General features: G+C 36.8%; 55 protein-coding genes, 1 tRNA gene and 1 other annotated feature (1 of these 57 running past the window's edge). Of the genes, 48 read left to right on the top strand and 8 right to left on the bottom strand.

The window, feature by feature from the left end; genetic code table 11:
* Positions 1 to 1,101, top strand: the final stretch of a protein-coding gene (gene pheT / locus F5ESL0259_RS05480; protein ID WP_122037755.1) for a phenylalanine--tRNA ligase subunit beta. Its footprint begins 1,317 nt before the window's first position; 1,101 of the gene's 2,418 nt are visible here — the last part of the coding sequence; its start codon lies beyond the left edge, outside the window; its stop codon occupies positions 1,099 to 1,101.
* A 77-nt stretch (positions 1,102 to 1,178) separates the two neighbouring features.
* Complete coding sequence (gene greA / locus F5ESL0259_RS05475; protein ID WP_046325100.1) at positions 1,179 to 1,658, top strand: transcription elongation factor GreA; 480 nt, start codon at positions 1,179 to 1,181, stop codon at positions 1,656 to 1,658.
* Between the two features lie 108 nt (positions 1,659 to 1,766).
* Here greA and F5ESL0259_RS05470 read toward each other — a convergent pair whose 3' ends face one another.
* A complete protein-coding gene (locus F5ESL0259_RS05470; protein ID WP_046325099.1) occupies positions 1,767 to 2,681 on the bottom strand; it encodes an N-acetylglucosamine kinase in 915 nt (304 codons plus the stop codon).
* Positions 2,682 to 2,965: 284 nt separating this feature from the next.
* Here F5ESL0259_RS05470 and F5ESL0259_RS05465 point away from each other — a divergent pair, with 284 nt between their 5' ends.
* The 10 genes from F5ESL0259_RS05465 to F5ESL0259_RS05420 all read left to right on the top strand — a co-directional run bounded on the left by F5ESL0259_RS05465 (position 2,966) and on the right by F5ESL0259_RS05420 (position 12,397).
* The gene (locus F5ESL0259_RS05465) at positions 2,966 to 4,993 is read left to right on the top strand and encodes a peptidoglycan D,D-transpeptidase FtsI family protein (RefSeq protein ID WP_370448804.1); all 2,028 of its coding nucleotides are present in this window, start codon (positions 2,966 to 2,968) and stop codon (positions 4,991 to 4,993) included.
* A gap of 82 nt (positions 4,994 to 5,075) precedes the next feature.
* The gene (gene rpmG, locus F5ESL0259_RS05460; protein WP_081945351.1) at positions 5,076 to 5,225 is read left to right on the top strand and encodes a 50S ribosomal protein L33; all 150 of its coding nucleotides are present in this window, start codon (positions 5,076 to 5,078) and stop codon (positions 5,223 to 5,225) included.
* Between the two features lie 53 nt (positions 5,226 to 5,278).
* Positions 5,279 to 5,851, top strand: a complete 573-nt coding sequence (locus tag F5ESL0259_RS05455) for a 5-formyltetrahydrofolate cyclo-ligase (protein WP_122037753.1) — start codon at positions 5,279 to 5,281, stop codon at positions 5,849 to 5,851.
* An 11-nt stretch (positions 5,852 to 5,862) separates the two neighbouring features.
* Complete coding sequence (locus tag F5ESL0259_RS05450; RefSeq protein WP_110446263.1) at positions 5,863 to 6,543, top strand: rhomboid family intramembrane serine protease; 681 nt, start codon at positions 5,863 to 5,865, stop codon at positions 6,541 to 6,543.
* Positions 6,543 to 6,761, top strand: coding sequence for a YqgQ family protein (locus tag F5ESL0259_RS05445; protein WP_046325095.1), 219 nt, complete (start codon positions 6,543 to 6,545; stop codon positions 6,759 to 6,761). The genes F5ESL0259_RS05450 and F5ESL0259_RS05445 overlap by 1 nt, the downstream gene beginning before the upstream one ends.
* A gap of 50 nt (positions 6,762 to 6,811) precedes the next feature.
* The gene (locus tag F5ESL0259_RS05440; RefSeq protein WP_046325094.1) at positions 6,812 to 7,216 is read left to right on the top strand and encodes a rhodanese-like domain-containing protein; all 405 of its coding nucleotides are present in this window, start codon (positions 6,812 to 6,814) and stop codon (positions 7,214 to 7,216) included.
* Between the two features lie 69 nt (positions 7,217 to 7,285).
* Positions 7,286 to 8,206, top strand: coding sequence for a tRNA (adenosine(37)-N6)-dimethylallyltransferase MiaA (gene miaA / locus F5ESL0259_RS05435; RefSeq protein WP_122037752.1), 921 nt, complete (start codon positions 7,286 to 7,288; stop codon positions 8,204 to 8,206).
* Positions 8,199 to 9,458 (top strand): methionine gamma-lyase family protein, encoded by a 1,260-nt coding sequence (locus F5ESL0259_RS05430; protein ID WP_122037751.1) that lies wholly within the window; start codon positions 8,199 to 8,201, stop codon positions 9,456 to 9,458. Before miaA ends, F5ESL0259_RS05430 begins: the two co-directional genes overlap by 8 nt.
* A gap of 162 nt (positions 9,459 to 9,620) precedes the next feature.
* Positions 9,621 to 10,958, top strand: coding sequence for a type I glutamate--ammonia ligase (gene glnA, locus F5ESL0259_RS05425; protein ID WP_122037750.1), 1,338 nt, complete (start codon positions 9,621 to 9,623; stop codon positions 10,956 to 10,958).
* Between the two features lie 254 nt (positions 10,959 to 11,212).
* Complete coding sequence (locus F5ESL0259_RS05420) at positions 11,213 to 12,397, top strand: MFS transporter (protein WP_122037749.1); 1,185 nt, start codon at positions 11,213 to 11,215, stop codon at positions 12,395 to 12,397.
* A 91-nt stretch (positions 12,398 to 12,488) separates the two neighbouring features.
* Here the strand turns inward: F5ESL0259_RS05420 and pyrE are convergent, their stop codons facing one another.
* Together pyrE and pyrF are read right to left on the bottom strand one after the other, a co-directional pair.
* Positions 12,489 to 13,124, bottom strand: a complete 636-nt coding sequence (pyrE, locus tag F5ESL0259_RS05415; protein ID WP_110446258.1) for an orotate phosphoribosyltransferase — start codon at positions 13,122 to 13,124, stop codon at positions 12,489 to 12,491.
* Positions 13,124 to 13,831, bottom strand: coding sequence for an orotidine-5'-phosphate decarboxylase (gene pyrF / locus F5ESL0259_RS05410; protein ID WP_122037748.1), 708 nt, complete (start codon positions 13,829 to 13,831; stop codon positions 13,124 to 13,126). The genes pyrE and pyrF overlap by 1 nt, the downstream gene beginning before the upstream one ends.
* 240 nt (positions 13,832 to 14,071) lie before the next feature.
* On the opposite strand from pyrF, the gene F5ESL0259_RS05405 reads away from it, so the two are divergent.
* The 6 genes from F5ESL0259_RS05405 to carB all read left to right on the top strand — a co-directional run bounded on the left by F5ESL0259_RS05405 (position 14,072) and on the right by carB (position 22,369).
* Complete coding sequence (locus F5ESL0259_RS05405) at positions 14,072 to 14,995, top strand: dihydroorotate dehydrogenase (RefSeq protein WP_046325087.1); 924 nt, start codon at positions 14,072 to 14,074, stop codon at positions 14,993 to 14,995.
* Positions 14,996 to 15,191: 196 nt separating this feature from the next.
* Complete coding sequence (gene pyrR, locus F5ESL0259_RS05400; RefSeq protein WP_046325086.1) at positions 15,192 to 15,734, top strand: bifunctional pyr operon transcriptional regulator/uracil phosphoribosyltransferase PyrR; 543 nt, start codon at positions 15,192 to 15,194, stop codon at positions 15,732 to 15,734.
* 144 nt (positions 15,735 to 15,878) lie between these two features.
* Positions 15,879 to 16,835, top strand: coding sequence for an aspartate carbamoyltransferase catalytic subunit (locus F5ESL0259_RS05395; RefSeq protein ID WP_110446254.1), 957 nt, complete (start codon positions 15,879 to 15,881; stop codon positions 16,833 to 16,835).
* On the top strand, positions 16,835 to 18,112 hold the full coding sequence (locus tag F5ESL0259_RS05390) for a dihydroorotase (RefSeq protein ID WP_122037747.1): 1,278 nt from the start codon (positions 16,835 to 16,837) through the stop codon (positions 18,110 to 18,112). The genes F5ESL0259_RS05395 and F5ESL0259_RS05390 overlap by 1 nt, the downstream gene beginning before the upstream one ends.
* Positions 18,109 to 19,194 (top strand): carbamoyl phosphate synthase small subunit, encoded by a 1,086-nt coding sequence (locus F5ESL0259_RS05385; protein WP_122037746.1) that lies wholly within the window; start codon positions 18,109 to 18,111, stop codon positions 19,192 to 19,194. The genes F5ESL0259_RS05390 and F5ESL0259_RS05385 overlap by 4 nt, the downstream gene beginning before the upstream one ends.
* Positions 19,187 to 22,369, top strand: a complete 3,183-nt coding sequence (gene carB / locus F5ESL0259_RS05380) for a carbamoyl-phosphate synthase large subunit (RefSeq protein ID WP_122037787.1) — start codon at positions 19,187 to 19,189, stop codon at positions 22,367 to 22,369. The genes F5ESL0259_RS05385 and carB overlap by 8 nt, the downstream gene beginning before the upstream one ends.
* 77 nt (positions 22,370 to 22,446) lie before the next feature.
* On the opposite strand, the gene F5ESL0259_RS05375 is transcribed toward carB, so the two are convergent.
* The gene (locus tag F5ESL0259_RS05375) at positions 22,447 to 24,846 is read right to left on the bottom strand and encodes a Xaa-Pro dipeptidyl-peptidase (protein WP_122037745.1); all 2,400 of its coding nucleotides are present in this window, start codon (positions 24,844 to 24,846) and stop codon (positions 22,447 to 22,449) included.
* 109 nt (positions 24,847 to 24,955) lie between these two features.
* Positions 24,956 to 25,312 (bottom strand): arsenate reductase family protein, encoded by a 357-nt coding sequence (locus F5ESL0259_RS05370; RefSeq protein WP_122037744.1) that lies wholly within the window; start codon positions 25,310 to 25,312, stop codon positions 24,956 to 24,958.
* A gap of 135 nt (positions 25,313 to 25,447) precedes the next feature.
* Here F5ESL0259_RS05370 and F5ESL0259_RS05365 point away from each other — a divergent pair, with 135 nt between their 5' ends.
* From F5ESL0259_RS05365 to F5ESL0259_RS05355, 3 genes are all read left to right on the top strand, one after another.
* Positions 25,448 to 26,455 carry a LuxR C-terminal-related transcriptional regulator gene (locus F5ESL0259_RS05365; protein ID WP_122037743.1) on the top strand — a complete coding sequence of 336 codons (1,008 nt, stop codon included), beginning with the start codon at positions 25,448 to 25,450 and terminating at the stop codon, positions 26,453 to 26,455.
* A gap of 280 nt (positions 26,456 to 26,735) precedes the next feature.
* Positions 26,736 to 27,926, top strand: a complete 1,191-nt coding sequence (locus F5ESL0259_RS05360) for a nitrate/nitrite transporter (RefSeq protein WP_110446248.1) — start codon at positions 26,736 to 26,738, stop codon at positions 27,924 to 27,926.
* A 14-nt stretch (positions 27,927 to 27,940) separates the two neighbouring features.
* Positions 27,941 to 29,566: an amidohydrolase gene (locus F5ESL0259_RS05355; RefSeq protein ID WP_122037742.1), complete on the top strand. Its 1,626-nt coding sequence runs from the start codon at positions 27,941 to 27,943 to the stop codon at positions 29,564 to 29,566.
* A 67-nt stretch (positions 29,567 to 29,633) separates the two neighbouring features.
* Here the strand turns inward: F5ESL0259_RS05355 and F5ESL0259_RS05350 are convergent, their stop codons facing one another.
* On the bottom strand, positions 29,634 to 30,671 hold the full coding sequence (locus F5ESL0259_RS05350) for a PTS transporter subunit IIC (protein ID WP_122037741.1): 1,038 nt from the start codon (positions 30,669 to 30,671) through the stop codon (positions 29,634 to 29,636).
* A 510-nt stretch (positions 30,672 to 31,181) separates the two neighbouring features.
* Here F5ESL0259_RS05350 and F5ESL0259_RS05345 point away from each other — a divergent pair.
* Positions 31,182 to 31,667 (top strand): hypothetical protein, encoded by a 486-nt coding sequence (locus tag F5ESL0259_RS05345; RefSeq protein ID WP_052724654.1) that lies wholly within the window; start codon positions 31,182 to 31,184, stop codon positions 31,665 to 31,667.
* Positions 31,668 to 31,747: 80 nt separating this feature from the next.
* On the opposite strand, the gene F5ESL0259_RS05340 is transcribed toward F5ESL0259_RS05345, so the two are convergent.
* Positions 31,748 to 31,821: transfer RNA gene (locus tag F5ESL0259_RS05340), tRNA-Arg, on the bottom strand.
* 201 nt (positions 31,822 to 32,022) lie between these two features.
* Here F5ESL0259_RS05340 and F5ESL0259_RS05335 point away from each other — a divergent pair.
* The 16 genes from F5ESL0259_RS05335 (at position 32,023) to F5ESL0259_RS05260 (ending at position 46,527) form a co-directional block, all read left to right on the top strand.
* Complete coding sequence (locus tag F5ESL0259_RS05335; RefSeq protein WP_122037740.1) at positions 32,023 to 33,786, top strand: DUF2207 domain-containing protein; 1,764 nt, start codon at positions 32,023 to 32,025, stop codon at positions 33,784 to 33,786.
* A gap of 87 nt (positions 33,787 to 33,873) precedes the next feature.
* On the top strand, positions 33,874 to 35,193 hold the full coding sequence (locus F5ESL0259_RS05330; RefSeq protein ID WP_122037786.1) for a DUF2325 domain-containing protein: 1,320 nt from the start codon (positions 33,874 to 33,876) through the stop codon (positions 35,191 to 35,193).
* Between the two features lie 173 nt (positions 35,194 to 35,366).
* Positions 35,367 to 36,206 carry a YitT family protein gene (locus F5ESL0259_RS05325; protein ID WP_110446243.1) on the top strand — a complete coding sequence of 280 codons (840 nt, stop codon included), beginning with the start codon at positions 35,367 to 35,369 and terminating at the stop codon, positions 36,204 to 36,206.
* Between the two features lie 87 nt (positions 36,207 to 36,293).
* Positions 36,294 to 36,368, top strand: a sequence feature (ribosomal protein L21 leader region).
* A 13-nt stretch (positions 36,369 to 36,381) separates the two neighbouring features.
* Entirely contained in the window at positions 36,382 to 36,696 is a 315-nt protein-coding gene (gene rplU, locus F5ESL0259_RS05320) for a 50S ribosomal protein L21 (protein ID WP_046332289.1), read from the top strand.
* A 13-nt stretch (positions 36,697 to 36,709) separates the two neighbouring features.
* Positions 36,710 to 37,003 (top strand): 50S ribosomal protein L27, encoded by a 294-nt coding sequence (gene rpmA, locus F5ESL0259_RS05315; RefSeq protein WP_038523172.1) that lies wholly within the window; start codon positions 36,710 to 36,712, stop codon positions 37,001 to 37,003.
* Positions 37,004 to 37,146: 143 nt separating this feature from the next.
* On the top strand, positions 37,147 to 38,256 hold the full coding sequence (locus tag F5ESL0259_RS05310; protein WP_110446242.1) for a Xaa-Pro peptidase family protein: 1,110 nt from the start codon (positions 37,147 to 37,149) through the stop codon (positions 38,254 to 38,256).
* Positions 38,257 to 38,328: 72 nt separating this feature from the next.
* On the top strand, positions 38,329 to 38,898 hold the full coding sequence (gene efp / locus F5ESL0259_RS05305) for an elongation factor P (RefSeq protein ID WP_046325073.1): 570 nt from the start codon (positions 38,329 to 38,331) through the stop codon (positions 38,896 to 38,898).
* Between the two features lie 17 nt (positions 38,899 to 38,915).
* Positions 38,916 to 39,374, top strand: coding sequence for an Asp23/Gls24 family envelope stress response protein (locus F5ESL0259_RS05300; RefSeq protein ID WP_046325072.1), 459 nt, complete (start codon positions 38,916 to 38,918; stop codon positions 39,372 to 39,374).
* The gene (gene nusB / locus F5ESL0259_RS05295; protein WP_110446241.1) at positions 39,352 to 39,744 is read left to right on the top strand and encodes a transcription antitermination factor NusB; all 393 of its coding nucleotides are present in this window, start codon (positions 39,352 to 39,354) and stop codon (positions 39,742 to 39,744) included. The genes F5ESL0259_RS05300 and nusB overlap by 23 nt, the downstream gene beginning before the upstream one ends.
* Positions 39,745 to 39,801: 57 nt before the next feature.
* The gene (locus tag F5ESL0259_RS05290; RefSeq protein WP_122037739.1) at positions 39,802 to 40,653 is read left to right on the top strand and encodes a tetrahydrofolate dehydrogenase/cyclohydrolase catalytic domain-containing protein; all 852 of its coding nucleotides are present in this window, start codon (positions 39,802 to 39,804) and stop codon (positions 40,651 to 40,653) included.
* Positions 40,640 to 41,998, top strand: a complete 1,359-nt coding sequence (gene xseA, locus F5ESL0259_RS05285; protein ID WP_122037738.1) for an exodeoxyribonuclease VII large subunit — start codon at positions 40,640 to 40,642, stop codon at positions 41,996 to 41,998. Before F5ESL0259_RS05290 ends, xseA begins: the two co-directional genes overlap by 14 nt.
* Positions 41,988 to 42,230, top strand: coding sequence for an exodeoxyribonuclease VII small subunit (locus F5ESL0259_RS05280; protein ID WP_046325068.1), 243 nt, complete (start codon positions 41,988 to 41,990; stop codon positions 42,228 to 42,230). The genes xseA and F5ESL0259_RS05280 overlap by 11 nt, the downstream gene beginning before the upstream one ends.
* A gap of 12 nt (positions 42,231 to 42,242) precedes the next feature.
* Positions 42,243 to 43,109 carry a polyprenyl synthetase family protein gene (locus tag F5ESL0259_RS05275; RefSeq protein ID WP_122037737.1) on the top strand — a complete coding sequence of 289 codons (867 nt, stop codon included), beginning with the start codon at positions 42,243 to 42,245 and terminating at the stop codon, positions 43,107 to 43,109.
* Positions 43,109 to 43,921, top strand: coding sequence for a TlyA family RNA methyltransferase (locus tag F5ESL0259_RS05270; protein WP_122037736.1), 813 nt, complete (start codon positions 43,109 to 43,111; stop codon positions 43,919 to 43,921). Before F5ESL0259_RS05275 ends, F5ESL0259_RS05270 begins: the two co-directional genes overlap by 1 nt.
* Positions 43,922 to 43,930: 9 nt before the next feature.
* Positions 43,931 to 45,619 (top strand): DNA repair protein RecN, encoded by a 1,689-nt coding sequence (gene recN, locus F5ESL0259_RS05265; protein WP_122037735.1) that lies wholly within the window; start codon positions 43,931 to 43,933, stop codon positions 45,617 to 45,619.
* A 20-nt stretch (positions 45,620 to 45,639) separates the two neighbouring features.
* Complete coding sequence (locus F5ESL0259_RS05260; protein WP_122037734.1) at positions 45,640 to 46,527, top strand: GNAT family N-acetyltransferase; 888 nt, start codon at positions 45,640 to 45,642, stop codon at positions 46,525 to 46,527.
* A gap of 32 nt (positions 46,528 to 46,559) precedes the next feature.
* On the opposite strand, the gene F5ESL0259_RS05255 is transcribed toward F5ESL0259_RS05260, so the two are convergent.
* The gene (locus F5ESL0259_RS05255) at positions 46,560 to 46,835 is read right to left on the bottom strand and encodes a hypothetical protein (protein WP_046325063.1); all 276 of its coding nucleotides are present in this window, start codon (positions 46,833 to 46,835) and stop codon (positions 46,560 to 46,562) included.
* A gap of 177 nt (positions 46,836 to 47,012) precedes the next feature.
* Between F5ESL0259_RS05255 and gmk the strand changes: the two genes are divergently transcribed.
* The 10 genes from gmk (at position 47,013) to F5ESL0259_RS05205 (ending at position 57,536) form a co-directional block, all read left to right on the top strand.
* Positions 47,013 to 47,627 (top strand): guanylate kinase, encoded by a 615-nt coding sequence (gene gmk, locus F5ESL0259_RS05250; RefSeq protein WP_122037733.1) that lies wholly within the window; start codon positions 47,013 to 47,015, stop codon positions 47,625 to 47,627.
* A gap of 1 nt (position 47,628) precedes the next feature.
* Positions 47,629 to 47,847, top strand: coding sequence for a DNA-directed RNA polymerase subunit omega (gene rpoZ / locus F5ESL0259_RS05245; protein WP_046325061.1), 219 nt, complete (start codon positions 47,629 to 47,631; stop codon positions 47,845 to 47,847).
* 61 nt (positions 47,848 to 47,908) lie between these two features.
* Complete coding sequence (priA, locus tag F5ESL0259_RS05240) at positions 47,909 to 50,308, top strand: primosomal protein N' (RefSeq protein ID WP_122037732.1); 2,400 nt, start codon at positions 47,909 to 47,911, stop codon at positions 50,306 to 50,308.
* A gap of 13 nt (positions 50,309 to 50,321) precedes the next feature.
* Positions 50,322 to 51,266, top strand: coding sequence for a methionyl-tRNA formyltransferase (fmt, locus tag F5ESL0259_RS05235; RefSeq protein WP_122037731.1), 945 nt, complete (start codon positions 50,322 to 50,324; stop codon positions 51,264 to 51,266).
* On the top strand, positions 51,253 to 52,578 hold the full coding sequence (rsmB, locus tag F5ESL0259_RS05230; protein WP_122037730.1) for a 16S rRNA (cytosine(967)-C(5))-methyltransferase RsmB: 1,326 nt from the start codon (positions 51,253 to 51,255) through the stop codon (positions 52,576 to 52,578). The genes fmt and rsmB overlap by 14 nt, the downstream gene beginning before the upstream one ends.
* A gap of 4 nt (positions 52,579 to 52,582) precedes the next feature.
* Complete coding sequence (locus F5ESL0259_RS05225) at positions 52,583 to 53,332, top strand: Stp1/IreP family PP2C-type Ser/Thr phosphatase (RefSeq protein WP_122037729.1); 750 nt, start codon at positions 52,583 to 52,585, stop codon at positions 53,330 to 53,332.
* Positions 53,329 to 55,308: a Stk1 family PASTA domain-containing Ser/Thr kinase gene (gene pknB / locus F5ESL0259_RS05220; RefSeq protein WP_122037728.1), complete on the top strand. Its 1,980-nt coding sequence runs from the start codon at positions 53,329 to 53,331 to the stop codon at positions 55,306 to 55,308. The genes F5ESL0259_RS05225 and pknB overlap by 4 nt, the downstream gene beginning before the upstream one ends.
* Entirely contained in the window at positions 55,304 to 56,194 is an 891-nt protein-coding gene (gene rsgA / locus F5ESL0259_RS05215; protein WP_370448803.1) for a ribosome small subunit-dependent GTPase A, read from the top strand. Before pknB ends, rsgA begins: the two co-directional genes overlap by 5 nt.
* A gap of 8 nt (positions 56,195 to 56,202) precedes the next feature.
* Positions 56,203 to 56,853, top strand: coding sequence for a ribulose-phosphate 3-epimerase (gene rpe, locus F5ESL0259_RS05210; protein WP_122037785.1), 651 nt, complete (start codon positions 56,203 to 56,205; stop codon positions 56,851 to 56,853).
* Positions 56,850 to 57,536 (top strand): thiamine diphosphokinase, encoded by a 687-nt coding sequence (locus F5ESL0259_RS05205; protein WP_122037726.1) that lies wholly within the window; start codon positions 56,850 to 56,852, stop codon positions 57,534 to 57,536. Before rpe ends, F5ESL0259_RS05205 begins: the two co-directional genes overlap by 4 nt.
* Positions 57,537 to 57,671 lie beyond the last annotated feature (135 nt).

Genomic DNA, 57,671 nt, shown 5'->3' with positions numbered 1-57,671 from the left:
TTGAATTTTAAAATTGAAATTAACGGTGACAATTTAGTTGTCGACGTACCCGCAAGGCGCTGGGATATTGCTATTCCAGCTGATCTGGTTGAGGAAGTAGGACGTTTATACGGCTATGATAATATTAAGTCTACCCAACCGGTCCTAGCAGAAACACATGGCGGCTATTCTAAAAAAGAAGAAACTATTAGACGTATTAAAAATGTAGTTCAAGGTCAAGGCTTAATTGAAGCTATTTCCTATTCATTAACCTCGCTTGAAAAAGCAATTGGCTTTTCCAAGGAACCTAAAAAGCCCGTTGAAGTCCAAATGCCTTTAAATTCCAATCGTTCAACTTTAAGACAAAACTTAATGACGGGTTTGGTCGATGCTGCGAGCTACAATATGGCACGTAAGCAAAATCAGTTAGCAATTTTTGAACAAGGACGTGTCTATGATTTTGAAAATAACAAATATAATGAGCATGAACATTTAGCTGCACTGTATAGCGGTAACGTTTATTTTGAAAACTGGCAGAATGATAATGAAAAAATTGATTTCTTTTATGTTAAAGGTCAATTGACTAATCTGTTCTTAGCTCTGGGAATTAATTTGAATGATGTTGAATACCGGGCTGAAGTAATCATGTACATGCATCCTACTAGAACAGCCGGCATTTACATTAAAAACAAATATGTGGGCATGATTGGTATGCTGGATCGTCCAGTGACCCAATCTAATAAGGCAATGAAAGATAGCGAAATTTACGGCTACGAATTGAATCTTGATGAGATTATTCCGTTAATTCTTAATCCGCAGACTACAGCTCAAAGCGCTCCTAAGTTTCCTGCAGTTGAACGCGATCTGTCAATTTTAGTAGATAAAGAAGTAACCAATCAAGCTGTTGAGGATGTTATTAAAGCAAATGGTGGAAAATATCTCTATAACCTCCGTATTATTGATGTCTATCGCGGTTCTCACATTGCTGAAGATAAAAAGAGCTTTGCTTATCGTTTAACATTTCTCAATGAAAATGACACATTAACTGATGAAATCGTTAATAAAGCAATGAATTCTATTGATGCTAGTCTCGAAAAACAACTTAAAGTAGAAATACGTTAATTATTGACATTAAACGTTTAAGTGAATATCATAGACCAGTGCAAAAAGAATTTTAACTTTAAGGAGTAGAAAGTTTTATGCCTGAAAAATCATATCCGATGACTGCTGAAGGTAAAGAAAAACTTGAAGCAGAATTAAAAAATTTAAAAGTAGTAAAGCGGCCAGAAGTAATTGAAAGAATCAAGGTTGCCCGTTCTTATGGCGATTTATCCGAAAACTCGGAATATGATGCAGCCAAAGACGAGCAAAGCCATCTTGAAGACCGCATTAGCGTTGTTGAAGACATGCTTAAGTACGCTCATGTTGTAGATGCTAATGCCAGTGATCCTGATGAAGTTGCTGTAGGTAAAACTGTTACCTATACTGAAGTTGGTGAAGATGAACCGGAGACATATACAATTGTTGGTAGTGACGAATCAGATCCAATGAATGGTAAGATTTCTAATGATTCACCGATTGCACAAGCAATTTTGGGTAAGAAAAAAGGTGAAACAGTAACTATTTCAACACCTGGTGGCAAATTTGATGTAGTAATCAATAAAGTTGAAGAAAAATAACTAGTTTGACAGAGTTATTTTAGCTAAGGCTTATAAAAACAAAAAGACCAGAACAGTTAGCCTTCCACAAGAGAAGCGGTAACCGTCCGGTCTTTTTTATTTTTAAATTTAATGACTAGTAAAGTAGCGGTAGTCCTTGCTTTTATCAAAGATAACACCACGAGCATTTTCACCGTTAGAAATTGAAAATTGGGCTTGTGGATATTTTTCATGAACTTTGTCTTCTAAGAAGTTACGCAACATTTGGTTATTGGCTAGTACAGAACCAGTCAGCGCAATTTTCATTGGCTTAGGCTCTTCATACCGGTCCATTCCGATTGTAATATCTCTTGCAAGCAATTCAGCCTGCTCCTTTATTACAGCTGAAGCAAAAGGATCACCTTTATCAGCTAATTGTGCCACGCTCACAGCCATTGAGGCAAAATCAGAATTGCTGGTTTTATAAAACTTGGCAGTAGCATCATTTAAATTATCGACTTTAAACAGTTTATTAAACATGCCAATTAATTCGTTGTCTTCTCGTTTATCCCAACTAAGTAAAGCAGATTTTAAAGCACTTAGAGAGATAGCATAACCTGAGCCTTCATCACCTAAAATGGAACCATAGCCACCAGTGGTGATAATGCTGCCATGCTGTAAGCCATTGAAAACGGAACCAGTACCAGCAATAACCAGACCACCATCTTCTCCTTCAAGGCCATTATAAAGAGCCAGGAGAGAGTCGGTAACTGCTCTGGTTGGCAGGTTATCAACCTTGGCAGAGATTTCAGCGGCTACTTCTGGCGCGTGACCGATAACTGATAAACCAGCCATTCCACAGAGAATCCGTTGACAATCTCCATCAATTTCATCAACTAATTCGTTGATTGCTTTTGTGATGTTAGTAATGGCATTATTATAGTCTGTATTTACTTGTCCAGGACCGGCTTGAGCCTCTGCCAGTTTTTGCCCCTTTAAGTCATAAGCTATTGCTGTAGTGTGCGTTCCTCCAGCATCAACTCCAATAAGATATTTAAGTGTCATAGTTTGATCTTCTTTCTATATTTTATCCCACTTTTATTTTATTACATTTAGAAAAAATACTGAAGATTTTTCGAAAAAGTATTTGTGTGCAGTTTTGGCTTTTCTGGTCAATAAGTATTCTATCTTAAAGTTTTTCCAAAACGTTACCATCTCAATAGATTTGTACTCTAGTTTTTGTTAAAATTACACTAGTTTAGTGAGGTTGAGGCTAAGTGAATTTTTTCAAGAAAAAACTGAAAACTAAAAATAATAATGCCAAAAAACAAGCTTCTACTCCAATCAGAATGAAGATAATTTTGGGTATCATTTTTGTTCTTTTTGCGGCTTTGATTGGACAGCTGGCTTATTTACAAATAGGTTATGGCTCACGCTTTAAAGCTGAAGTACAAAAATCTAATTCAGCTATAGTTTCCAGTCAAGTTCCCCGCGGTGTTATGTATGACAATAAAGGCCGTGTACTGGTAGGAAATAAGGCTAAAAATGCCATTACGTATACCAAAAGCGTTTCAACTACAACTGAGGATATCTATGCAATTTCCAACTCTCTTAGTCATTATATTTCTATCAAGGATGAGCAGCCGACTGAACAACAAGTAATTGATTATTATTTGGCAAATAAGGAAAATAGTGCAAAAGAATCTGCCAAAGTTCCTAAAGCTGTCAGAGCTACTCAGGATGACAATTTAATTAATCAAAAAATCCAAGAACAGGTTAGTGCAGAACACATTAAGCTGAATGCACGTGAGAAAACAGCGGCATTAATTTATAATAAAATTTCTGGTGCTTATACTCTTTCTACAATCTATATTAAAAATAATCATTTAACAGATAAAGAAATTGCTGAGGTGGGTGAGCACCTTTCAGAGCTTCCTGGTGTGGGTATTGGAACTGACTGGCAAAGATCTTATCCTAATGGTTCGTCTATTCGCAGTATTATTGGTTCTGTATCAACAGAAAAAGCCGGCTTGCCTAGTGATAACTTACAATATTACTTAACAAATGGTTATTCGCGCAATGATCGGGTAGGCACATCGTATTTGGAAGAAAAATATGAACCCCTGCTCAAAGGAACTAAATCAACCAGCAAAGTTTGGACTAAGAATTCAGGAGATATTGAACAGTCAAAAGCGGTTTATTCCGGGCAGGCTGGGGCAAGTTTAGTTTTGACCCTTGATGCTCAATATCAAAAACAGGTTCAAAGTTCATTAGAAAAAATCTATGCTTCTGCCATTGGGTCAGGTGCCGCTCACTATTCAAATGGTGCATATGCTATTGCTATGAATCCTAAAACTGGCGCAATTTTGGCTATGGCGGGAATCAGTCGTGACCCTAAGAAAAATAAAACTACCAATAATGCACTAGGCGTTATTAATCAATCGTTTGTCATGGGTTCGGCAGTTAAAGGCGCAATGGTAAGTGGCGGATTAATAAATAAAGTAATTACTCCTACCAATAATGTAATGCCTGATACCCCTGTTTATTTACCTAGTACGCCGGTCAAAAAGTCAGTATATCCAATTGGTACTTTTAGCGCTTTAGACGCTGAAACTGCCCTAGAAGTTTCCAGTAATATTTACATGATGCATTTGGCAATGAAATGGGTTAATGCGTCTTATGTTCCTAAAATAAAGATTACTATGCCTCAAACAGCCTTTGAAACTTTGCGCCATAATTTTAATATGTTTGGTTTGGGTCAAAAGACTGGAATTGATTTACCAGGGGAAATATCAGGTATTCAAGGTAGATCTTTCAACGATCAGGGATTAGTTCTTTCAGGTTCTGTACTTGACTTATCATATGGTAACTATGATGCTTATACACTTATCCAAATGGCACAATATGTTTCAACGATAGCCAATGGGGGCTATCGCATGCAGCCTTATGTGGTGCAGTCGGTTGGTAGAACCGCAAATAATGGCAAAAAAGTTTATATTGACTATAACAAAAAACCGCAGGTACAATTACGCATACCTTGGACTCAAGATGAGCTTAACATCATCAGGCAAGGCTTCTGGCGTGTTGTTCATGGTACAAATTCTTGGGGTACCGCTCATAAACTGAAAAAAGTAAAACCATCTATTTCGGGAAAATCGGGAACAGCCCAAACATTTTATTACGATCCTGATAATCCTAATCAGAAAAATCCACCAGAACTAGTCAATGCTACTTTTGTTGGTTATGCACCGTCAAATAACCCTGAAATTGCTACAGCTGTGATTTTTCCCGGGCTGGATCCCAAATTGGAAGGGTCTTATACATTACAAATGACTAAAGCGATGGTCCAGGACTACTTTAAATTACATAAAAAATAGAATTTTGTTAATATTACTGGTAATAATAATAGAAAAATGCTAAGATAATACAGTCAGAATAAAAGCGTAGGTGGTGAAAGAAATGGCAGATAACATCATTTTGGAATGCACCGAATGTGGCGATAGAAGTTACTTATCTAAGAAAAACAAGCGTAAGCATCCGGAACGTTTAAGTTTGAAGAAGTATTGCCCAGTAGAAAGACATACTACTCTTCATCGTGAAACTAAGTAATAAACTAATATAGTAGGAGCCTATGCTCCTGCTATTTTTTATATGGAAGAATCATGACAAAAAAAGAAATAAGACAACAACAAATTGAAAAGTTGAGCGAATTTGCTGAAACTTCAGAAAAAGATGCTGAAGATCAGGTTTTGCTTAAAAGTATTATGAACTCTGAGATCATTAGTAATTGTCAAAGTATTGGCATAACCTCCTCCTTGAGTTATGAAGTTGACACTTCAGGTTTGATTGCTCAATTGTGGGATCAAGGTAAGGACGTTTACTTAGCACGTGCAAATGATAATGCTGAACGTACTCAAGATTTTATCTATTATAGTTATATGACGAAATTAACCAAGTCAAAGTTTGGTGTTGAAGAAGTAAATGAGCCGAATGCTCAAATCAACAATGATTTAGATCTGATTATTGTTCCTGGACTAGCCTTTGCCTTGGATTCACATCAACGTTTGGGGTTTGGCGGAGGTTATTATGACCGCTTTTTGTCAAAGCATCCTAATTCTAAAACGGTAGCTTTGGCTAATTCCAAGATGATTTTTAAGACAGCTCCCTGGAAAGTGGAAGCGACCGATATAGCTATTCAAACAATTATTACTCCGGAATCCATTCTAAAGAATTAATTGAGGCTATAATGAATCAGCGACAAAACCTGAAAAGTTGTTACATAACCGTCAGTATATTGGCCGTCCTTTTACTAGTCTTTTTAATTGAAACGGCTATTGGTGGTTCAGAAAATATTTATGTTTTAATGAAAATGGGAGCCATGAAAAATGATGCCGTTGTCATAGGTAATCAGTGGTGGCGTCTATTTACGGCTCAATTTTTGCATATGGGAATTATGCATCTGGTCTCTAACGCGGTTATGATCTATTATCTTGGAATGTACATGGAAACCATTATTGGTCATTGGCGCTTTTTAATAATATATCTTCTTTCTGGTATAGGGGGTAACTTATTAAGCTTAGCCTGGGGCAATGATAATGCTATTAGTGCTGGCGCTTCGACGGCCTTATTTGGATTATTTGGTGCTATGACGGCAATTGCTTTGCAAAATCGGGCCAATCCTATATTGGTTTACCTTGGAAAACAATCATTTTGGCTGGCTTTAATCAATATAGTAATTGATTTGTTTGCACCTAATATTGATATACCTGGTCACATTGGCGGATTCGCTATGGGATTTTTAGTGGCAATAATCCTGGGTGAAAAAACGTTAAGGCAATACTCAGTTAAAAAACGAGTTATCGCTCTTTGTTTACTAATTATTTATTGTGTAGCAACTGTCAGGATGGGCATGGTAATCAATTTATAATGAAAACTTTGTATGATGTGCAGCAACTTCTTGAAAAATATGGTATTTTTGTTCATGTAGGCAAAAGAATCTGGGATATTGAGTTGATGGCACTTGAACTTGACAACATTAATCATTCACACTTAATTGACCAGCATGATTATTTAGTCGCTAAATTAATATTGCGACGTGAATATGAGTATGAAGAGCGCCACAATAAAGATAAGCATAAATATTAGATTGTTTATGTGCAGCAGTTTTTAAAATTTTAGTGGGAGAAATACAACTTATGTCATCTTTTTTACTTATTCTAGACGTAGTTTTAATTGTTATCATATTAGCTTTTGTGGCAGTTTGGCTATGGAATAAAATACAAACTAAACGCTTGGGTAATGGAGATTTAACCAACGAAGAATTTAATAAAGGAATGCGTAAAGCGCAAGTGGTAGATTTACGTGAAAAAGCTCCTTTTAAACGAAAACATATTGATGGAGCCAGAAACTTGCCTTACACAATGCTTAAATACCAATATACTGAATTGAGAGCAGATTTACCTGTTTATTTGTACTCCGACTCTTTATCAGTTACTTTACGTGCTGCCAGATTTTTACAAAAAAAGCATTTTTCTTCAATTAAATGGTTGAAGAATGGTTTTGATGAGTGGGATGGACGCACCAAAAAATCTAAATATTAAATAAAAAACATGTTTGTTGCACTGATCAAACGTGTTTTTTCTATGTTATTCATGAATGAGAATGTGATTATGCAAAAAGTTTTAGCTCTCGTCGGGCCGACAGCTATTGGTAAAACTGCTTTGGCAATTGAGCTTGCTCAGAAAATTAATGCTGAAATAATTTCAGGTGATTCCATGCAGGTCTACAGAGAGGTCGCAATTGGAACCGCTAAGGCAACTCCTACAGAACGAAAATTAGTACCACATTATTTGGTCGACACTCAAACAATTTTTAAACCTTATTCAGTAGTTGATTTTGTTACCCAGGCAGAAAAAGCCATTGAGCAAATAGTGCAGAAAAATAAAGTGCCTTTGTTGGTCGGTGGCACTGGCTTTTACGTTAATGCTTTACTTAATAAATTGCAATTAGGTGAGCCGAATAAAGAAAATGCAGCTGTATCAGATAAATGGCAGGATTATTTAAATAAAAACGATAAGATGGCGCTTTGGCAAGAACTAAAAAATCGCGATCCGGTAGCTGCTCAAAAAATTCCGTTAAACAATTCACGTAGAGTTTTAAGAGCTTTAACGGTAATTGATCGTACAGGACATAAATTTTCAGAACAACAGGATAAAATTGAACCGCGATACCAGTATTTTATTATTGGATTAAATTCTGCACGTCCAGAAATTTACTCTAGGATTAATAAACGTGTTGATCAAATGATGGACGAGGGCTTACTTGACGAGGCCCGTTTTGTCTATCAAAATCGTGACCAAGAATATACTATTTTACAGGCTATTGGCTATAAAGAATTTTTTCCTTATTTTGCTGGTCAGGATAATCTGGAAAATTGTATTAAAAATTTAAAAAGAGCTTCAAGAAGATATGCTAAAAGACAGCTGACATATTTTCACCACCAGTTACCCGTTTACTGGTTTGATCCTTTAGCTGATTCAAATTGTGTGCAAGAGATTTTACAGAAAGTTGAGGAATGGTTAAATGAATAATTGGCCAAAAGAATTACAAGAAATTGTAAGTGATATTGATAAAAAGATTGAGCCGCAGCTGGCAAAAATTGAGCAAAACATTCTTTTTAATCAAAATAAAGTTTTGCAGGCGTTTAAAGATAAAGCAGTAGCAGAATCGGATTTGATTGGCAGTACCGGTTATGGTTCCGATGACAGTGGACGAGATAAACTTGATCGTATTTATGCTCAAATATTTCATACGGAAGATGCTTTAGTACGTTCACAATTTGTTTCTGGCACTCACACTTTAGCTACAGCTATGGCGGGTAATTTACTGCCAGGAGATGAATTAATGTACTTAACCGGTATGCCTTATGACACTTTGCAACAAGTTATCGGAATTGCCGGTAATGGCAGAGGTAGTTTAAAAGCATATGGAGTAAAATTCTCTCACGTTGATTTATTACCTGATGGCAGCGTAGATTTTGTTTCAGCCCGCAAATTACTTGCAGATCATCAACCTAAAATGGTAGTCATCCAGCGTTCACGTGGTTATAATACTAGGCCTAGCTTCACTATCAGTAAGATTAAGCCGATGATTGCTATGATTAGGGAGGTTTCACCTAAGAGCATTATTTTTGTTGATAATTGTTATGGGGAATTTTCAGAAAAACATGAACCTACAGAATATGGTGCTGATTTAATGGCAGGCTCTTTAATCAAAAATGCTGGTGGTGGTTTAGCAAAAATTGGTGGTTATGTTGTTGGTAAACATGAGTTAATTGAAAACACAGCGGTCCGTCTTACAGCTGGTGGAATAGGTAGAGAAGAAGGTGCCAGCTTAAATAACAATTTAGATTATTTTGAAGGCTTGTTTATATCTCCGAGCGTTACTGGCAATGCCATTAAAGGTGCAATTTATGCGTCTGCACTTTTAGAAAAGATGGGCTTAGAAGTTTCTCCTAAATGGGATGAAGACAGAACCGACTTAATTCAGACCGTTATTTTTCATAATAAAGATAAAATGATCAGGTTTGCTAAAGCTTTACAGGAAAACTCGCCCATTAATTCATTTGTGGATCCGATACCAAGTAATGACACCGGATATGTGGATCAAGTGATCATGGCAGATGGATCCTTTGTTGAGGGTGCCAGCATTGAATTTTCTGGAGATGGCCCAATCAGGCCACCATATGCTTTATATATGCAGGGTGGATTGACCTATGCCCATGTGAAAATAGCGATTACTAATGCAGTTAACGAATTATTTTTCAAAACAAATAATAGATAATCATAAATGTAAAGTAAAACTTTGGTAAAGTTTTAATATTTTGTGTTAGACCACTTTACAATGTTTTAATCATTTGTTAATCTTATATCTAGTTTTAAATGAGGAATATAATTCCGATTAAGACTATACCAATTATTGTATGATTTTTTTAGGTGGAGAAGCATGACAAAGAAAATTTCAGCAGACGACATCAGAAAAAGTGTAGCAGAGGAAGATGTCAGATTTATTAGACTAGCTTTTACAGATATTAACGGAACTCTTAAAGCGGTTGAAGTTCCAAATAGTCAGCTAGACAAAGTTTTAAGTAATGATGTCCGCTTTGATGGTTCTTCAATCGACGGATTTGTTCGTTTGGAAGAAAGTGATATGATATTATATCCTGATTTTTCCACTTGGTCCGTTTTACCTTGGGATGACACCGCAGGTGGTAAAATTGGCTGTTTAACATGTTCAGTTCATACCACAGATGGTAAACCTTTTGCTGGAGATCCACGTAATAATCTCAAAAGAATCATTGGCCAAATGAAGGAAATGGGTTTTACGGCTTTTGACATCGGGTTTGAAGCGGAATTTCATTTACTTAAACTTGATCAAAACGGCAACTGGACGACAGAAGTTCCTGACCATGCCTCATATTTTGATTTAACTTCAAATGATGAAAGTGCGAGCTGCCGTCGAGATATTGTTGAAACTTTAGAGAGTATCGGCTTTGAAGTAGAAGCTGCTCACCATGAAGTTGGAGACGGTCAGCAGGAAATTGACTTTAGGTTTGATGATGCTTTAACAACGGCCGACCGTGTTCAAACTTTTAAAATGATTGTACGAGAGATTGCTAAGCGGCATGGCTTGTTTGCGACATTTATGGCTAAGCCTTTACAAGGCCAAGCAGGAAATGGCATGCACACTAATATGTCATTATTTAAGGGTAATAAAAACGCCTTTTATGATGAAAACAACGAGTATCATTTGTCAAAAACGGCTTTGTACTTCTTAAATGGTATTTTGGAACATGCTCGTGCAATTACAGCTGTCGGTAACCCCACTGTTAATTCTTATAAACGTTTAATTCCTGGTTTTGAGGCACCGGTATATATTTCTTGGGCTTCAAAGAATCGTTCACCAATGGTTCGAGTACCGGCTGCTGGTGAATTGAATACTCGTCTTGAAATGCGTTCAGCTGATCCTACTGCCAACCCATATTTGCTTTTGGCTGCTTGCTTAAGTGCTGGTATGGCAGGAATTAAGGAAGAAAAAATGCCGATGGCACCAATTACTTGCAACTTATTTACTTTAAGTGAAAAGCAACGTAATGAAATGGGGATTAAACCATTGCCTTCGACTTTGCATAATGCCCTTAAAGCATTTAAGAAAGACAAGTTAATTCAAGACGCTTTAGGAGAACATTTAACTCAAAGCTTTATTGATTCTAAAGAATTGGAATGGTCCCAATATACTCAAACGGTTTCTGACTGGGAAAGAAATCGTTATATGGGTTACTAAACTAACTTGCTCTAGTATAGAAACTATTTCTGAATCTGGGTAATAAATTAATTAAAGATCTTTATGTCAAGCTATGGTTAGCTTGGCATTTTTGTTTTGACAGTTTTTATAAGCAACCTGCTTAGCGGATGAATAAAAAAGCTAATAAACTAGCATTAAACGCAAAATAATATATTCATTATAAACTGTTGGAAAAAACAAATGAATTTAAGTGATAAAATAAATGAGTTGGGTTTTAAGTATAAGAGGCAAAAATGGTAAAAAGAAAACGAATATATACTAAAGACGTAATATTAGTTATGGCAGCTTCGTTCTTTTTTATGTTTAGTACGATGTTTGTAAATCCTTTAATCAATGGTTACGCCAAAAGTTTAGGTGCTAGTAGTGCTTTTGCGGGGATAATTGTGGGAATTATGAGTATTGCTGCGATGTTTTTGCGCCCGATTGCTGGTAATTTAACGGATAGATTTTCCAAATATCGTTTATCCTTTGTTGGGGGAATTTTAATAGTAGTCGGAGTAATTGGCTATGTGTTGGCGCCTACAAGCAGTTGGCTACTGCTTTTTCGTCTAATTAATGGTTCGGGCTACGTTCTTTGCACCGTTTGTATGACTACCTGGCTTGCTTTTTTGGTACCGCGTGCTCATGTCGGTCAAGCAATGGGATTTTACGGCTTGATGAATGCCCTAGCCATGGCTATCGCTCCAGCGTTAGCAATTAATATTTATCAAAAAACCGGGTACAGGTTAGCGATTATTGCTTCCGGCATTTCTGCCTGTTTGATGGTCATTATGATTCAGTTTGTAGGAAATAAAGCAAAACCGCAAAATATTAATAAATCTCAAGCACAGAATTCATTACTGCACATTAAAATTATTCAAAAAAATGTATTGCCCATAGCAATGCTTACTACCTTATTTGCTTTTCCTTATTTCTCCACTCAGGCAGACCTTGTAACTTATGCTGAAGAGCAGCATCTTAATATAAATGTGGGCTCGTACTTTTTAATATATGCCGTAGTATTATTGCTTATTAGAATTACACTTAAAAATCTGTTTGATACTGTCAAATTCGGTACCTGGTTTTGGGTGAGTGTTGCAGCTACCTTGATATATCTTATTTTATTGGCCACAATGAAAAATAATTTTTTAATGGGTCTGGCGGCCGCTTTTATGGCAGTAGGATACGGTTTAATGTATTCTGTTTTGCAGTCAACTGCAATGCTTTTGGCACCAATTAGTGAGCAGGGCCTAGCAAGTAGTACATTTTACTTGGGGCTAGATATTGGTATGGCTTTTGGACCGATAATCATGGGCTTTGTGAATGATTTGTTACCGGCTAAATATTTTTATTTGGTGCAATTAATCTTAGTACCATTTATGATATTGATCTATTTACATTACCGTACTCGTCTAAACAGTGCAATTAGGCATCATTAAGTTAAATTTTGAATAAAAAGAAACTGACTAAGCTTGTTTTTTGTGCAAACTTAGCCAGTTTTAACGCATGTTAAAATATTGAAACTACTTTTTACTGAAACTTTTCACCCCATGCCCACGGGTCTTCATGCCAAGTTTTTAAAGCTTCATATTCTTTGGCATTTATATAATTCATTTCTTTTTCTTTTTGCAGCAGTTCTGGGTATGTTAATAGCGGACTATAATCAACACCGGCTTGAGCAAAATTAGCTGTGGTATCCTTTAAATAATAGGTGAATATTGAGCTTACCCCGATCACATGACCGCCCTCTTTTTCAGTGGCTTTCACTGCGTTAATAACTGATCCACCGGTGGTAATTAAATCATCAATTAGAACAATCCGATCATTTTCAGTAAAAAGACCTTCGATTTGCTTACCCTTACCGTGATCTTTGGGCTTTGGCCGTACATAAATCATTGGTAATTTTAATTTAGCAGCAACCCATGCAGCATGAGGAATGCCAGCCGTCGCAACCCCGCCAATGATACTTACATCTGGATACTTTTCTTTAATAAGAGCTGCTAAATCTGAGGCAATCCAGTCGCGTAAATCTGGATAAGAAACCGTTAATCTTAAATCTGTATAAACAGGTGATAGCATTCCACTTGCATAAGTGTATGGCTTGTTAGGGGATATTGTAATAATCTTCTTTTCAACTAATTTGTTAATGATTTGATCTTGATACATTATTCAAACTCCTTTTTAATTTCATGATATATTTGAGCAGGATTTTTTGCTTGGGTAATCGGACGACCAACTACAATTGCGCTGGAGCCAAATTCTTTGGCTTTCTGTGGAGTTGCAATCCGCTTTTGATCATCATTAGATTTATTAGTTAATCTAATTCCCGGTGTAACATATAAAAAATCAGAACCAAAGTGCTTTCTCAGATTTTTCACCTCAAGCGGTGAACAGATCACGCCATCAGCTCCGGCTTTTTTGGCGGTTTGGGCTAAGCTGACAACTTGTTCAGGCATTGACAAGGAACAATTTTGCTCAGTAGACAGGACTTTTGCAGTAATTGAAGTTAGTTCTGTTACTGCTAGTAACTTTGGCACTTCACTACCTTGAGCTGTGCCATCTTTTAAACCGTTCTTGGCGGCAGTGATCATTTCACTGCCCCCTAAAGCATGAATGGTTGTGCAGTAGACACCCAAATGCGCTATCTGTCTTGCAGCTTGGTATACCGTGTTTGGAATATCATGTAATTTAAGGTCTAAAAAAATATGGTAACCTTGTTTAACCAGTTTGGTAACTAATCCTGCGCCATAATGATAGTAAAGTTCCATGCCGATTTTTAGGTACGTTTCCTCGGGCCGACCCAGATTTGCCAGTAATTTTTGCACTTCTTTTTGGTTATCATAGTCCAAAGCCACAAATACTGCTTTTTTCATTAAAAACCTCCACGAAAAAAAGCCTATTTTGGTACGAGAGTGCATCAAAATAGACTAGCTAAAATTTGAGTCATGTTTTCAACTTGCGGTCTCTCTGTACCGTTTAAAGTTTATCATCATTGAGATTACCATTTTTATTTAAAAAATACAACCAAATTTTATTTTAAAAGGTTAAAAAATTGTGTAAAATATAGCCAAAATAATTGTACTGACAGAGAGCTTACATTTTGGGAGGATAAAATGACCAATATTAGTGTTAAATTACCCGGTCTTAACTTAAAGAACCCGGTAATGCCGGCAAGTGGCACATTCGGATTTGGTGACGTACCAGCAGCAAAAAAATTTGACTTGAATGAGTTAGGGGCGCTAGTTATTAAAACGACTACCCCGAAAGCTCGTTTAGGTAATCCGCAACCGCAGATCGCGGTTGTGGATAAGGGTGTTTTAAATTCTGTTGGATTGACCAATCCAGGAGTAGATAATGTTATTGGTAATAAATTACCGGCAATCAAAAAACAATATCCCCAACTTCCTTTGATTGCCAGTGTCGGTGGTGAAAGTAAAGAAGGCTATATTGAAGTTGCGCAAAAACTATCGCAGTCAAAAATGGTTGATGCCCTGGAAATTAATGTATCTTGTCCTAATGTTGCTCAGGGTGGAATGACCTTTGGAGTTCATCCCGAATTAGTTGCGGAATTAACTGCTGCTATAAAACAGGTTGTTAACTTGCCTATTTTTGTCAAGTTAACACCAAATGTTACGGATATAACTGCAATTGCACAAGCTGCTGAAGCAGGCGGTGCGGATGGCTTATCACTGATCAATACGATAACCGGAATGCGCATTAACATTGAAACGCGTAAACCTCTTTTGGGAAATAATTATGGCGGTTATTCTGGTCCCGCTGTTAAACCAATTGCCTTATATCAGATTAATCAGGTAAGAAAAAATACCCAGTTGCCCATCATTGGTATGGGTGGCATTAGCTCAGCCGAAGATGTAGTGGAATTTATGCTGGCTGGCGCTAACGCAGTCGAAGTAGGTAGTGCGCATTTTAAAGACCCTTTGGCTTGCCCGCATATTGCACACCAATTGCCGCAGCTTTTAGAGAAACTCGGAGTCAAAGATATCAATGAACTGGTAGGACAGGTTGAATTCAATTAATAAACCCGACTTGTCAATATGCAGCTTTACTATTGACAACTATTGCTTTAGCAAGTATATTTAAATAGATGTCCTTTTAAGTTAGTCCCGAGAGGCTAGTAAGGAAAGCTCAATTAAGTATTGACTTTTACGAAACGCTTAGTCTCAGGCAGATTAAGTGTTTTTTTATGGGCAAAGCACTAGTAGGAGAATAAAGATGACAAAAGAAATTTGGGACGCATCTGCAATGAAAAGAGCGCTAACCAGAATTACTTATGAAATTATTGAGCGCAATAAAGGTACTGAGAATTTAGTTCTTATAGGAATTAAAACTCGTGGTGTTTATTTAGCTCAACGAATTCATGATCGAATTGAAAAACTTGAAGGTGTTGATGTACCGCTAGGTCAGCTTGATATTACCTTATATCGTGATGATCGTCATGATGCATCATTGAAGCTGGATCCTGTTGTTAATTCTAAAGAATTAGGTGTTGAAATTAGTAATAAGCACGTAATTTTAGTTGATGACGTGATTTTTACCGGTCGAACGATTAGAGCAGCTATGGATGCTTTGATGGACAAAGGCAGACCTAGTTCCATTGCTGTTGCTGCTTTGGTTGATCGCGGTCACCGTGAACTGCCGATTCGAGCAGACTTTGTTGGTAAAAATGTTCCAACTTCTTCACATGAAGAAATTGCAGTCCATGTAGAAGAAATTGATAATAAAGACAATGTAGAATTAAAACCATTGCCGCAATAAGAAATCAATTCAACCGTTTAATTGGCTCCAGAGAGGGTCAGAAGGGTTTGAGTTTATTTTGTTGAGTCATCGACTGAACTAGAGACCCTTTTGTAAACCTGGAGCTAAAAAGCTTCAGGTTTATTTTTGTGGAAAGAGTAAAAAATGAAAAATAGCAATTTTGTAACCTTAAAATCATTTGTCAGTGTCGAAAAGTTAACTGTAGCAGAAGTAGGGGCGCTTATCGAGCGCGCAGAATATTTTAAAAATGGTGGAGCGCGCCCGCATTTAACTCAACCGGTTTATGTTACTAATATGTTTTTCGAAAATTCGAGTAGAACACATACCAGTTTTGAAATGGCGGAAAGAAAATTAGGTTTGACGGTCATTCCGTTTGATGCTGCTCATAGTTCAACCCAAAAGGGTGAAACTCTGTATGATACTTCTTTAATTATGGCAGCACTGGGAATTGACCTTGAGGTTATCAGACATTCGGAAAATGAATATTATGAGAAATTAATACATCCAAATAAAAACCAACACCTTAATATTGGTGTGATAAATGCTGGTGATGGTAGCGGTCAGCATCCTTCACAGTGTTTACTTGATATGATGACAATCCATGAACATTTTGGTCATTTTAAAGATCTCAAGGTAGCCATAGTAGGAGATATTACTAATTCAAGAGTAGCTAAAAGTAACATGGAACTTTTAACCAGGTTAGGAGCAAAGGTATATTTCTCAGGTCCTGATTATTGGTATGACAAACAATATGACAAATATGGTGAATATCTGCCGATAGATGAATTAGTTGCTCAAATGGATGTAATGATGTTGTTGCGGGTGCAGCATGAAAGACATGCAGGAGATCCTAACGAAGCCAAATTTGATGCTAAAAAATATCATGACAAATACGGAATTAATCAGAAACGCTATAACGCTATGAAAGATGATGCCATTATTATGCATCCAGGTCCAATTAACCATGATGTTGAGCTTAGTGGCAATTTGGTCGAAGCTCCAAAGTGTAGGTTCGTGCGTCAAATGGAAAATGGGGTCTTTATGAGAATGGCAATGATTGAAGCTGTTATGCGGGGACGCAATTTAGGAGGATTATCCTAATGGTAACAGTTATTAAAAATGGTTACATATACACTGGCGGAGAAATAGTCCATAGCGACCTTTTAATCAAAAATGGTATGATTGCCGCAATTGGCAAAAATTTAACAGCTGAAAAAGAGATTAATGCACAAGGAAAACTAGTTAGCCCTGGTTTAGTTGATGTTCACGTTCATTATAGGGATCCTGGCCAAACTGAAAAAGAAGACGTCCGAACTGGCTCATTGGCAGCAGCACATGGCGGTTTTACTACAGTCTGTACAATGCCTAATGTAGACCCCGTTCCTAATACTCCTGATTTAATGGCAAAAATGGTCCAGAATAATCACAAAGCTGGTTTAGTCCATATTTTGCAATACGCACCCATCACAGTTGATGAGGATAGTAAAGAAATTCCTGATTATGCTGGGTTAAAAAAGGCTGGTTGTGTTGCGCTAAGTAATGATGGTAAAGGAGTGCAGGATGCGCAAACTATGTTTTTGGCAATGCAAAAAGCTCGAAAAAATAATTTGCTGATAGCTGAGCACGCTCAGGATGATTCTCTTTTTAATCATGGCGTTATGAATGATGGGCCAACAGCGCGGCTACTTAAACAGGAGCCAATTACTGAGCTGGCAGAGACTACTCAAATTGCGCGTGATCTTTTATTGGCAGAAAAGACCGGCGTTCACTATCATATTTGTCATGTTTCTACTAAGACCAGTGTGGAATTAATTAGAATTGCTAAAAGTCATGGTATCAATGTTACTTGTGAAGTTGCACCACATCATCTTTTATTGGCAGAAGAAAATATTGTTAAAGACGATAGCAATTTCAAGATGAATCCACCTTTGAGAACCAGGGAAGATCAAAAAGCACTAATAGCGGGATTACTGGACGGTACGATTGACATGATTGCGACTGATCATGCACCACATACTGCAAAGGATAAACAAGGTGGCTTCAAAAATGCTGCGTTTGGTATTGTAGGCAGCGAAACAGCCTTTAGTGAGCTTTACACCAAATTTGTCAAAACTGGTACTTTCACATTACAGCAGTTATTAAATTGGTTGACATTCGCTCCAGCCAAGGCCTTTGGTCTTAAAAAGGCAGGAAGAATAGCAATAAATCAACCAGCTGATATTGCCATTTTTAATCTTGAGCAAAAAGCGGCTATCAATAGTTCTGACTTCAAATCCAAAGCAAGAAACACTCCTTTTAATCAAGATTTAGTATTCGGTCGAACGGAATTAACAATGGTTGATGGCAAAATTGTTTTTCAAAAGGAGGAAAGTAAATGAGATATTTAATTTTGGAAGATGGCAGCATTTTTGCAGGTGAAGGTTTTGGCGGAGATCAGGCAACCAAAGGTGAGGTCGTTTTTACCACTGGCATGACAGGCTACCAGGAGGCAATTACGGACCAGTCTTATGCCGATCAAATTCTGGTATTTACAAACCCTTTAATTGGTAATTATGGTATAACGCTAGCTGATTATGAATCACTTGAACCGGGAATAAAAGGTGTGATTTGCCACCAAGTTGCGCGCTATCCTGATAACTGGCGCATGCAGACTACTTTGCCCGATTTTCTTAAGAGCTTAAATATTCCGGGAATTCAGGGAATTGATACTAGAAAATTGGTTAAAAAACTGCGCGCACACGGTACAATGAAGGGCCAAATCTGCGATTCTAAGGAAAATGCTGCTGCAATTGCTGCTGATTTAAGAGCAAATAAAATTACTGCAGGAGTGGTTAAGCGTGTTTCAACTGCGAAATCATATCCTGTGCCAGGTTCAAAACGGAATATTGTCGTTGTCGACTTTGGCTTGAAAAACAGTATTTTACGTGAACTTAGTAAACGAGACTGCAATTGCATTGTTCTGCCATACACGACCTCAGCCGCAAAAATTTTATCCCTGCAGCCAGATGGGGTGTTATTGTCAAATGGTCCCGGCGATCCACTTGAAATGAAGGATGCAGCTAAAATGGTGCAGGAAGTTGAGCAGAAAATACCACTCATGGGTATTTGTATGGGACATCAGGTTTTTGCTTTAGCCAACGGTGCTAAGACTTATAAAATGAAGTTCGGTCACCGCGGCTTTAATCATCCTGTACGTGAAATTGCTACTGGGAATATTGGATTTACCTCTCAAAATCATGGTTATGCTGTTAGTCGTGATTCAATTGATCCTGAAAATTTAATGGTAACTCATGTAGAAGTTAATGATGGGACCATTGAGGGTCTACGGCATAAAAAATATCCCGCTTTTTCAGTTCAATTTCACCCTGACAGTACCCCTGGTCCGCACGACGAGGAAGGGATTTTTGATTACTTTATGCAAATGATTGATCAAAGAAAGGACAATGAAAGTCATGCCTAAAAGAACTGATATAAAAAAGATAATGGTAATAGGTTCAGGTCCAATTATTATTGGTCAAGCAGCAGAATTCGATTATTCTGGAACACAAGCATGTTTGGCTTTACGTGAAGAAGGCTATGAAGTGGTTCTGGTTAATTCTAATCCTGCTACTATCATGACTGATACTACGATTGCTGACAAGGTTTATATTGAGCCGTTAACTGTTGAATCAGTTTCCCGCATTATTCGTAAGGAATACCCTGATGCAATATTGCCTACTTTAGGTGGTCAAGTTGGTTTGAATATGGCCTTATCGTTAGCTAAAAGCGGCATTCTAGACGAATTAAATATTGAACTGTTAGGAACAAAACTTGATTCAATTGAACAAGCCGAAGACAGAGAAAAATTCAAGGAACTTTGTCAAAAACTGGGTGAACCAGTTCCGCCTTCAACCAGTGTTAAAACAGTCCAAGAAGCTTTAGATTTCGGAGATAAGATTGGATATCCCATTATTGTCCGTCCCGCCTTCACTATGGGAGGAACCGGTGGTGGAATTTGTAATGATCGCGCTGAACTTGCAAAAATTGCCAAAAATGGCTTGGAACTGTCTCCGGTTACCGAATGCTTAATTGAACGGTCGATTGCTGGCTATAAAGAGATTGAATTTGAAGTAATGAGAGATCATGACGATAATGCCATGATTGTCTGCTGTATGGAAAACTTTGATCCTGTCGGTATTCATACCGGGGATTCAATTGTTTTCTCACCGTCACAGACATTATCTGACAAAGAATATCAGATGTTGCGTGATTGCTCCTTAAAGCTTATTCGGGCACTAAAGATTGAGGGCGGCTGCAATGTTCAATTAGCCTTAGATCCAAATAGTTTTAATTATGATGTCATTGAAGTTAACCCCAGAGTTTCGCGTTCATCTGCCTTGGCTTCCAAAGCTACCGGCTATCCGATTGCCAAGATGGCAGCCAAAATTGCTGTGGGTCTGACTTTAGATGAAATTAAAAACCCAGTCACTGGTACTACTTTTGCAGAGTTTGAACCAGCATTGGACTATGTTGTCTGCAAGATACCACGCTGGCCTTTTGATAAATTTGCCAAAGCTAATCGCGAACTGGGTACGCAGATGAAAGCAACTGGGGAAGTGATGGCAATAGGAAGAACGGCTGAAGAAGCCTTTCAAAAAGCCGTTCGTTCCCTGGAAATCGATCAAAAAGATTTTTATTCAGTTGAGGCCCATAAAGCCAGTGATGAAGACCTCGAAAATAAACTAGTTAGAGCGCAGGATGATCGTCTTTTCTACTTAGCTGAAGCCTTCCGGCGGGGTTATTCAATGTCGGATTTGCATGAATTAACTAAAATTAATTTTTACTTTTTAGATATTGTTAAGCATATTGTCGATTTAGAAAAAGTTATTGCCGCAAATCCTGATGATCTAGAGGTTCTTAAAAATGCTAAAAAGTATGGCTTTAGTGATCATACAGTCGCTAATTTGTGGCATGAAGATGAAGACCAAGTAAGAACTTTGCGCAAGCAAAATCATTTGCTGCCAGTATATAAAATGGTGGACACTTGTGCAGGTGAATTTGTTTCTCAAACTCCTTATTTTTATTCTACTTATGATACCGAAAATGAGAGTCAGAAAACTTCCAAGAAGTCAGTGTTGGTAGTTGGTTCAGGTCCAATTCGCATTGGCCAGGGTGTCGAATTTGATTATGCCACAGTTCACTGCGTTAAAGCCTTGCAAAAGATGGGTTATGAAGCTATTGTCATTAATTCAAATCCCGAAACTGTTTCAACTGATTTTTCCGTTTCTGACAAATTATATTTTGAGCCTTTAACTTTAGAAGATGTGTTAAACGTTTGCGATTTAGAGCAGCCAGAAGGTGTAATTATTCAGTTTGGTGGTCAAACTTCAATCAATCTGGCCGCTGGTTTGGAAAAACATGGTGTCAAGATTTTAGGAACTAGTGTAGAAGATCTTAATCGAGCTGAAGATCGAGAATTATTTGATCAAGTAGTAAAAGAATTAGGTTTGAAGCAGCCGCAAGGAATCACCACTACCACACATGCTGGCGTTATTAAAGCCGCTGAGAAGCTGGGCTATCCGGTTTTAGTCAGACCAAGTTATGTTTTGGGTGGAAAGGCAATGGAAATTGTTTACAACCAACCTGAACTCGAAGACTACTTGCATAACCATGTTGACATTGCCAGCAGTCATCCAATTTTGGTAGATGACTACCTCGATGGTCGAGAGTGTGATGTTGATGCCATTTGTGACGGAGAAGAAGTGCTTATTCCTGGAATAATGGAGCATATTGAACATGCTGGCGTTCACTCTGGAGATTCTATGGCCGTCTACCCGGCTCAAACATTTTCACCTGCCATTAAGCAAAAAATCGCTGACATTACCAAAAAACTGGCTTTAAAGCTTAATTGCCGTGGAATAATGAATTTGCAGTTAATTGAGCGCGGTGGAGAAATTTATATTATTGAAGTTAATCCCCGTGCCAGTCGTACGGTGCCATTTTTAAGTAAAATTACCAGTATTGAAATGGCTCAGGTTGCTACTCGGGTAATTATGGGTGAAAGTCTAAAGGAGCAAGGCTATAAAGATGGTCTGGCACCAGAAACAAAAATGATTAGTGTTAAAGCACCAGTCTTCTCGTTTAGTAAACTTTCAGATGTTGATAGCTACTTAGGGCCGGAAATGAAATCAACTGGTGAAGTCATGGGCAGCGACTTGAGTTTTCCAAAAGCACTTTATAAGGCTTTTTCAGGAGCCAACATGCAAATACCAGACAGTGGCAACATTTTGTTAACCATTGAAGACCGCGATAAACAGGAAATATTACCAATTGCCAAAAGATTTGCCCAAATTGGTTATCGTATTTTTGCTACCAGTGGTACGGCCAGTTTCCTAAAACAAAATCATTTACCTATTACTCTGGTTGATAAGATTCATCAGCACAGTGAGACTAATATTTTAAATGAGTTTAAAAATGGGAAAATTGATTTGGTTATAAACACTATGGGACATGATTTGGCGAAAACTTCTGACGGCTTTATTATTCGTCAAGCTGCCATCCAGCAAAATATTCCTTTAATTACCAGCTTGGATACCGCACGTGCACTTCTTACTGCTTTAGAAAACCGGTCGTTTTCTACAATAAGCATAAAATAAAATTTAATAAGCAAAAGAGCAACTGCGTAAACAACAGTTGCTCTTTTTGTACTTAAAAAGGTGCGTACAGATAAATTTTATTTAATACTAAATTTAATAGCAGTTTCAGACAGATCTATGGTATAAGTAGTATTTTCAAGGGGTCTCTTGGTCATTCCCTGATCGGTTGAATAAATAATTAAGCAAAGTTTGCTGCCAACAGGCATTGTGTAGTATGTTGGCTGCAGCTTAAATTGTAAGTCGTAAAATTCACCGACTTTAATACTACTTGGCTTTTTCATATCCGTGTAATTTTGCAAATTCATATGAGATTTGGTAATTAATTTAGCATGAGTCAGCTTATCCGGCATAAATTCTTGCAGGGAGTCTAATTGAAAATGAAAGCCTAATTCTTGGCCTCCTGGCATTAAGATTCTGGGAGTAGCTGTCAACCGTTTACGATCGCCGATTTCGACTAAAGCTACAGAAATTTGACCTCTGTTAAGACTGGATGCTACCCGCATTCTTATTTCTGGTCGACCAACTATTGTTACTGGATGAATAAACTCATCGGTCGTGAAGCGCAAACTTGCTTGAGCCCATTTCTTGTTGCCACAAATAAACTGGTATTGCCAGTCATTTTCTGAAATTTTGGCTTTTTTAAATTCGGTTCCGCCTACATCTGTGAAGGAAACTTTCTTTTCGCTACTTGTGTCCTTTGCTAATTCATTGTCATCAGCTGGGAAATAAACTGTTTCTTTTTCGCTGTCATTACTCCAATCCTCTTCTTCATGCCAGTTATCTGCTTTTAGATTGTCCTGAACTAAGACAGTTGGCCATTGCTGATATGCGTTGTTTTCAAGACCTAATAGTTCATGAACCAGCCACAAATTCATCAGGTCGGTAAAATCAATTGAAACTAAATTGTTCATGTTATAGTGGGGACCTTGGTGCAAGAAAAGATGATGTTCTACAGGAAGATTTTTGACTTTTTGCCAAATTTTGTAAACATTTTTCGGCTTGACATTCCAATCATTGAGACCGTGGACACTAATCCAGGAACACTTAATATTATTGGTATGATGACGATAATTGCGTTTTTCCCAGAAATCAGAATACTGGCCGGTTTTACGATCAGCTTTGTCTAATAAAATCTTTTGCATTGCGTCAAATTTAGGTTTGATCTTTAAGTAGTCTCCTGCATCCCATAAGTTGGACTGACAAGTTTCTGCCAGCATGTCTAGGTCTTCTCCTTGACATTCTTCTGGCGCTATTACTAATCCATGCTCACGGTAATAATCATACCAGGAAGAAATGGCAGCTTCAGAAATAACCGTTTTTAAGCCAGCAACACCAGTAGTTGCAATAGCTATTTGCAAGGTTCCTAAATAAGACCGTCCTGTCATCCCAATCTTTTTGTTGCACCAGGTAGCTTTGGTTTCATGTTGTCTAGATCTATCAGTGTAAGCAATTCTGTCTCCGTGTAACCATTCTATTATTTCTTTTGCACTTTCGGTTTCTTCTGGTGCGCCGGTAATTCTAAGGCCATCACTGCCGCGGGTACCAATAGCGCCAGCAAAGACGCTGGCGAAGCCGCGAGCTAACATGTATTCGTTTAAACCGTAGGAAGATTTGCCAACGGCTTGTTCGACCGGCTTATAAGACACAGTATCATTGTTTGGCTTTTGAGCTTTAACAATTGGAGCAGCTTGATATTGCGGATTTTCCCATTCTGTTGCATCACTCAAATTCTCGTCAACGTTATGGTTACGCTTTTCATTATCAATGATACCGCCAAAATAGGGACTAGCTGTATATAATGCTGGTACTGGCATATTTTCACTTTCAATAGGTCGGAAAATGGTTGTTTGCAAAAGGTCGCTCTTGCCGTCGCCATCAGTGTCAAGGTCACTTTCAACGTAAACTACTTCTCTGATTATTTTGCTGGTATCAAAAACTGGCATACTTTTGCCATTAAAAAAGAGAAACTTATTTTTGGTAAATTGGTTTTTGCGGTTATAAAAATAGCCTTCACCCGCCATCACATCAATTAAAAGCTGTCCGTTTTTAGCACGAGTGTTTAGTAAACGATAAAAGGCGCGGATGAGTGCTTGCTTATCATTAATATCTGCAATATAGGGCAACGCCTGCTTTTTCATGAATTTTAGAGGATTTGCCAGTTGATAATCATACCCAACGTGGTACCCTAAAAGTTGCAAGGCGACGCTATAGAATTGGTGAGACAATATTTTTACTGGATTGCCGTCTAAAAATTGCTTGAGTGTTTGTGTTTCTGATACAGCAAACTCGGCTAATTTTGCCTTTCGTGCACTCGCATCATTGGGGTCGACTACTGCCACTGCATTTGCTGTGAGTTCAGCTAGCAGATCAGCAAAAGAAAGCTTTTCATAATCGGCTGGTAAAAATTTAATTTGTTGCAATTCTTTAACTTCTGTTTGGTAATCAGTTTTGACATAAGCGTATTGATTGTATTTCATAAAATTCTCCTTTTTGTATTATTTTACCTGTTATTAAGATCATTAGAAAGCCAGTTATTAAAATAAAAAAGAAAGAAGGTTTTAAAAAATCTTCTTCCTCTAATGTAAATCATAGCCAAACTTCTTGGTAGGTCTTTTCATTAAAACCGCAGGTCAGTTTTTCACCTTCAACTACCAATGGTCGTTTAATCAATTTACCATTTTTGGACATCATCTCTGCTGCTGCGGCAATTGACATATCAGCTACCTGATCTTTGAGATGCAGTTTGCGGTAGTCTTGTCCGTGAGTGTTGAAAAAATACTTTAACCCGCGATCCTGATGTTGGGTAAGCCAATTAATTAAGTCAGCTTTCTTGGGTGGTTGCTCTACCAAATCCTGAAAGTCAAATTTAACATTGTGCTCTGTTAACCATTTTTGAGCTGCTCTTGAAGTTGAGCAGCGCTTATAACCGTAAAATTTTATCATTTTCATGCTCTCCTTTGCTTAAATTATAGCAATGATGGCAAGCAAAAATACAATAATAAAAACATTTTTATAATTTAGGATGTATTATGTTAAACTCAGTGTATAGTTTTGAAATAAAATTTGGGAGTTGCAATTTTGCAAGAAATATTTGTTTATATTTATAATATTGCCTTTTTAGTTCTTTATTTATGGGTAATAAATGTTTCAGAATATGCTTATAAAACCACTAATAATGGTATTTTTTACTATGTGGGCCTGCTTTATGTAACGTTAATAATTGACAGTACGATAGCTTTTTCATCAGATCTGCTAAAAGTCACTAATAGTAATTACCAGATTGATACCAAAGCCTTTTATTTAATTAGAATTTTAGCATTTATAATAGGGGGAATTTGTTATGTTAAATTGATGTCCAGCATGATAAATAAGAAACCCAAAATTTTATACTATATCCCTATTTTTGCTGTGTCCTTGTTAAATGTCGCTTTTGTGTTAAATTCTTATAGTGAACAAAATGCGGGAGTACTCCAAAGGAGTACCCAGGATGCTAGTATTTTATTTCTTTGCATAATTTATTTTTGTAACACTTTTAAATCAGATTCTAAAGGAAAAAATAGCAAGAAAAAATATTACGATCGTGCTGTAATATTAACTGCTATTTTTATGACGTTGTCATGCTTAGAAGGAATCTTATTTTTATTTTTGAACGATTTAAATCAAAATAGTTTTGTCATTTTAACCAGTTATATGAGAGTTATCGGTTTTAATGAAGATCTTTTTTCAATTATCCTGTCTTTATTAATTATTTGGTTTGCTAAAAGGGAAGAGGAAGAAGCAAATAAAAATAACTTAGAAATTTTAGTGCAGCAAAAAATGAATCAATATCAATCTATGCTTCACGAAAAGGAGAATGCTAGCGAAGAAAGTCAAGTTGTTGAATTCTGTAATTATTACAATATGACAAAAAGAGAATCAGAAATATTAAGGCTAGTCTTAAAAGGTAAGAAGAATCAGGAAATAGCTGATGAATTGTATATTTCTGTAGGAACGGTGAAAACACATATATACAGTATTTATAAAAAATTAGCTGTTGATCGCCGCAGTCAGTTAATGCATGTTTTTATGGAATATAAAGAAAAATAAGCTAAAAATAATTGGCTAAATCTCAAATTAAGCAAAGAGACTGGGAAATCATGTTAATGGTGAGTGATTTTTCAGTCTTTTTTAGTTTTTCCAATCATTTACAGCACCGTTTTTAGTCTTTTTGGCATCTACTACTAAAGTTTAGTTTTTAAAAAAACTTAGTTGCAGCACATTTTACGCCTAAAATACAACGAAAGTTGATTGTAACTTTACTCTTTTTTGCTTAACTTGATCCATGAATTAATCCATAAATGGATCAAACAGAAAAGGAGAAAAAGTTATGGAGAAACAAAAATTACCTGCTTATCGTTGGGTGATTCTAACAATTGTTAGTTTGTTGTGTTTTATTGCTAATTATATTCAGTTTCAGGTTTCGGCGTTGGCCACAGTAATTATGCCTCAATTACATATTACGACTGCTGAGTTTTCGGCTCTCTTAATGGCGCCAATGCTAGTAGCCGTTGTGCTCAGTATTCCGGCTGGATCTTTAGGAGATAAATTTGGCTCTAAAAAGGTAATATCAGTGGGTTGTATTTTATCCATCATTGGTGCATTTGGCCGGTTTATTGCAGCGAATTTTGCCATGATGATGATAATGCTCTTATTATGCGGTATTTTTATTTCACTTTTAAATGCCAACTTAATTAAAGTTTTGGGTACCTGGTTTAAGCAGGATACGGATGCTGCCATGGGTGTATTCTACGCAGCTTCATGCTTGGGAATAACTTTGGCTCAAATCACTAGTTCATGGTTTCCGTCTGTTAATGCTGCTTACATGTTTTCATCTGTTTCATTATTAGTCTTAACTATTTGCTGGATAGTTTTTGTTCGTGATACTCCTAAAGGCGAATCATTGCCGCCAGCAGAACCAACAATGAAATATTTAAAAGTTGCTATTAAAAGTAAAAATACCTGGATTGTCTCAATTTGTGCTGGCTTAGGAATCGCCTCAACAACTGCTTATGCTGGTTTTTTACCGCAGGCGCTTAATTTAGGTCAACATATTAATAATGCGACAGCCGGAATTATGTCTTCTGTAGTTACTGTCGGTAGTTTCTTTGGCTCTTTAATTGGTCCAGCTTGGTGCAACAAGCTTGGTCGTTATAAGATGTTTTTGACCGTAACGACATTAATTGGTGCGATCGTAATGTACTTTACCTGGTATACACCAGCTGGTTTCTTTTTATGGGCCATGTTAGTAATTAATGGTTTCTTTACTGCAATTAGTGGACCAATAGTTCAAGCTATGCCAATACAATTTCCAGAAATAGGAGAGAAATATTCTGGTAGTGCTGGCGGAATAGTTGGTACAGTTTCAATGCTGATATCATATTTTATTCCAATCATTGTGTCCAAGATTGCTGGAAACGACTACGCTAAGAATCTAGGGATTGAGTCGTTAATTTTCGGATTATCGATACTATGTATATTGGCGTTGCCTGAAGTTGGTAGTAAAGCAAAAAATAAATAGGAAGGCAAGAAAAAATGGAAAAAGCAGATTTCGTTTTAAAAGGATCAGCTATTTTTACTGGTGCTGGTGATAAGCCAATATCTGGTTGCGTTTTAATCAAGGGAAATCGCATCTTGAAGATCGTGCCGTTAGATAGAATGACTGGTTATATTGATGAAAAAACCACCGTGATTAATTGTGGTGATCATTTGATTATGCCCGGCTTTAACGATTCTCATATGCATATTTCGCTAGGTTCTGTTCAAAATGATCCGGACTTTTGCATTCAAATGATGAACTGTAAGAGTGAAGAAGAATGTGTACAAATGGTTAAATCATTTGCTGATTCGCATCCTGATAATCCTTGGATATATGGTACAGGTTGGTATGCAGAAGTTTGGGATAATCCTCATACTCCCTCAAAAGAATCACTAGATGCTTTAAATTTAGACCGTCCAGTATGTTTAAATTCATTTGACCTTCACTCCGTCTGGTGCAATTCCATAGCCTTGGACAAGATTGGTATTAAAAAAGATACGCCCAATCCCCAAGGTGGAATATATGGTCATGACGAACAGGGCGAACTAAATGGTATTTTATATGAACCACCAGCAACAAAAGCCATGATGGACGAGGTTTTAAATGTGCCAACACTGAAACAATCTTTGCTGAAATGTCTAAAGCACTTTCGTGAATTAGGTATCACTTCAGTTGCTGATGTCTATCCGTCAGGTCTAACGAATGACAATATCCCGGAAATATTTGATGAATTAGAACAATCTGGAGAATTAACTACCAGAATTACATCATTTCCATCCTTGACAGATATTGCTGGTGCGAAAGAACTGAAGAGAAAGTACCATACTAATAAGCATAGGGTTGCAGGTTTGAAACAAGTTCTTGACGGCGTGGTTGAAGCTCATACTGCCTTTTTGAGTAGAGAGTATGATAATGATCCTGGAAAATTTGGTGATACTTCTTTAACTCAGGATGAGCTCAACAAATATGTTCTAGCGGCCCAAAAGGAAGGGTTCCCTGTCAAAATACATACTATTGGTGATCAGGCAAGTACGATGGCCCTAAATGCATATGAATATGCCAAAAGTAAAATTGGCAAGTTAACTTTGCACAATTCCTTAGAACATATTGATATGATCAGACAAGACGACATTGACAGACTGAAGAGTTTAAATGTAATGTGTGCAGTTCAACCGCAACATTGCATTGGAGACTATATGAGTGGAGGATATTTGCCTTGTATTGGTAAAGAGAGGTTGTCACACACTTGGCCATACCGTGAAATACTTGATGCGGGAAGCCATTTGGCTTTTGGTTCAGATTTTCCCGCTGTATACTCTGTAAATCCAATTTGGACAATTTATGCGGCTGTAACGCGTTGTGAACCAAATGAAGGTAAACCAGATGGAGGTTATTTCCCAGAACATGCAATTACTCTGACTGAAGCTTTGCAGGCTCATACCAAGTGGTCGGCCTATGCTGAATCCTTCGAAAATGAACTGGGAACTTTGGAACCTGGTAAAATGGCCGATGTCATTGTATTAGATAGAAATCTATTTGACATTGATCCGCAAGAAATTCGTTTTGCCAAAGTTAACTTAACCTTTTCTGATGGTAAGTTGGTTTATAAGCGCGATAAGTAAATTAAAACTAAAAAACTGATAGTTAGCGATTATGATTGATAACTATCAGTTTTTGTTTGTTTTAAAATTAATTGAAATCTAGTTCAAAATCTTGACTTGTGAAAAGATGTACTTTGCTATTAAAGAGGTAGTTCATCAATATGCCCAACGCAATTGGCAAAAAGAAGAAAAGAATTGCGATTAAAAGAATATTGAACAAATTTGCGGGCCGATTAGCCATTGCCGCTATGGGTCCGATTAAGCCGGAAAAACCAAAGCCAGCACTCATTGGTGTTCCCTGAATTTGAAAGACTGCTCCCAAACCACCCATGATACCAGCATTGATTAAAAGCGGAATAAGTAGTTTTGGATTAGTCATTAAATTAGCCATTTGCATTTTGGGAGAGCCCAAGAAGTGAGCAATTGATGTCCCGAAACTATTGGATTTCCAACCAAAAACAGCTAACGCAAAGGAAACGGCTGTAATACCAAGATTTGCAGAACCAGAAGCAATACCAGAAATGCTGATTGCAGTGGCGATGCCCACTGAAGAAATCGGCGAAACAATAAGCAGGCCGAATACCATTCCCATTAGCATGCCCATGATAATGGGCTGCAAGTCTGTCAGTTTTTGGACTCCTAAACCGATTAAACTGGTGAGTTGACCAACAGGTATGCGGGTCAAACAGCCAATTCCACCTGCTATTAGTAAAACTAAAAGGGGAACCAGTAAAATCGTGTATGCCTTTAATTTTTTACCAAAAAACAATACTAGTCCGTAAGCAATCATAATCGTAATCGCGGTATTAATGACATCACCACTGCCTGTTACAGTGACTTTACCGTTATTCATCATGAAATTACCAGCGCCTGCTGTTGCTGCTAAAGCGATAGATGACGTTTGGATAGGTGTCAATTTACCAGTCATGCCGACACATACTGCACTAATTGCTGGTAATAACGCCGAAGCAAAGGTAGTTAAGGCTATGATAAAACTCAGTTGCGGCATACTGGGTAAAAGAGCTTTTACCAGCTGGTTAATTAAGGCTCCGGGAATTAAAGCTACAACTATACCAGTTGACAAGCCGTTTAGGGTATCTAGCGTAATCTTTTTCAAAGTATTCATTTTTCTCTCCTAAATAAAAACTCACACAGATGACGACAACTGTGTGAGTCTTCAGAGAAGAAAGTACTTAAGTCTTTGAACACACAATTGTCATGAAGATTGAACTGTGTGTCTAAGACAATGACAAACCAGGCACTCAGATCAAATAGCTGAAGTACCAGAAATAATATTTAACTTGCGGTTGATTAATTTTTTTAATTGTCGTCATAATCTTTACCTCTCATAAATATTTAAGCAATATCATAACTTAATAATAAATAAAAAGCAAGTCCTAATTTAATTTAATTTTAAAAAGTTGATACAGCAATTAATTAAGCAATTTAAAATTATCCTGCTTAAGTAATACAAGTAAGTTTATATTAAAATACTAAATCAACTTGATATTATATTTTTAATATTACTAGAGCTAGAAAACTAAAAAATTAAAAATAAATGCTTTGAATAACTCTTTAGTAACGACTAGAATATTCTCAAGTAAAATATAAATTTATTCTATTGTAAAAGAAAGAAGTGTTTATTATCACACTGTTTATTAACTGTATCAGTTTTTTGGGTGACTGGTTGCTATTCGCTTTTCCTCTATATCAGGGATTAATGGAGCTTTATGACTACGAATGGTTTTTAAAAGAATTTAATCAATCAAGCAAAGCACAGCCTAAGATTTCTCCTCTTTACTGGATTATACCTATTGTCAAAATATACCTAGAAAAGAGACGAGCAGTCAAAATTTTGGGCAGTATTATCAAAAATGAATCAGATTTACGTACAGCTATGAGTTTTATTGACAAAGCAACTGCCTGGTATTTTGTTTCTCTTGGTGGTTGGTTAAAGATGGTATCTTCTTTATATGAATTTATCGGAGAACTTCACGAAGACAGCATATTGCTGCTAGTTGGCGGAACTATAGTTTTAACATTTTTAGGTATTTTTTCAGGTTATTACCGCTTGAATCCGAAGAGACAAAGAGTGTTGATTTCAAAAATTAAGAAGAACTAGCAAACAAAAAGAACTATAACAATTCAGTTATAGTTCTTTTCTGTAAGAGTTCAAACAAGTGTTAACTATTTACAACTAAATGATCCGGGTGAGATTCGAACCCACGACCCACGGTTTAGAAGACCGTTGCTCTATCCAGCTGAGCTACCAGACCGTCAATTTTGCGTATTCCTGCGCAAGAACAGTAACTATTATAGAAAAAAATTTAAGTAATTGCAACCAGAAATTGCGATTTTGTTTAATTAATTTTAAAGCAAGGTTGATGTTAGCAAAGAAGAGATTATAAGATTAATATGTTAATTGTAGTTTGTAATCGGTATAATTAAAATAATTATTTTAAATGATTGGAAAAATTATGAAACATAAATTACTAAAATATATCTGTCTCTTAGGCATGCTTCTAGTTAGCTTAAGCCCTGTACAAAAAGTAAAAGCCGATGTTGATTATGATATTGCTAAAAATATCACAAGTGCCAAAGTTAATCCTGATGGTTCTTTGTCGATGAAAAGGGCAATTACCTACCAATTCAATAGTCGAGCACATGGCGTTTATTACCGGCAAGCTTTAAATTCAAATCAAAAAATTGAAGATGTAAAAGTGCAGGTTAAAAATGAAAATCAAAAGAGACAAACAGTTAATAACTATGTTCTTAAAAAAATGAAGCGCGGATATCGCTTTAAAGTATTTTATCCCATAAAAAATCACAGCCATTTTACTGTGACGTATTTTTATCGCATAACCAATGCTATTACTAATTATCGTGACGTTGCTGAACTTAATTTTAAGATTATTGGTAATGGCTGGGATACTGATTTGGACTATGTCAAGGCCAGCGTTATTTTCCCTGGACCAGTTAAAGGACTGAAAGCCTGGGCTCATGGGCCACTTGATGGCTACCTTAAAGTTAATCCGAAAAAAGGAAAAATTGTTATGATAGCTGAGAATCTTGCTGGCGACACCGGTATCGAAGTTCATACTATTTTCCCTGTGAGTATCACTGCCAAAAATAAAAATGTTAAAAACAAGAATCACCGCCAAGCAGTTATCAAGCAAGAGAAAGAATTAGCTCAAGCAACCATTAGAAATAAGCAGAAAAAAGAAAGAAGAAGTATTTGGCTAATAGCATTAAGCTTGTTTGTCGGACTTCTAGGAATTATTAAAGGTTTCAGAACCAAAGCAGCTGGTTTGAAGCCGCGCAAGAGTCGCGAATTGGCTCATAATTATGAAATACCTGATGTAGATCCAGTATTAGCGCAAATTTTGGATACTGCTAAAAAGCCCGATAATAAGGCCTTTACGGCATACTTAATTAGCTTAGCGGCTAAGAAAAAGATCAAGATAGAAGATTTTAAGGTTCATCGTAAAACTTATTACCAGATAACATTGCTAGACAAAGGTATTCTTGATAATGATATTTTAATCAAAACTCTATTCAATAGCGTTGGTGATGGTAACCAATTCACGACGCAAGAGTTGAAAAAGTACCATGGTAAAAAGCTTGGAAACTCTTTTGATACCTGGGCAACTAATTATTTTGACAGTAAAGAAAAACAAATATATTTACCTGATACGTTGACCAATAGTCGGGCTAAAGTTAGCGGTATTATTATTTTGACGATGGCAGTGAGCTTTGCGTCTGCGGTAATTGCATTAACAAGTTCTTTAAAATATCTTTTGATAATAGTTATAGGTGAAGCTTTGATCCTGCTATTGAGTCTTCTTGCTTTAGTTTATAGTAATAAAAAGATTGGCATATACTCTGAAAAAGGCAAAAATGAAACTGAAAAAATACGCGGTTTCAAGAAAATGCTAAGAGATATCGGCAAGTTTAAAATGAAAGATGTCGGTGATCTCTTACTATGGGAAGATATTATGCCTTATGCCGTTTCTTTCGGTTTAGCAGACAAAGTCATGAAAGAAATGAAAATCGAATTCAGTGAGGAAGAGATTCAAAACAGTAATTACTTCTATTATGGTTTTATATCAAACACGGGAAAAGACAGTTTTTCTTCCAACTTTGATTCTTGTTTTAGTGACGGTATATCTTCTGGCTCTAGCAGTTTCTCAAGTGGTTCATCCGGCGGCTTTGGCGGAGGCTCTGGTGGAGGGGCTTTCTAGTTTAATTATTTGACTTAAAACCTGGCCTGAAGTTTGGCTTTTGTCTTTGCTATAATTAAGTAAATTTCTAAAAAGATAGGTAAAATGATGTTCGATTATCGCAATAATTTAAAAAGAATTCTTAATCAGACGGCGGGAGATGATAAGAGCTTAAAGAATGGGATAGCAGCAATTAAATTAATTTTGGGCATGACTGATGAGCAGACTGCAAAAGTAACAGCTAAAAATAATATCGAAGTTGATCTAGAGCAACTTAATTTACTGTTAACCAGCTTAGCCGGGTTAATTAAAAATTCTGGAGATATTGCCAGTAAGAACACAGCACTTTCGGCAATTCAAAAACTAACGCTTGCTCCAAATATTAATAAAAAATATCGCCAAAATTTAGTCAACCTAAAGCAAGCAATCAATTTGATGCAGACACCTAAGGATATGATTGATAAAAAAGTTTTTGAAGAAGCCCTTGAAATTGCTCCAAAAAGTAAAAGAGATTATCGGAAAGGAAAACGGTATACAGTAATTCGTTTACTGTCAGGCTGTGATTTGATTAACGACAGCAACAGAAGAGTGTACACCATGAAAGAGTCTCAAATTCATTCTTTAAACTTAAAAAGTGGTGATATAGTAGAGGCCGTTCCAGAAGATAAAAATTCACATTATGAAGCAACTATTTTACGCGTTGTTGGCTTTCGTGAATTGCCGTCTATGGAAGTTGATTCAATCTCAACATTTAAATATGCGGTAGTGCAAGGACGCGCGGGTCATTTAGCTATTACTCGCAATGCACAAGGAAAGAAATTACGTGTTAATGGTAAGGCGGTTCTTCTTCCTGTTGATTCGAGTAAGTATTGGGATGAAAACATTAGATTAGTTGATGGCTCAATTGTTGACTTAGTTTGGTATGATGGCGATGTTCGTTTGAAAAAAAATCCGGAAGAAGCAATTCAAATTCGCTGGATTTATGAGCTTGAGCAACCGCAGAAGCCTAATAGCGCTAAAAAGAAAAGAAGCACTACTGCAGAAAAAGATGAGAATTTAACTAAGCTGGCATTGGATTTACATTATCAACGAGTAGGCATCGCTATTGGTAATAACCAGAATGAAGCAATGCTGGGAGGGATAGTCAAAAGGTATAATGGTATACCTATCCCCATTGATGCTTTCCAGGGCAAGAAAAAAATCATGGAAAATCAGATCAAGGATCTGGATATTGTAATCCTGGTAACGGCATTTGCTGCCCATGACAGTACTTGGAATATCAGTGAATTTGCCAGTAAGTATCACATCAAATTTGCAGTTAGTTCAAGTAAAGGCTACCAAGCGTTTGAGCGGGCATTATACCGTGCTGAAAAGGGTTTACCGGCATATGAAGGAAATCAGACAATTAATTATCAGGTTGCTGACTGATAGTCATAACGATTTTCTTTATAATTTCTTAATAATTTAAGAAATAAAGGTCAGCTTTGTGTTTTTACTCATGCAATTTTACTGCAGGTTAAATAGGAAAGCCCATATTTCTTGCATGATTTTGCTTTTTTCCTGTACAATATTAAATAACAATTTTATGGAAGGAAGATGAGATGAAAACAAAAACGCAAAAGCATACCTGGCAATATTGGCTTTTTTTCTTAGCTGGTTTGGAAATAATTACAATATCAATAAATTTCTTTTATGCTCCTATTAATGTTGCTGCAGGTGGTTCTACAGGTATTTCAATATTGATTGATGCTGTTTGGGGAATTAACCGCTCTCTTTCGGTATTTGTGGTCAATGCTCTGATGCTTATTTTAGCTGCCGTTTTTTTAGGTAAAGAAACTTTAAAAAAGGTGGCTTTAGGCAGCCTTTTAGTACCTGTGTTAATGGCAATTACACCTAGTTTTAAATTAACTTCGAATAATATGCTCGCAGTTATCTACGGCGGGGTCTTAATGGGTGTTGGTGTTTCAATGCTATATCGCATTAACGCTTCATCTGGAGGAACTACTATCCCACCTTTGATTATTAAAAAGTATTTTTATATTGATCCCGCATTATCATTAATGGTTATTGATATGTCTGTCATTTTTTTGAATATCTTTGTTGATGGCACTGAAGCCTTTCTGCTGGCCGCTTTTTCTCAGGTAATTACTACAATGACTATGCGTTATACAGAAACTGGTTTTGATAAAAAATATCAGGTGCGCATTATGAGCAACAATAAGTTGGAAGAAATTCGTCAAATGTTGCAACAGGATTATGATGGGCTGACCGTTTACAATGTCGTAGGTGGTTATAGTGATCAGGATAAGCAACAGCTGGTGATTGTTGTTGATACTAACGAATATGGTCAGCTAGTTGCTAAAGCTCGTAAAATTGATAGCGAAGCATTTATCGTCACTGAAAACATTGCCAAAGTGCACGGTGGTAAATGGCAAATTTAAACTTAATTTAGCGGATAAAGAAGCCATTTTTTATTGCTAATTGAACTTGATAGTAGTATGATGTAGTAGTTGTATTTGTGGGTTCCTCCACATCTGCAACCGCACATTTTGAGGTAATAAGTCTTGGTTAGAGCACCTCAATTGGCGAGTCTAAGTAATTTTTGGAGGGTAGTAAATGTACGCAATTATTAAAACCGGTGGAAAGCAATATAAAGTTGCTGAAGGCGATAGTGTTTTTGTTGAAAAGCTTGATGCTGCAGAAGGTAAAGAAGTTACTTTTGATGAAGTAGTTCTTACTTCAGACGGCAAGGACGTTAAAGTTGGTACACCGTTAGTTAAAGGTGCTAAAGTTGTTGCTAAGGTTGAAAAGCAAGGTAAGGAAAAAAAGGTTGTAACCTTTAAGTACAAGCCTAAAAAGCACTCACATTCAAAATATGGTCACCGTCAACCTTATACTAAGGTTACAGTTGAGAAAATTGAATTAAACTAGAGGTGAAATAATAATGAATATTTTAAATCTTAAATTATTTGCCCACCACAAGGGTGGAGGTTCTACTGCCAACGGACGTAATTCAGCAGGTCGTCGTTTAGGTGCTAAGGCTGCTGATGGCCAAACTATTCACGCTGGCTCAATCATTTATCGTCAACGTGGCACAAAGATTCACCCTGGTAAAAATGTTGGCCAAGGTGGAGATGACACTCTGTTTGCTTTGGTAAATGGTGTAGTTAAATTTGAGCGGAAAGACAAGTACAGAAAACAAGTTTCTGTTATTCCGGTTGAAGAAGAAGCTAAGTAATTTAGTTCTTAAACCAAAAGACGAAAAGCATATGCTTCTCGTCTTTTTTCTGTTTTATTTAAAAAAGTAATGATGTGATGGTATTGTATATCCCTTTGGGGTTAAAATTGAGGTAAAAGTTTGATATACAGGAGAATACAAGCATGACTGAACAAAATGATTTATTAACATTAATCAACAGGCGCATACAGAAAGTAACCGAACTAATTAAAGAGCGTGATGCCGATGGCTTGCTGATTTTTAATCAAGCTAATTACCGTTATCTTACTAATTTTACCGGTGAAGAAGCACAATTAATTTTAACTGCTAAAGGGGAGCGGATATTACTGTCGGACTCACGCTTTAATGACCAGATTAAGGCTGAAGCACCAGGCGAAATTGACGTGGTAATGAAAACGAAAGATCAAGACGTTGAAATTACTAATCAATTGCAAAAAGCTAACTTGCAAAAAGTTTTAATCGAAGGGGAGTTCGTTTCAGCGGTTGAATTTACGAAATTGCAAAAACTAAACCCGCAAGTTGATTTTGAGATTTGTCAAGAATTAGTCGAACAAGTTCGCAATATCAAAGACTCCCTTGAATTAGAAACATTACGTACAGCCATTAACATTTCGATGGATAGTTTCAATGAAATTTTGCCTTTAATTAAACCGGGAGCTGTTGAAAGGAAAATAGGAGCTAAATTAGATTACTATTTCAAAGTCAATGGCGGTGATGGTCCTAGTTTTGATACCATTATTGCTTCAGGTGTACGTTCTGCCTGGGCTCACGGGGTTGCCAGTGACAAAATGATTGAAAATGGTGACATGGTTGTAATCGATTTTGGTGCATTTTATCACGGCTATGCGGCTGACATTACCAGGACTGTTGCGGTTGGCAAAGTTGACCAGGAAATGCATAAAATTTACAAAATCGTCCACGAAGCGCAAAGACGGGGCATTGAAGCTGCAGTTGCCGGCAACCACGGTTCTGATGTTGATCGAGCAGCCAGAAGCTATATTACTGAACAAGGATATGGCCAATATTTTGGCCACGGAATAGGTCATGGTATAGGACTTGAGATACATGAACTTTGTCAGCCGGCTCTGCCTTTTGGTAAACAAGAACTAATTAATAATATGGTTCATACAGTTGAACCAGGAATTTATTTGCCAAATAAGGGTGGTGTCAGGATCGAAGACGACATCTTAATCAACGATAACTGTCCTGAAACACTATCAACTTTACCTAAAGACGACTTAATTTCTTTGTAAAAGATAAATAATAATTATAGTAAAATCGCTTACTAATTGGTAAGATAATATTATGGAGATGAGGTACTCAATATGACAATGATTTCAGTTAATGAGTTTAAGAATGGCTTAACTATTAAGTATAATAATGACTTATGGCGAATTGTTGAATTTCAGCATGTTAAGCCAGGTAAAGGTAGCGCCTTTGTTCGTTCAAAGCTAAAGAGTTTGAACACTGGTGCAGTGCAGGAATACACTTTCCGCTCAACCGCTAAAGTTGAAACTGCAGAAATAGAGACCAAGGCTATGCAGTACTTGTATAATGATGGTTCAAGTTACGTCTTTATGGATACAACAACCTACGACCAGCTGGCAATTCCTAATGAACAAGTAACAGACGAAGCTAAATTCTTAAAGGAAAATATGAACGTAAGTGTAATTATGCATGATGGTAAAACATTAGGAATTCAATTACCGAACACTGTTGAATTGACGGTTACCAAAACAGAGCCTAATATTAAGGGAGATACCTCATCAGGTGGTGGTAAGCCCGCAACAATGGAAACGGGTCTTGTTGTTAACGTACCTTTCTTCATCAATGAAGGAGACGTTTTAGTAATTAATACGGTCGATGGTACATACGTATCTCGCGCAAATAAATAATTTTTCGAGGTAAAAAAATGGCAGATAGTTCAAAAATTGTCTTAGATGATAAAAATAACGGTGAAGAAATTGAAATTGATCCTAGTGTTCTTGAAGTTATTATGGGGATTGCTGCCGAAAAAGTGGATGGAGTTGCCGAAATGCACGGTAACGTCAAATCTGGAATCAATCGCGTTTTAGGTAGAGAAAACCATGGCAAAGGCGTCTCTGTTAACATTGATGACGAACACAATTTAACCGCCGATGTTTACGTTAGCATTGAGGCAGGAAAAAATGTGCCTCAAATAGCAACGAACTTGCAGAAGTCTTTGAAACAGCAGGTTTTACAGATGACAGATTTAACTCTTAGCGAAATTAACGTGCATGTTACCGGTCTAGAATTCCCAGATGAGGAAGAAGAGGATGGTAGTGGTACTTCACAACTGTTTTCTGACATAGATGAAAAGGGTAAAAATGAATCAACACGAAAGTCGTAGAGTCGCAATGCAGGCCGTTTATTTAGCAAACCAAGATCTTAAATATACGGCCAGTGAAGTTGAAGCCAAAACTGTTGCAATGCTTGATTTGAAAGAACTTCCTGCTTATTCTAAAGAAATAATTGAAGGAGTAATTGAAAAGCGGGATGAGTTAAAAGGTGAATTAGCCGGTTTTTTAAAGAAAAACTGGCGGATTAACCGTATTAACCAAATTTCGCTGGCCATCTTGGAAGTTGCTCTGTATGAAATAAAATACAGTAAAGAAATTGAGCCAAAAGCTGCAGTTAATGAAGCTTTGAACTTGTGTGATGAGTTTGCTGATCCCAAAGATAAACCATTTATTAATGGTATGTTAGCAAACTTTATCTAAAAATATCTTATAGTCGGCTTTATGCCGACTATTTTTTTAGAAAAGGAAATGACAAAAATGGGGCAGCTTTTAGATGGCAAGCGCTTGGCTGATATTCGTGCTCGAAAATTGCAAAAGCAAGTTTGCGAATTAAAATCGCTGGGGGTGCAGCCACTATTTTGCGTAATTAATATTGGTGACGATCCTAGCAGTAAAATTTACCTTAAAACTAAAAAGAGCAGAGCAGATCAGATTGGCATAGAGCAAAAACTGTTTCAATTGCCAAAAACCATACCGCAGCAAGAGCTATTAAAATTAATTAAACGTCTGAATAATGAAAAAGCGGTTAATGGCATCATGATTCAATTACCTGTACCAAAGCAGATTAATTTAAATGAAGTTTTAGCAGCTATTGATCCTGAAAAAGATGTTGATTGTCTGACACCTGCAAACATAGGACGTTTATGGCAAGGGGAACATTTTGTTGAACCCGCAACAGCACATGGCATTTTGGCTTTACTAGACTATTATCACATTACTTTAAAAGGTAAAAATGCGGTGATTATAGGTAGAAGTAGTATTGTAGGCAAACCCTTAGCTGCATTAATGCTTGAAAGGGATGCAACAGTTTCAATTTTACATTTAAAAACAAATAATTTGGCAGAATATACCAAAAGAGCTGATATTCTGGTGACAGCAACTGGACAAGCTAACTTAGTTACTGCTGATATGGTCAAAAAAGGTGCAGTTATCATAGATGTGGGCATCAGTCGCGTAAAGGGTAAAACTGTCGGTGATGTCGCTTTTGCTCAGGTTGCACCGCTAACCAGCTTTATTACTCCGGTGCCAGGGGGAGTGGGGCCACTCACAGTTGAATCTCTTATGGAACAGGTTGTCCAGTTGACAAGGAGAAAATATGGAAAGTGCTAAATATCTCACAGTTTCAGACCTAAATTACTATATAACGCAAAAGTTTAAAAACGATCCCTACTTACATAAAGTATTTCTTCAGGGTGAATTGTCTAATTTCCGTTATCGCCGCAACTCTCACCAGTATTTTTCACTAAAAGATGAAAAATCTAAAATTAATGTAGTAATGTTTCGGTCATATTTTGATAAAGTAAAGTTTAAGCCTGAAGAGGGGATGAAAGTCTATGTAACGGGTTACGTTAGTGTTTATGGCCCACAGGGTTCTTACCAGTTTTATGCAGAATCGATGGAACCGGCAGGACTAGGAGCCTTATATGAACAGCTGAAACAGTTGCAAAGAAAACTTGCAAATGAAGGATTATTCGACCAAAAATATAAAAAGCCCTTACCTCGTTTTCCTGATTATATTGCCGTTGTAACCAGTGCTTCTGGCGCTGTGATCCATGATATTTTAGTGACGGTTAACAGGAGATTTCCTCATGCAGAAGTTGATTTGTTCCCCGCTCAAGTCCAGGGAGATTCGGCTGCCGATTCATTAGTATCTGCGATGAAGCAAATAGCTCAGTTTAAAGATAAATATGATGTTATGATAATCGGTCGTGGCGGTGGTTCGCTTGAAGATTTATGGCCCTTTAATGAAGAAAGTGTAGTACGACAAGTGTTTGCTATGAAAATGCCGGTTATTTCTTCAGTAGGTCATGAAACGGACACTACATTATGTGATTTAGTTGCAGATGTGCGCGCTGCTACTCCCACAGCAGCTGCTGAATACGCTACTCCTAATTTGGCAGATGAATTAATTAATATTCGCCAAATGCAGAATAGTCTTGTTTCTAGTATGCAAAATACAATCAGAATTCGGCATGATACTTTAAATCGTATTAATAATTCTGTTATCATGCGAGAACCTACACGACTGTATGATGAACAGGCACAAACATTAGACCTTTTGCGAGATAATTTACATAATAATATGGTGCGTCAATTAGAACGCAGAAGACAAAGTTACCAGTTGGAAAAGCAAAGACTGCTTGCAGTCAGTCCTGGTAAAAAAATTGCAGCGTTATTGCAGCAATCAGATTTTTATTATCAGAGGTTAGTCGCCAATGCGAAGCAATGTTTACAAGTAAAACGCAATGCTTTGAGTCAGACAGGGCAGCAACTTAATGATTACAGTCCTCTCAAAACTTTGGACAGAGGTTATGCTTTTGTTACTGATAAACAAAATAAAACTGTTAGTTCTATTGCTCAAGTTAAAATAAAAGATGAAGTCAGACTGCATTTTAAAGACGGACAAGCGACAGCAATAATTGGTTCAACTAGGAGAGAAAAAAATGGCCACTAAGAAAAATAATTTTGAAGCAGAATTAAAAGAATTGCAGACAATTGTGAATAATTTGGAAAACGGTGATATTCCACTGGAAGATGCTCTTGAGCAGTTTCAAACAGGTGTCAAATTAAGCCGCAATTTGAATAAAAAATTAACTGAAGCTGAAGAAACAGTAGCAAAATTAATTGAGAGTGATGGTACTGAACGCAAGCTTGACCCCAATGATGCTGCTGCACCTGAAAAATAAAGAAGAGTAAAAATGACATTTAATGAATTCAAAGCAACATGGACTCCAGTAATAGATAACTTTTTAAGAGAACATCTTGAAAGTGAAGTTACAGATAAAAAGATAAGTCAAATCATGTCATATTCAGTTATGGCTGGTGGCAAGAGGCTGCGGCCATTACTATTTTTAGCAACTTTAGCTGCACTGAAAGCCAAAATTAGTGATAACGAAATAAGAATCGCGTGTGGAATTGAATTAATTCACACATATTCATTAATTCATGATGACTTACCCGCGATGGATAATGATGATTTTCGTAGAGGAAAATTAACAAGTCATAAAAAATGGGGTGAAGCTGAAGCAATTCTTGCTGGGGATGCACTATTACCAATGGGAATTCAGTGGATCGTTCAAGGAAGCAACTCAGCCAATTTAGTGAATATTATTACTAAAGCAGTGGGTCCCAATGGTATGGTTGGCGGTCAGTATTTAGATATCGACTCTACTAATAATGAAAGTGTCGCTCATAATTCTGAATTTATAAATAAGATGGAATGGTTAAAAACGGGCTGTTTGCTCAGAGCGTGTGTTGAAATGGCAGCAGATTATGGTCATGCAAATATGTCCCAAAGAAAGCAACTTCTCCAATTTGCTCATGCTTTTGGTCGTTCGTATCAAATTTATGATGATTTAGTTGATGTGATCGAAACTAGTGAAGAAGCAGGTAAGAAAACGCATAAAGATTCCGAAAATGGCAAGAATAATACCCTAACTTTACTGGGAATTGCTCAAAGCCGTGAAGAGTTATCTGCTCTAATTAATGAAGCTCAGCAATCTTTAAAAAATATTGACTCACATGTTTTAGCAGGATTTCTGGATTTATATAAAAAGGTATTGTAATGGTAAAAAAGAGAGCGGATATTTTATTAGTTCAGCAAGGATTATTTCATTCGCGGACTCAGGCTCAGCGGGCTATTATGGCCGGATTAGTTTCTGATCATAATCACCAGAGAATTGATAAAAGCGGTACCAGTTTTCCCGTTGATGAAATATTTTATATCAAAAAAAATGATAAGAAGTATGTCTCTCGCGGAGGTTTTAAGCTTGCCAAAGCCTTAAAATCTTTTCAGATTGATTTATCAGATAAAATCTGCCTTGATATCGGTGCTTCTACTGGCGGTTTTACAGATGTAGCTTTACAGAATAAGGCTAAACTCGTTTACGCATTGGATGTTGGCTATAATCAACTTGCATGGCAGCTGCGAGATGATCCTCGTGTAATTGTGATGGAAAAACAAAATTTTCGTTATAGTCAGCTAAGTGATTTCACTCACGGACAGCCCGAATTTGCGATGACAGATGTTTCTTTTATTTCGCTTGATTTAATTATGCCGCCGATGTTTCAGATCTTAAAAGATGGCTGTGATGCAGTTTGTTTAATAAAACCGCAGTTTGAAGCAGGTCCACAGCATGTCGGCAAACATGGAATAGTCCATGACCATGCTGTTCATTGTGCTGTCATTAAGCATACAATTACAAAGGCAAGAGCAATTGGATTTAATGTTCTTAATATTGACTATTCACCGATAAAAGGTGGCAAAGGTAATATTGAATTTTTAATACATTTACAAAAAGAAGAAAAAGATGGCGGCAAATTGTTATGGTCTGGGACCCCGGAAGAAGTGGTTGCTCGGGCTGTTGCCGATCTTTAGGAGAAAGAAATGTTAGTTGAACTGGATATTAAAAATTTTGCCATTATAAAAGCATTGAAGGTTCGCTTTCAAGAAAATATGACTGTCTTAATTGGTGAAACTGGTGCTGGGAAATCTATTATTATCGATGCAGTTTCTTTATTAATGGGCAGCCGTGGTCAAAAAGAAATGATTCGCAGTGGTGAGAAAAAGGCTGTTGTTACAGGCTTGTTTGAAGTTGACCATGTGACTAAAAAAATTACTGAAATTTGTGAAAAATATGGTATTCCCAATACAGACAACCAATTGATTATCAGCAGGGAATTAGCTGTTAAAGGACGCAATATTGTTCGAATAAACGGTCAATTAACCACAATTAATGTTTTACGAGAGTTGGGTAATTATCTGGTTGATATTCATGGCCAAAATGACCAGCAGATTTTAATGGATCAGGATAGACAAATCGATTTAGTGGATAATTACGCGTCAAATGATTTTAAACAAGAACTCTCACTTTACCAATCAAATTTTAAAAAGTGGCAAAAATTAACAGTGCAAATTAGTCATTTGCGTAAAAATGCACAGGAAATGGCACAAAAACAAGATATTTTGTCCTTTCAAAATGACGAACTGTCTAAGGCTGACTTGAAAGATCCTCATGAAGATGATCAACTTGAAGAAGAATATAATGAATTAAATAATTATCAAAAAATCGTTGATACTGCTAATTATTTAATGCAATTATATGATGACGAGGATCACGGTATTGAAACTTTAATAGGTAACGCTCAAAGTGCCGCAAATGAACTCACAGAGTATGGTGCAAAATTTAAAGATATTGCCAAGACAATTGATGATGGGGTTTTTGCTTTAAGTGATGCGCGCAGTGAACTATCAAATGTTCTTGACGAAATGGACTTTGATGAGGAAAGATTTCAATATGTTTCCAGCAGGTTAGATTTGCTTAATTCACTCAAGAAAAAATATGGTCCTTCGTTAGAAGATGTTTTTGCTTTTTATGACAAAATCCAGACTGAATTGGGTCAATATGAAGCTGGCGGACTTGATGAGGAAAAACTGCAAAAGCAGCTCAAAAATCTTGAACAAGAGCTTCAGGCTGAAGCAAAAAGTCTGCATGACATGAGAAAAAAAGTAGCTGCGAGTTTGGAAAGCAAAATCAAGCAGGAATTAGCAGATTTATACATGGCTAAGGCTCGCTTTAGTATTGATTTTAGAACGACCAAAACTTTTACTAATAAAGGTATAGATAATATTGTGTTTTTAATTGCACCAAACCCGGGTGAAGAATTGATGCCTTTGGTCAAGATTGTATCAGGAGGAGAACAATCCCGTTTGATTTTGGCTTTGAAGACAATTTTCAGTAAAGTTGAACCAGTAGGAACAATGATTTTTGATGAAATTGATACTGGCGTCTCCGGTCGCGTTTCCGCGGCAATTGGTCAAAAATTGCATTCAATTGGTGAAAATAAACAAGTTATTGCCATTACACATTCACCGCAAGTTGCTGCTGCGGGAGATCAGAAATATTTGGTAGCCAAGAAAGTCAAAGATGGTGCTACTTATACTCAAATTGGGCCTTTAACTCAGGAAGAAACAATAACTGCAATTGCAGAAATGATGGCTGGTAGTGACGTGACACAAGCAGCTAAACAAAATGCCAAGGATTTGATGAGGAGCTTTAAAAGAAAAAAGAAATAATAATAGTGAGAGGGAAAAGAATGGAAGTTGTTGAAAAAGTTACTTTAAATAACGAGGAGACTAAACAGGCTGCTGGTTTAAATAAAAGAATAAATAAAGCTGATCATACCTACTCTAATATTTATTTAAGCAACAAGTACAACTATTTTGGTGATATGCCAACATTTGTCTTAGCTTATGAAGGACAAAAGTTAATCGGTTTAACAATGCTTTATGCTGATGATGGTCCTGCTGAAGAAGTCGAAGTTAACTTAGTAGTTGATCCTGAATTTCGCAGACACCACGTTGCTAGCAAAATGTGGAAGCATGCCAAACGAATTATGCTGCAATTTGGTTACCATAAGTGGGAATTTCCAACAGAAAAAGCTTTTTTGGCAAAGAATCCGGAATTTTTAACCAATTGCAAGTTGACTGCAGTGAAAGAAGATTCTGATTATTATATGCGGACTGAACAACCTTTGCCACTTGATAAAGCAGATAGATTAAACCAAATTTTAGCAGTTAAACTTTTAGCCGAAAACTATGTAGATCAAGTTGCTAAGGCTCACAGTCATGCTTTTGGAGATGAGATTGCGACATCTACAAAATATGTTAAAAATGCGTTGGCAGATAAGGATACTACAAGCTTTATTTTATTAAAAGGTAATGAAGTTGCTGGTTATTGTGCTGTGGATCATGGCGATAACGAAGATTACTTTTTTGGCTTGTTTATTGATAAGCCATTTCGGGGACAAGGCTTTGGGACATTTTTTATCAAAAAGATGATTGCAATTTTGCAAAAGGAAGGCAGCAGAGTTTTTGCTTTAAATGCTGATGTTGAAAATAAAGCGGCTATTCACATTTATGAAAAAGCTGGTTTTAAAATACTAAGTGAAACACTGTATTTAAAAAGCCAAGAATCACATTGATTCCTGGCAATAAATTATTTTAGTAAAATTGACTATTCAAGATCAATTCTGAAAATATTATCAATATCAATAATCTTTATAATCTTTTTATTTACTGAACGCAAAATAAAGCGCCCTGCAGAAATACGGTTGATAATTTGGCCGATTTCACTTGTTCCGTCCTGATAACTGATTAGCACATATGAGCGGCCAAGTAGAGCTCTATTGAGTTCAGCTAAAATTTCATAATTATATTGGCTGTAAATACTTAATTTTTCATCATCATAATCGAAAAAATAGTGACAAAGTTTTTTTAGTGAGTTTTTCATCAAACCATCCCTTGTATTTAACCGAACATTTGTTTGACAACTTATATTATAAGAACATCTGTTCTAAAAAACAAGTGTTAAATTTAAATTTTTTTGTTGGTTAAAAATACCATGACTTGAAAATATTATCATTTTAGTGCAAACTAGATACAATAGCTTTTCATAAGGGAGTTTGGCATGACAGAAAAAGGTTTGTTACTTGTCCTTTCGGGTCCCTCGGGAGTAGGTAAGGGTACCGTTAAAAGTGCAATTGTGAAGAATAAAGTTTTTCCATTTGAATATTCCGTGTCCATGACCACCAGACAGCCACGGCCTGGAGAGATCAATGGTAAAGATTATTTTTTTGTTACTGAAGAACGATTTAAGCAGGCAATCAGTCAAAATGAACTTTTGGAGTATAATCAATATGTGAACCATTATTATGGCACTCCTAAGGCACCAGTTGCAAAAATGCTTGATGAAGGTAAAGATGTTCTGCTGGAAATTGACGTTAATGGTGCCCGAAAAGTTAGACAAGAAATGCCTGATGGAGTGTTTATTTTTCTCACGCCACCTGATTTGCATACATTACATACCAGGTTGGAAAATCGTGGTACTGAATCAGAAGATGTGATTATGGGCCGGATAAAGCAGGCTCGTCAAGAAATTCTGGTGATGCAGGATTATGATTATGCTGTTGTTAATGATACAGTTGCCAATGCAGTTGATCATATCAAGGCGATTGTCGAAGCAGAACATGTTAGTGTAAAACGTGTCATTGATACTTATCGCAAAATGGTTAAGGAGGACTAAAATGAGAGTTACATATCCATCTATTGATAAATTGTTGGCACAGGTTGATTCAAGATATTCTTTATCAGTTCTTGCGGCCAAAAGAGCACATGAATTGGAAGACGGTGATCCTGAAGCTTTAAAAAGCTACAAATCACAAAAACCAGTTGGTAAGGCTTTAGAAGAAATAGAAGCTGGTAAAGTTACCGTTGATCCCAATCATCGCGAGGTTAATCAGTAATTAATAAAATTTATGACCTCCATCCTAAAAGAGATGGAGGTCATTTTTTGAAGGTGATTAAATGATTGCACAAGTAATCGTTGATGTTGCGGCTAAGCAAACGGATCGAGTCTTTGAATATCATGTGCCAAAGGAACTTGGTAAAGTTGAAATAGGCTCAAGGGTCTTTGTCCCATTCGGTCCACGCAAATTACAAGGCTTCGTGGTAGGACTAAATACGACAAGTCAATATCAAGGTAAATTAAAAGATTTACTTTTAGTGGTTGATGAAATGCCGCCGCTAACTTCGGAATTAGTAAAGCTGTCAAAGGATTTAGCTGATAATATTTATTCTTATCGCATATCAATTTTAAAAACGATGCTTCCAAGAATTATGCGGGCCAACTACCGTAAAATTCTGGTACCTAATTCAGCAAAGGCGCAAAAAATGGGTCTTTTCCAGGGAGACCCATTGGATTTAACTAAAATAACCGACAATAAGCAAATTGCCGCCATACGTCAATTATTGCATTCAAATGATGCCAAAGTTGAATACCTTGTTGAAAATAAAGCCCGGGTTAAAACTGAAAACGAATATTCTTTATGCAAAACTAAGAAAGAATATGTCCGTATCTACGAGTCATTAAGGAAAAATGCTGTTAAACAAAAGCAGCTCATTATGTATTTAATCGAAAATTTTAATAATTTTCCTTTAATGCAAAGTCAAATTGAAAATAATACACACCTCAATACAGTTTCATTAACCAATGCTGTCAAAAAGGGCTGGCTTAATAAAAAGCAGATTGAAAAATATCGTGATCCATTGACAGACTATAATCGCTCCAAAGATGAGTCTAAAAAAATTAAGCTAAACAAGGATCAAAAAGAGGCACTTAACCATATAGTACCAGCAATTAAAGTAAAAAAGCCGCGTATCTTCTTATTGGAAGGTGTGACTGGCAGCGGTAAAACTGAAGTCTATTTAAATGCTATCAGCGCTACGCTAAAAGAGGGCAGAAATGCTTTAATGATGGTTCCGGAAATATCTTTAACTCCACAAATGGTTGAGCAAGTTAAGAGCCGATTTGGTCAACAAGTTGCTGTTTTGCATAGCGGCTTGTCTGAAGGCGAAATGTATGATGAATGGCGTCGCATACGACGTAATGAGGTCCGTGTTGTGGTGGGAGCCAGAAGTGCAGTTTTTGCGCCCTTAGAAAATATTGGCTTGATCGTGATTGACGAAGAGCATGAATCATCGTACAAGCAGGAGGACAATCCGCGCTATCATGCTCGGGATGTTGCAATTTGGCGCAGTAAGTATCACTCTTGTCCCCTAATATTAGGCAGTGCAACTCCGTCTCTTGGAAGCAGAGCACGCGCGCAAAAGGGCGTTTATCAATTGTTGAGGTTACTACATCGTGCTAATAAACAAAGTTTACCCCAAGTTAACATTGTGGATTTAAAAAAGGCAAATTATACTGGTGGACAGTTCGACCTTTCTACCGAGTTGGTTAACGCAATAAAGCAAAGAATAGCTAAGAATGAGCAGGTAATTTTAATGTTAAATCGACGGGGCTTTGCTAACTTCATGCTTTGTCGTGAATGTGGCTATGTCATGAAGTGTCCTAATTGCGATCTTTCATTGACTATGCATAAAGATACAAATAAAATGCAGTGCCATTATTGTGGTTATGCGACGGCAATTCCTGAAAAATGTCCAAATTGTCAAAGTAAAAAAATACGTTTTTTGGGAACTGGTACCCAAAAAGTAATGACAGAGCTAAATCAATTATTACCAGGTACTCGCGTCTTACGGATGGATGTAGATACCACCAGAAGAAAGGGTGCATTTAAAAAAATTCTAGATGCATTTGGCAACCATGAAGCTGATATATTGCTGGGCACGCAAATGATTGCTAAGGGACTTGATTTTCCTAATGTGACATTGGTAGGAGTTATTAATGCTGACACAGGTCTTTGGCTGCCAGATTATAATGCTTCTGAACGTACTTTTGAATTACTCACTCAAGTGGCAGGCCGAGCCGGTCGAGCTCAAAAAAAGGGAGAGGTAATCATCCAAACATTTAATCCAGGTCATTATGCGGTTAAACTAGCTAAGACACAGGATTATGAACGTTTTTATCAATACGAAATGCGTGTTAGACATGCTGGTAATTATCCGCCATATTTTTATACTGTTTTGGTTTCAGTAGCTGCGAAAAAAGAACAAAATGCTGCTAGAGAGGCTTTTAAGATAAAAAAATGGTTACAGCCAAAATTACACCAAGCAACAATAGTTTTAGGTCCAACACCTAGTGCAATTTCTCGTCTAAAAAACAAATATTATTATCAAATACTGGTAAAATATAAAAAAGAAGATAATCTTAACCAGTTATTACATCAAATCCAAGATTCGGCACAAAAAATGAAAAAGTATGGCTTATCTGTCTATATTGATAATGAGCCTGAACGCATAATGTAAAGGGGAATGTTTAATGACATCAATAATTTTTTTAGGAACACCTAAATTTGCTGTGCCTATTTTAAAGGCGCTTGCAGATGAAAAATATGAAATCAAGGCAGTGGTTACTCAACCTGACAAAAAAGTTGGTCGCAAGCAGGAAGTTACTGAGTCTCCAGTTAAGGTTTTAGCTCAAAAATTAAATTTACCAGTTTTTCAACCTGCTCATTTGGCAAAATCAGAAGAAGTAGCTGCACTAACAGCGATGCAGGCAGACTTGATTATCACTGCTGCTTATGGTCAATTTTTACCTAGTAAATTTTTGCAATCAGCTAAAATAGCTGCAGTTAATGTTCATGGTTCATTATTGCCGAAGTATCGTGGTGGGGCGCCCATCCAATACGCTCTGATCAACGGAGATAAGCAAACTGGAGTAACAATTATGGAAATGGTTAAGCAAATGGATGCTGGTGCCATATATGCTCAAAAAGCAATCGCCATTCAAAAAGATGATACAGCAGGAACCGTGTTTGAAAAATTGTCTTTTTTGGGACGTGACTTATTGCTTCAAACTTTGCCTCAAATTATTGCAGATCCTCAGAAAAAAACGGCTCAAGATGAAACTAAAGTAGTATTTTCTCCCAATATTAGCAAAGAGCAGGAACAAATAAAAATAAGTATGACTGCAACGAAAGCCAACAACTTGATTCGCGGTCTTAATCCCGCTCCCGGAGCTTATTTGCTGGTTGATAATAAAAGGTTTAAAGTATGGCGGGCCGAAGTGGCTCCAGAAACTACCACTCTACCAGCTGGAACAGTAGTTGCTAATAAAAAACGTTTTGCTATCAGTTTTGCCAATCATACGGTTTTAAATTTACTTGAGGTTCAACCAGCAGGAAAGAAAAAAATGACTGTAAAAAGCTTTTTAAACGGACAAGGAAAAAGCTTTGCTATAGGTGATAAAATTGTCGGCTCCTAAAAGTGCCCGGTCAGTGGCCCTGTCTACTTTAATTCGTGTATTGTGTTCAGGTTCCTATTCAAATATTAGTTTTAATAATAGTTTGCGTGAAGCTAAGCTTAGTCAAGCTGATCAGAATTTAGCAACTAGAATTGTTTACGGCACTATACAAGAAAAAATTTATTTGGAGTATCAACTTCATGATTTATTGAAGACAGAACTCAAGGAAGATTACCTCTGGCCATTATTATTGCTGTCTGCTTACCAAATCTTGTTTATGGACAGCATTCCCGCTAGAGCGGTCCTAAATGAGGCTAATAAATTGGCAAAAGAATACGGTAAGAGGCATTCTGCTGGATTTAAAATTGTCAACGGTATCTTACGTGCTTTGTTAAGAAGAGGCTCAATCTTGCCAGATAAAAAAGACAAGACGCTTTATCTTAGTGTCAAAGAAAGCACGCCTAAGTGGTTAGTTCAGTACTTGATTAGTCATTGGGGTGAAGATAGAACCGCTGCCATATTAGCTAGTATTAATAAGCCGTCTAAAAATACAGTGAGAGTTTCAAAATTGGCTGATTATAATTCGGTCAAAAAAGAGTTATCAAATTTAGGATTTCTTCCTGCTGATTCTCAAATTGCTTCAGATGAACTGATTTTAGCACATGGGGGAATCTTTAAAACTGACTTATTTAAGCAAGGAAAATTGACAATTCAAGATGAAGCTGCTAGTTTGGCGGTAAGCGCTTTTGCTTTTAAGGGTAATGAAGAAGTTCTTGATGCCTGTAGTGCACCAGGAGGTAAAACTGTTCAGATCGCTGAAAATTTGAACCAGGGTCATGTTACCGCCCTTGATATACATGAAAATAAGCTGCGTTTAGTTAAAGAGAATGCCAGCAGGATGCATGTGGCATCAAAAGTAATTGTCAAGCCACTTGATGCTAGAAAAGCAGATCAAGAATTTAAAAAAGAGCAATTTAATAAAATTTTAGTGGACGCTCCTTGTTCTGGATTAGGTCTTATTAGGCGGAAACCGGAAATCCGTTATACTAAAACATTAAATGACTTAACTAAATTGCAACAAATTCAATTAAATATTTTAGATCATATAAGTTCCTTATTAAGTCAAGATGGAGAATTAGTGTATGCGACATGCACTATTTCCCAAGAAGAGGACGAAGACGTAGTTAAAGCTTTTTTAAAAAGGCATGATGAGTATGAATTACAGCCTTTTACAGCGGGTAAGCTAAAAGCCCCAAAAGGGATACTTAAAATCTTACCAGATAGTTATGATAGCGATGGCTTTTTTATTGCTAAGTTTAAATTGCGAGGTTAGAGTTTTGATTAAAACAGCATTTGCTTCTAGTATTGGACGAATACGCAAGAGCAACCAGGATTCTGTCCAGGTTTTTAAAAATAAAAAAAATGCTTTACTAGCTATTGTTTGTGACGGCATGGGCGGACATCAAGGCGGAGATGTGGCTTCGACTATGGCTGTGAGTCACTTGGGTCATAATTTTGGTGTAACCGACTTTTACGATTCAAACAGTGCACGTAAATGGCTGAATGTTCAACTAAGTAATGAAAATGAAACAATTTTGAGAACAGCTGACCGTTTTCCGGATTTAAACGGCATGGGAACAACAATAGTATTGGCTGTGATTTTCAACAATGAAGCTTTAATCGCTCATTTAGGAGATTCAAGAGCCTATGGCTACTCAGATGGAAAATTCGTCCAACTTGTAGAAGATCATTCTCTGGTTAATGAATTGGTTAAACTGGGGCAAATTACTAAGCAGCAAGCTAGAAACCATCCTCAAAAAAATATAATTACTCAGTCACTTGGAGTTTCCAGCACAATTGATCCAGAATTTAAGCAGGTTACTTTAAATGATAATGATATTATTTTGCTTTGCACTGATGGATTGACCAATTCGCTAAGTGATCCTCAGATTCAACAAATACTTGCGACGAAAGATTTGTCTTTAAAGGGTCGTTGCCAAAAGCTGATTGATGAAGCTAATCGTTTAGGTGGCCAGGACAATATCACTGCTTGCTTGATTTTAAATGAAGGCGGTGACAAACAATGATCAATAAGGGCTATTTGTTAGGTGACCGTTATCGCATAATTGATACTTTAGGTGAAGGCGGCATGGCTAATGTCTATCTAGCCGAAGATATTATTCTGCAACGAAAAGTAGCCGTTAAAATTCTGCGGCTTGATTTACAAAAGGAACCTCAGACTTTGGCTCGTTTTCAACGAGAAGCACTTGCCACTAGTGAACTAAGTCATCCTAACATAGTGATGGTGCTGGATGTTGGCACTGACCACGGTTTACCTTACATGGTTATGGAATACGTTGATGGCCCTGATTTAAAAGACTATATTATAGCAAATTCACCCTTAAATTTGGGTAATATTATTAAAATCATGGACCAAATATTGAGTGCAATGTCCCTGGCTCATAAGCATAATGTGATTCACAGGGATCTGAAGCCGCAAAATATTTTAATGGACAAGCATGGTAACATCAAAATTGCAGACTTTGGTATAGCTGTAGCTTTAAATCAAAATTCTGTTACCCAGACTAATTCCGCAATCGGATCTGTTCATTATATGTCTCCAGAACAAACTAGAGGTGGACTTGTTACCAAGCAATCTGATATTTATTCTTTGGGAATAATTTTATATGAATTAATTACGGGTCATGTGCCATTTAATGGCGATTCAGCGGTTTCCATTGCTTTAAAACATGCTCAAGAGCCTATTCCGTCAATCAGAAAACAAGATCCTAATATTCCCCAACCACTAGAGAATGTGGTCTTAAAAGCAACAGCAAAGGATCCTCGTGACCGGTATGATTCTGCTAAGGAAATGAAAGATGACCTTGATACCAGTTTGGAACCAGGACGAGCTAATGAACCAGTTTTCAAACCCACTCATGGCAATAATGATGATGAAACCATTATTTTGCCAAATTTCAAGCCTAATCGAGTAGTCGAAAAGACTGATTCGCAAAATAGAACTCAAGAAAAGACTGATGACTATCAAAAAAATTCTTCCAGTTTTACGCAAGCTTTGCGTAAACATAAATGGTGGTGGCTTTTTGTAGGTATTGCCGCGGTCTTAATAATTGGCTTAATGTTTTTTGTGCTAAATAATAATAAAAATAGTGATATACGAATTCCTGACGTTACAAACCTAAGTGAAAAGAAAGCAAGAAGTAAACTTGAAAATGTTGGCTTAAAGGTTGGCAAAATTAAGCATAGAAGTTCTGATAGTATTGATCGCGGCAAAGTAATTGAAACTTCACCAGTTGCTGGCTCGGAAATAAAACGAGGTCGATATATAGACCTGTATATTTCTGATGGAGCAGGTATGGTTCAAGTACCTGATGTAACTGGTGACGAGTATGGCATTGCTGTACAAAAACTTGAAAAATTAGGATTTGAAGTAATCCGTGAAAATCAATTTTCATCCAGTGTTCCACCTGATCATGTTATTTCTCAAAGTGTTGCTGCCGATGTTGAAGTAAAGCCGGAACAAACAACAATTACGTTAGTAATATCTAAAGGAAAAAATCCGCGTTCGAAGCATCGTATGATTAAATTACCTGATTTAAAAGATTATTCTTTAAAGCAGGCACAAGAATTTGCACATAAACACGGCTTAACACTGCAAGTTAGCTCTGCATATTCCAGCAAAGTAAAGAAAGGAATGATTATTTCCATGAGTCCGGCTGCAGGTACACAGGTTCCTCGTGGAAGTACAATTTCTGTCAATGTTTCAGAGGGATCAAAAAAAGAACGCAATTTGACGGCAATTAAAAACTTTACGGTTAGCTACGAAGATAATGATGAAGATGATTCTGATAATAAGCGCGGTAATCATGTTCAAATATATATTGCAGATGATAATCATTCAATTGATAATATTTACCGAGATTTATATATCAGAAAAGACATGAATTTCTCAATCCCATTCGAACTTAAGGATGGCCCTGGCCAACTGAAAGTAGTACGTGATGGCCAGATAATTTTGAATGAGAAGGTCAAAAATGATTAAAAAGGATCAAGGGATTGTTATTGGTCTGATTGCAGGCTTTTACGATGTCCAAACTGCTAATGATGTTGTAAGAACTCGTGCCAGGGGAGTTTTTCGCAAAAACAAGTTAAAGCCAACTGTTGGTGATCACGTTAAAATCCAAATTGATGACCAAGGCACAAATTATTTAGTGGAAGTTCTACCACGCAAAAACCTGATTGGTCGGCCTGCTTTAGCTAACGTGAATCATGTTTTACTAGTAATGTCAGCAGTTCAACCCGATTTTTCTCTGCAGTTATTGGATCGCTTTTTAACTTTCTTTTCATGGCAAGGCGTTGATGTAAGTATTTACCTTTCAAAGAGCGATTTACTAAGTAGGTCAAAGCTAAAGAAGATTCACGAAGACTTGCTATATTATAATGATATAGGATATCAAATTTATTATAGTCAAGAAGAGGTTGCTAATAACCTGATTCATGAGATTGATACTGAAAGCATCTGGACTCTTGCAGGACAATCTGGCGCCGGTAAATCTACTTTAATTAATTCACTTCAAAGTGACGTCAAGCAAGAAACGGGCGTCATTTCTAATTCCTTAAATCGGGGCAAGCATACTACCAGGACAGTTAACCTTTTTTCTTTAGGAAAAGGTTATCTTGCAGATACTCCAGGCTTTTCAGCAATTGACCTTACGCCAATTAAAGTAAAAGAGTTATGCGATTATTTTATTGAATTTAAAAAAGCCAGTAAAAATTGTAGGTTTCGGGTTTGTCAGCATTTGAACGAGCCTAGTTGTGAAGTGAAAAGATTGGTTGAAGCGGGAAAAATAAAAAAAAGCCGCTATGATGATTATTTGCTAATTCGCAAAGAAATAGAAAATGGTAGGCTACCGGAGTATTTAAAGTGAGGAGAAAAATATTGATTGCACCATCAATTTTAAATATTAATAATCTAAATTTGGGAAAAGATATTCAAACTGCGATTGATTGCGGAATTAGTCGCTTTCATATTGATATTATGGATGGACATTTTGTGCCAAATTTATCTTTTGGTCCACAGCTTGTATCCGACCTTAAAAAGACTTTTCCCACAACTGAAGTTGAGGTTCATTTAATGAGTAATAACCCTGATGTTTTGGTACCTGCTTTTGTCAAAGCGGGAGCACAAATAATGTTACTTCACTATGAGGCAATGAACGAGAATAAACTTAATTACTGGCTGCATTATTTAAAAGAAAACCATGTTAAGGCGGGTTTAGTTCTTAATCCCAATACTTCAATTTCAGTTTTAAAAAAATATCTTAGGAAAGTTGATCAGATTCTTTTAATGACTGTTTATCCAGGTTTTGGTGGCCAAAAGTTCATTCCGGAATCTTCTTCAAGGATTAAACAGGCCGTTAGTTTGAGCTCTGGAAAAGTACCAATTGAAGTTGATGGGGGAATTAACAAACAGACTGCTAAAATTGCCAAGGATGCAGGAGCAGAAATTTTCGTTGCTGGGTCTTATTTATTTTGTCAAGATAGTATTAAACAGCAAATTAGAGAGTTAGAAGGTATATTGCAATGAAATCCTTCGCACTGTTAGGCGCGCCTAAACAGTTATGGCCTGACGATCTTAAACAGCAATTTTTATTAGCTAATAGGACCGGTGATTTAGTAATAGGTGTTGATCGTGGGGCTCTTCTTTTGCAAGAAATGGGCATTAAAGTAGATGTGACCGAGGGGGATTTTGATTCACTGCAAAAAAATGAACTAGCAGAAATTGAAAAAAATGTCGCTGATATTAGATATTCTAATCCAGAAAAAGATTGGACTGATGCGGAGCTAGCTATTCGCTGCGCCTTTTTAGATTACCATGTTTCTCATTTAACTCTTTTTGGTGCCACGGGTGGGCGCTTAGATCACTTTTTGTCTAATTTTTTGATGGCTCTTAAGCCCGAATTTAAAGAGTTTGCTGAAAAAATAGCGCTCATTGATCAGCAAAATTCAATTAGTTTTTATAATGCTGGGAAACATTTAGTTAAAAGGCAGCTAGGCTATAAATATTTTGGAGTAGTAACTTTAACCGGTGTCTTGAATTTAAATATAAATAGAGCTAAATATAATTTGGCTAAATATTGGAGCGCAAACCCTGTCTCTTTTAGCTCGAATGAATTTTTACCAGGAAAAGATGCATTTGAACTTTCATTTACAAGAGGAGTGGTAGCAGTCATTCAATCTAAAGATATTAATCGCTTTCAAAATATTTAAGCAACAAAAAAGCAGAAGATTTCTTCTGCTTTTTTATTTCCCAAAATCTGTTTAAAAGTTTATGTTTAAATAGAGATATTCTTATTGCTCTTTCAATTAATTTTCAAGTCAAAAAAAGACAAGTTATAGTCTGTA

It is taken from the genome of Lactobacillus sp. ESL0259 (assembly GCF_003693045.1).
In the GTDB taxonomy this organism is placed as follows: Bacteria; Bacillota; Bacilli; order Lactobacillales; family Lactobacillaceae; genus Lactobacillus; species Lactobacillus melliventris.
The sequence above is the reverse complement of the archived record's forward strand: the minus strand, read 5'-3'. Positions and strand labels throughout refer to the sequence as shown.

Bases quoted from the DNA above. Each gene is read 5' to 3' on its own strand.
- F5ESL0259_RS05370 (WP_122037744.1), bottom strand. From the start codon at position 25,312: ATGATAAAATTTTACGGTTATAAGCGCTGCTCAACTTCAAGAGCAGCT.
- gmk (WP_122037733.1), top strand. From the start codon at position 47,013: ATGACAGAAAAAGGTTTGTTACTTGTCCTTTCGGGTCCCTCGGGAGTA.
- F5ESL0259_RS05260 (WP_122037734.1), top strand. From the start codon at position 45,640: ATGGAAGTTGTTGAAAAAGTTACTTTAAATAACGAGGAGACTAAACAG.
- F5ESL0259_RS05440 (WP_046325094.1), top strand. From the start codon at position 6,812: ATGTCATCTTTTTTACTTATTCTAGACGTAGTTTTAATTGTTATCATA.
- carB (WP_122037787.1), top strand. From the start codon at position 19,187: ATGCCTAAAAGAACTGATATAAAAAAGATAATGGTAATAGGTTCAGGT.
- pyrE (WP_110446258.1), bottom strand. From the start codon at position 13,124: ATGTATCAAGATCAAATCATTAACAAATTAGTTGAAAAGAAGATTATT.
- fmt (WP_122037731.1), top strand. From the start codon at position 50,322: ATGACATCAATAATTTTTTTAGGAACACCTAAATTTGCTGTGCCTATT.
- F5ESL0259_RS05455 (WP_122037753.1), top strand. From the start codon at position 5,279: ATGACAAAAAAAGAAATAAGACAACAACAAATTGAAAAGTTGAGCGAA.
- F5ESL0259_RS05430 (WP_122037751.1), top strand. From the start codon at position 8,199: ATGAATAATTGGCCAAAAGAATTACAAGAAATTGTAAGTGATATTGAT.
- F5ESL0259_RS05255 (WP_046325063.1), bottom strand. From the start codon at position 46,835: ATGAAAAACTCACTAAAAAAACTTTGTCACTATTTTTTCGATTATGAT.
- recN (WP_122037735.1), top strand. From the start codon at position 43,931: ATGTTAGTTGAACTGGATATTAAAAATTTTGCCATTATAAAAGCATTG.
- F5ESL0259_RS05330 (WP_122037786.1), top strand. From the start codon at position 33,874: ATGTTCGATTATCGCAATAATTTAAAAAGAATTCTTAATCAGACGGCG.
- F5ESL0259_RS05360 (WP_110446248.1), top strand. From the start codon at position 26,736: ATGGAGAAACAAAAATTACCTGCTTATCGTTGGGTGATTCTAACAATT.
- F5ESL0259_RS05355 (WP_122037742.1), top strand. From the start codon at position 27,941: ATGGAAAAAGCAGATTTCGTTTTAAAAGGATCAGCTATTTTTACTGGT.
- pyrR (WP_046325086.1), top strand. From the start codon at position 15,192: ATGACAAAAGAAATTTGGGACGCATCTGCAATGAAAAGAGCGCTAACC.
- F5ESL0259_RS05335 (WP_122037740.1), top strand. From the start codon at position 32,023: ATGAAACATAAATTACTAAAATATATCTGTCTCTTAGGCATGCTTCTA.
- F5ESL0259_RS05405 (WP_046325087.1), top strand. From the start codon at position 14,072: ATGACCAATATTAGTGTTAAATTACCCGGTCTTAACTTAAAGAACCCG.
- miaA (WP_122037752.1), top strand. From the start codon at position 7,286: ATGCAAAAAGTTTTAGCTCTCGTCGGGCCGACAGCTATTGGTAAAACT.
- F5ESL0259_RS05470 (WP_046325099.1), bottom strand. From the start codon at position 2,681: ATGACACTTAAATATCTTATTGGAGTTGATGCTGGAGGAACGCACACT.
- efp (WP_046325073.1), top strand. From the start codon at position 38,329: ATGACAATGATTTCAGTTAATGAGTTTAAGAATGGCTTAACTATTAAG.
- F5ESL0259_RS05350 (WP_122037741.1), bottom strand. From the start codon at position 30,671: ATGAATACTTTGAAAAAGATTACGCTAGATACCCTAAACGGCTTGTCA.
- xseA (WP_122037738.1), top strand. From the start codon at position 40,640: ATGGAAAGTGCTAAATATCTCACAGTTTCAGACCTAAATTACTATATA.
- F5ESL0259_RS05395 (WP_110446254.1), top strand. From the start codon at position 15,879: ATGAAAAATAGCAATTTTGTAACCTTAAAATCATTTGTCAGTGTCGAA.
- F5ESL0259_RS05280 (WP_046325068.1), top strand. From the start codon at position 41,988: ATGGCCACTAAGAAAAATAATTTTGAAGCAGAATTAAAAGAATTGCAG.
- F5ESL0259_RS05420 (WP_122037749.1), top strand. From the start codon at position 11,213: ATGGTAAAAAGAAAACGAATATATACTAAAGACGTAATATTAGTTATG.
- F5ESL0259_RS05205 (WP_122037726.1), top strand. From the start codon at position 56,850: ATGAAATCCTTCGCACTGTTAGGCGCGCCTAAACAGTTATGGCCTGAC.
- F5ESL0259_RS05275 (WP_122037737.1), top strand. From the start codon at position 42,243: ATGACATTTAATGAATTCAAAGCAACATGGACTCCAGTAATAGATAAC.
- F5ESL0259_RS05270 (WP_122037736.1), top strand. From the start codon at position 43,109: ATGGTAAAAAAGAGAGCGGATATTTTATTAGTTCAGCAAGGATTATTT.
- F5ESL0259_RS05385 (WP_122037746.1), top strand. From the start codon at position 18,109: ATGAGATATTTAATTTTGGAAGATGGCAGCATTTTTGCAGGTGAAGGT.
- nusB (WP_110446241.1), top strand. From the start codon at position 39,352: ATGAATCAACACGAAAGTCGTAGAGTCGCAATGCAGGCCGTTTATTTA.
- pknB (WP_122037728.1), top strand. From the start codon at position 53,329: ATGATCAATAAGGGCTATTTGTTAGGTGACCGTTATCGCATAATTGAT.
- greA (WP_046325100.1), top strand. From the start codon at position 1,179: ATGCCTGAAAAATCATATCCGATGACTGCTGAAGGTAAAGAAAAACTT.
- F5ESL0259_RS05325 (WP_110446243.1), top strand. From the start codon at position 35,367: ATGAAAACAAAAACGCAAAAGCATACCTGGCAATATTGGCTTTTTTTC.
- pyrF (WP_122037748.1), bottom strand. From the start codon at position 13,831: ATGAAAAAAGCAGTATTTGTGGCTTTGGACTATGATAACCAAAAAGAA.
- glnA (WP_122037750.1), top strand. From the start codon at position 9,621: ATGACAAAGAAAATTTCAGCAGACGACATCAGAAAAAGTGTAGCAGAG.
- rpmA (WP_038523172.1), top strand. From the start codon at position 36,710: ATGAATATTTTAAATCTTAAATTATTTGCCCACCACAAGGGTGGAGGT.
- rpmG (WP_081945351.1), top strand. From the start codon at position 5,076: ATGGCAGATAACATCATTTTGGAATGCACCGAATGTGGCGATAGAAGT.
- F5ESL0259_RS05450 (WP_110446263.1), top strand. From the start codon at position 5,863: ATGAATCAGCGACAAAACCTGAAAAGTTGTTACATAACCGTCAGTATA.
- F5ESL0259_RS05445 (WP_046325095.1), top strand. From the start codon at position 6,543: ATGAAAACTTTGTATGATGTGCAGCAACTTCTTGAAAAATATGGTATT.
- rpoZ (WP_046325061.1), top strand. From the start codon at position 47,629: ATGAGAGTTACATATCCATCTATTGATAAATTGTTGGCACAGGTTGAT.
- F5ESL0259_RS05465 (WP_370448804.1), top strand. From the start codon at position 2,966: ATGAAGATAATTTTGGGTATCATTTTTGTTCTTTTTGCGGCTTTGATT.
- F5ESL0259_RS05290 (WP_122037739.1), top strand. From the start codon at position 39,802: ATGGGGCAGCTTTTAGATGGCAAGCGCTTGGCTGATATTCGTGCTCGA.
- rplU (WP_046332289.1), top strand. From the start codon at position 36,382: ATGTACGCAATTATTAAAACCGGTGGAAAGCAATATAAAGTTGCTGAA.
- F5ESL0259_RS05310 (WP_110446242.1), top strand. From the start codon at position 37,147: ATGACTGAACAAAATGATTTATTAACATTAATCAACAGGCGCATACAG.
- F5ESL0259_RS05375 (WP_122037745.1), bottom strand. From the start codon at position 24,846: ATGAAATACAATCAATACGCTTATGTCAAAACTGATTACCAAACAGAA.
- priA (WP_122037732.1), top strand. From the start codon at position 47,909: ATGATTGCACAAGTAATCGTTGATGTTGCGGCTAAGCAAACGGATCGA.
- F5ESL0259_RS05390 (WP_122037747.1), top strand. From the start codon at position 16,835: ATGGTAACAGTTATTAAAAATGGTTACATATACACTGGCGGAGAAATA.
- F5ESL0259_RS05300 (WP_046325072.1), top strand. From the start codon at position 38,916: ATGGCAGATAGTTCAAAAATTGTCTTAGATGATAAAAATAACGGTGAA.